Below are 57,671 nucleotides of genomic sequence, written 5' to 3'. Positions count from 1 at the left end.
CACGGTTGATATGCTTACGGTCATACACATATTTGGCAGCACAACGAATAGCGTTACCGCATTGCTCGGCCTCCGAGCCGTCCGAGTTAATGATGCGCATGCGAAAATCTGCTTTTTCAGATGGCAATATATATACCAATCCATCGGCGCCAATACCAAAATGTCGATCACATAGCCGAACAGCTAATTCCGAGGCGTCAGACGGCAATTCCTGATGCCCGTACCAAACGATAAAATCATTACCCAGACCATTCATTTTAGTGAATTCCATAGCTTCCTCCCGCCGTTGCTGCTGATCTCATGCTCCTCTTGAAGCTTTGACCCCATAATATCATACAGGGCAAAAGCGGGAAAGTGATGCGATATGCAAGACCCGAATTCTAGGCTGAGAACTTTGTACGTCCCGCTGAAAATCGTGTATTTCCGCCGTGACGACGGTTACGTCGACCGCCCCATACACTTCCCGCTCCCATCAGGAACGTAGGAATGCCAGCTGCGACAATAGATAGTGCCCATTCACGTAAACCAAGAGGTACCGTTTTGAAAATAGGTTGCAGCACAGGCACATACATTACAACCAGCATCAGTACAATGGAGGACAGTACGGCAAGCACGAGATAACTATTTTGAAACGGATTACGATGGAAAACGGAGCGGGAGCTACGGCAATCAAATACATGAATTAACTGCGCCAGCACTAACGTAGCAAATGCAACCGACTGCGCTTTGATCAATTGCCCTGCATCATTCGGAGCAATCCGTAATGTCAACCAAAAGGCCGCAAGTGTACATAGGCCAATCAACAGACCGCGACTAATAATTTTCCAGCCCAGTCGACGTGCAAAAATATTTTCCTTTGCGCCACGAGGCTTATGCTCCATAAGATCCTTTTCCGGCTGATCCACACCCAGAGCCATCGCTGGCAAACCGTCAGTTACCAGGTTCACCCACAAAATCTGAATGGGTAACAAAGGTAGCGGCAGCCCAGCCATCATGGCAAAGAACATCGTCAAAATTTCGCCAACATTGGAGGCGAGTAGATAACGAATGAATTTACGGATGTTCTCGTAAATATTTCGTCCTTCCTCAATTGCCGCTACAATCGTTGAGAAATTATCGTCACTCAGTACAAGTGCAGCTGCTTCTTTGGTCACGTCTGTTCCTGTAATGCCCATGGCAATACCGATATCCGATGCCTTGATCGCAGGTGCGTCATTGACGCCATCTCCGGTCATAGCTACGACATGTCCGCGTCTTTGCAGCGACTTGACAATTCTCAGCTTGTGTTCCGGCGACACCCGCGCATACACAGAGACGGTATCAACAACGTTATCCAACGCCGCATCATCCATGAGAGACAGTTGCTGTCCTGTCAATACATTTGAGCCGCGTTGGAGAATGCCCAGCTGCTGTGCAATGGCCTCCGCAGTTGTGCCATGATCGCCCGTAATCATCACCGTGCGAATGCCGGCACGACGGCACTTGCCAATGGCCTCGCGAACCTCGCGGCGTGGCGGATCAATCATGCCGGTCAGGCCGATAAAAATCAGCTGTGTTTCAGCCTCCTCAACCGTAGAGACACGCTCATGCGAGCGGATATCACGGTAAGCGACGCCAAGTACACGCAGCGCCTCCGATGCCATACCTTCATTGGCTGCCAATACCTTTTGGCGCAGCGTACCCGTTAACGGAACGACATTCCCTTCCCATAAAATGTAAGAGCACTGACCCAGTAGCACGTCTGGCGCTCCTTTGGCAAATACAATATGTCCTCCCTGGTGGCGTACGAGTACCGACATCCGCTTCCGATCTGAGTCAAAAGGAAATTCTCGCTCCCGTGTGTACAGTTCGTATAGCCCTTGTCGCGTGACTCCGCCTTTGGCAGCTAACGTGACCAGCGCTCCTTCTGTCGGATCACCTTTCAGCTCCCAAACAGCGGAAGGCGTCGGCTCTTTGGTTTTCTTTTTTGAACGCAGCTCATCTATGTCAGCTTGAACAATCTCCGCATTATTACAAAGTACACTAGCTTGCAGCAATCTACGCAAGGATTGTCCGTTTTTTAGGTCGGCCGGAAGATCCCTGTCCATAATATGACCGTGTGGATCATAACCTTCCCCGGTAACTCCCCAGAAACGACCATCCAGCCACAGCTTGGTGACTGTCATTTTATTTTGGGTCAGTGTGCCCGTTTTGTCAGAGCAAATGACAGACGCACAGCCGAGCGTCTCAACGGAAGGCAGCTTGCGCACAATGGCCTTGCGTTTGATCATACGCTGTACACCCAAAGCGAGTGCAATGGTTACAATCGCGGGCAATCCTTCTGGTATGGCTGCCACAGCCAAGCTCACGCCGGCCAAAAACATGCTCATGGCTGGCTGACCATGCAAAATACCCGCTATGACCACGAGCACGGTTAGCGCTAACGCCACAATAATCAAAATTTTGCCCAACTGTTCCAGTCTGTGCTGTAACGGTGTCTCCTGCGACTCCGTATTTTCGATCAAGTCTGCGATCTTTCCCATTTCGGTACTCATGCCTGTGCGAATGACCACGCCTTGTGCGGTGCCTCTGGTCATCATGGTGCCCATAAAACCGATGTTCTTTTGGTCCCCAAGAGGTACTTCGGCGGCATGAATAGGACGGGAATGCTTACTCACCGGAACCGATTCACCTGTCAGGGCAGACTCCTCGACATCACAGCCGTTTGTACTCAACCACCTTACATCTGCAGGGATACGATCACCACTTTCCAGCAGCACGATATCGCCCGGCACCAGTTCTCTGGCCTGAACATGTATTCGTTTGCCGCCTCGCAGCACCTTGGCGGTTGGAGCCGAAAGCTGTCTTAAAGCTCGCAATGAACGTTCAGCTCTGAATTCCTGCACAAAGCCGAGAATTCCATTTAGCACAACGATAGCAATAATGGTAATCGCATCCAGATACTCGCCGAGTAGGCCAGAGATCAGGGTCGCTCCCATCAATACAAGCATCATAAAATCCTTGAACTGGTTGAGCAGCAGCAAAATTGCCGAAACACGCTTGCCCTCGCTCAGCTCATTCCAACCCGTCCTTTCTCTTCGTTCCGCAATCTGTTCCTCCGAAAGACCCTGCTTCGGGTCGACTTCCAGACTAGTTGAAAGCTGTTCATTGCTTAATTGGTGCCAGTGTGCTTGTTCCATTCTCCCCAATTCCCTCCCGGTCAGATAGTCCGTTTCCGTCGGTTGTGCGTAGGATGGCTGCCCGTTATTCTATTTTTGTGCCACGATTGCTGATATGCTGGACAGACTTTCTTGATTCAATCTATTCGGACAGGACTCGAAATATCACAAAGCCGCTTAAGTTTTGTCCCAAAGTTATGTATCATAGAAGGAAGGCGAAAATACATTTGCTTCAAAGGAGAACATACATTATGGCATTGGACGGAATCGTAACCCGCGCTATCGTACACGAACTGCAAGCCATCCGGGGCGGGCGCATTAATAAAATACATCAGCCAAACGAACGCGATATCGTGCTGAACCTGCGGGCACAAGGCGGGAGTGTAAAGCTGTTGCTGTCGGCTAATCCGACATTTCCGCGCGTACATTTTACAGAGCAAAGCTTTCTCAATCCGACAGAAGCTCCCATGTTTTGTATGCTTCTTCGCAAACATTGCGAAGGAGGCATTATTGAGAACATCACGCAGGTGGGCATGGAGCGCATTATTCATATGAATATACGTCAGCGTGATGAGCTGGGGGATATTTCATTGAAGCGCATTATTATTGAAGTGATGGGTAGACATAGCAACATTATTTTGCTTGACCCGGAAACAGGTATGATGCTGGACGGCATTCATCATGTCACACCCTCTATCAGCAGCTATCGGGTCGTTATGCCAGGCTTTCAATATACGGAACCTCCTGAACAAAATAAGCTGAATCCACTAGAAGTCGAAGAAGCAGCCTTCATCTCCTCGTATCAAGCAGCCCTTGAGGCCGAAGAAGCTCCCAAACGCTGGCTCGTGAACACTTTTACCGGACTTAGTCCCCTCATTGCTGAAGAGATACTAATCCGAGCATCTAACGAAGAAGCATCTGGTGACAAGGATCGTCGACTGTGGAGGACATTCAGTGACATTATGGATGACGTGCGGAATCATCGTTTTCAGCCAGTATCTGGACTGAACGCACAAGATAAAGTAATATTTTCAGCCATTCCACTGACGCTGATCGAAGGAGAACGTAAGGAATACGCTACCATCAGTGAGTGTATGGAGGACTTTTTCGGTGAAAAAGCAGAAAGGGACACGGTTAAGCAAAAGGTTAGCGACCTACTGCGGTTTCTACAAAACGAGCGGAGCAAAAACGTAAAAAAACTCGATCATCTCCATCAAGATTTGGCTGAAGCGGAAGATGCCGATCAATTTCGGATTTACGGAGAGCTGCTGTTCGCTTCACTGCATGAGGTAAAAAAGGGAGACAAGGAAGTAACACTCACTAACTTTTATGACGAGGAACAGGGTGCGATCACCATTCCATTGGACCCGCTACTCAACCCTTCAGATAATGCACAACGTTATTTTAAAAAGTATAACAAATATAAAAACAGCCTGGCTGTCATTGACGAACAACTAGCAAAAACACACGAAGAAATTCGTTATATGGACAATCTTCTTCAGCAGCTAGCCCATGCCTCTATTAACGACATTGAGGAAATACGTGAAGAGCTGGTTCAGCAGGGCTATCTCAGAGATCGGGTTAAAAAAGGAAAGAAAAAGAAGAAAAATGACCGCCCGACCTTGCACGTATATACATCATCCGAAGGCATCGAGCTGCTGGTCGGCAAAAATAACTTGCAGAATGAATATGTGACCAATCGACTGGCCGGACCCAATGACACGTGGCTGCATACAAAGGATATTCCAGGGTCACACGTCGTTATTCGTGCCGAGAAATTCGGAGACGCAACGTTGGAGGAAGCTGCTCAACTGGCTGCCTATTTCAGCCAAGCCAAGCAGTCTAGCAGCGTACCTGTAGATGCCACTTTGATTCGGTATGTACGCAAGCCAAGCGGTGCGAAGCCCGGCTTTGTCATCTACGATCATCAGCGTACGCTCTTTATCACACCTGATGAGGAACTGGTCAAAAAGCTGCCGAACCGCATCAAAAACGGCTAGGTTCCACCAGCATATGGAATCTACAAAAAAAGCCCTTCGCCCGTTGCACGTACACTTCTAGTGTTCCATGCGGTAGGCAAGGGGCTTTTTCTCATTTACTTTTGTCCAACAGCAGCCTTTCTCAATTCCTCGACAACCTGACCTTCCACACTACGGCTACCCAGATCACCGTGGAAAATCACACCTTGGCGCGCACCGTGAAAATCCGAGCCGCCTGTTGCGATAAGCCCATAGTGCAGCGCCATTGCAGTATATCGGCTCTCAGCCTCAGCATCATGGTCTGAATGGCTCACCTCCAACCCTACAGGCTTCGCTGCCTCTATAATGGAGCGCACCAGTTCATCATTTCCATACAAGCCAGGGTGGGCCACTACAGGCACACCTCCTGCTTCACGAATCCAGCTTATAGCCTCCGCAGGCTCTACACGGGGTACAGATACGTATCCGGGCGCACCTTCTGCCAAGTAACGGTCAAACGCATCACGCATGTCCTTCGCGTAACCTTTTTGAACCAGGGTATCTGCCATATGCGGACGTCCAATGCTTTCATCTGGCGCTAGTGGTCTGCCCATTGTAGCCACCACCTCATCTAGCGTGATTTCCAGGCCCAAGCTACGCAATCGACTCAAAATCAAATCATTACGGGTATCCCGCGCCTGTCTCAGCTTTTCCAACCGTTCCAAAAATATTTTATTACGGTAATCCATAAAATAACCTAATATATGAATATCTTTGCCACCAGCACGTGTACTGATTTCCACACCCGGCACCACGGTCATTCCAATGCGTCTTCCCTCCTCCAAGGCTTCCTCCAAACCGGCCACCGTATCATGATCTGTAATAGCCACACCGGCCAACCCTTTTTCCTTCGCCCAGCGCACATTATCAGCAGGTGATTGCATACCGTCAGATGCTTGGGTGTGTGTATGTAGATCATATCGTTGTGAATTAATCTGTTCCTTCATTACGCAATTGCTCCTCCTCTTTCATCACTACAAGTTTGTCCTGCGAGTCCTCGAATACGTCCAATCCCTGATCATGACGACGCAAGTAAGATAAAAAAGTTACTACCGGGATTGGCAACAAAGCTGATTTCAGATGAATCGCATAAAACTCTCGTTTGAAGGTAATATCTGAAATATTTACAATTTTCAACAACCCGAGCGCAACCTCGTGTTTGACTGAAGAAGGTGACAGCATGGTAATCCCCAGTCCTGCCTCTACCGCTGATTTGACCGCTCCAGTGCTGCCCATCTCCATTACAATATCAAGTCGAGAGGCATCCGCACCACGATTTTTGAGCCCGTCTTCTATGACTTGTCGTGTACCAGAACCTTTTTCTCTAGCTACAAAAGGATGCTTGAATACATCTTCTAAAACTACTTTTTTGGCCTTGGCTAACACATGCCCCGAAGGAACAATCAGCTTCAGTTCGTCCTGCATCACAGATTCCACCACAATATCCGGGTGTTGAACCGGGGCCTCAATCAGCCCTAAATTCAACTGATGCTTTAGTATATCATCCATAATTTGAGTCGTATTCATTACATTCATTGCCATGCGTATGTGAGGGTACTCCTGACCAAACGGGCCCAACATTCTTGGCACAATATATTCACCAATCGTTAGGCTGGCGCCAATATGCAATCTTCCCTCCAGCATGTGAGTAAAAGCAGACATTGCCTCGTCAGCTTCCCTGATCAGTTGCATACTTCTTTTTGCAAAAGGAAGTAATGTCGCTCCTGCCTCCGAAAGCTCAATTTTTTTAGTCGATCGGTGCAGTAGCTTCGTGCCAAAATAATCTTCCAAAGATTGAATTTGCATCGTCACCGCAGGTTGCGTCATATGCAGCGCTTGCGCCGCCGCCGAGAAGCTTCCGCGCTCCGCTACGGTATAAAAAATGTGCAGCTGATGAAAGTTCATATTGACAGCCCTCTCCCCTCTGATCTCCTTATTTTAGCATAAGAAAAACGTCTGCGAACAATTTCCGAGTAAACTTACCGAAATGAGGAGTATATGCTTGCAAAATAAAAAAGCATGCAGCTGATAACTGCATACTTCTACTCAAACTCGACGGTGTCAATGAGCGCGGTTTTAATGGAACCGTTCGCCAAATCACCGTCTATTTTTGCTTACGACTGCTTTTCATCAGTGTCATGCGCCGCGAATGGCGCAACCATGAATAGTAGGATTTTAAGTCCCTCAATTCGATAGTCTCTGACATCCGACCCAAAAAGGTAATAATAATCATCTTATGAAGCGGATTTCCCGCAATGTCCATCTCACCTGGCAACTCACCAAATTCGGCGACAACGACCAGATCACCATCAATTAAATATACATCCTCTTCATTATGATAGTAGGACTCCATCCTGTTTTGCTTCAGGCATTCCCAAAGCCAGGCGGCGATATGATTCGTCTCGGACTGTTTCTGCTCTACCCGATCTAAATAACGTGTTTTCGCATGATTTGTAATCACGATATCGGCGACTTTCTTATCGCCCATCTCCACGTAGAACGGTTCGTATGTACTCCATCGCTGCATTGCCTTGTCACGCACGGGATCACTCTCCCCACCAGATAGGTCTTTATATCTACCAATATATTCATATGTTACCTCAACAGACCCGGGACTACAAGTTACAAAATTGAAGTTTATGGGTGTTTTTTAAAGATTTTTTAGGTCTAACAGCATTAAGATTAGTATGCAAAAGTCCTGGCTTCACAAAAAAAAGCCAGCCCGTAGGCTGACCTTTTTTAAGAATTCTGAATGTATAGACAATCAAAGCTTATATTTCATATTCTTTCATCTTTTCCTTATCGTCGTTGTACTCCGTCCTAATCTCATTTCGGAAAGAGCGCTCAACCTTACGTACATAGGAAAGTCTGCGAATATTTTTAACGGTGTCCTCTGCCCGATCCGCATTCATATAAATAACTACATAATGCATACGCTTTGAAATATAGTGGACATTTCCGTATTTCTCCAGATTGCGGGCAGCCTTGATATCGCTTACCCAAATGATGTACCCTGTCCGCTCGGCAAACATTCGCTTCATCTCCCCTCCGTATCATTCCTATGGCCTATCCGCAGGAGCATTTTCCTCCGCTGCCGCATCCGCCCTTTTTCACATTCGGATCGTTGCTCGGCACCTTAATGGTCTCGGACACGGAATATGCAATTGTTTCAGACATGGCATGAAGCATATCATCCAGCGCCTTTTCGGCCCGTTTGAACTCCTTAACAGCCTCAAATTGTTCCAGCTCCAGTTCAACGACCTGCACTGCGTCCTTCGCTTCATGATAGTTGGGATGAAAATGCCCAAAACGCTCCGTTTCAGCGAAAAGCTCCTTTTTGGCATCCAGCTTGCGTACACACGCCTGAATAGACGGATTCAATTCCACACGCTGCTTCCAATATAAATAATCCGATACCTCAAAGGACCGGTTGACCATATCGCCCAATTCATAGGCGTTAATAAGCACTTCTGCCATATTGACCGTGTTCAATTCGGCTACGCTCATGAATGTCATCTCACTTTATATAAAGTTCTACCCAATAAAAGTAGACTCATTTATCATACCACATCCTTCTTTTGAGAAGAAGGAGTTTCATGCACTTCCTGACACGACTATGTAAAAGGAACCAACAACCTCATATCGGACCAATCCCTTGGCTGCAAGGTCGCACGAGAAGGTGTTTCCTCATCCATTCCTGAGGCGTACCAGCCTGTGACACTCCAGGGATCGCCAGAAACCACCGATTCCGGTATCCATTTAACCTCTTTCCCGCTGATACGCAATCCCACCGCCGCCTGCCAACGGATCGCTTGCTCCATCAACTGCCTGGAAGTGGACGTATGGTAACTCCTCCATTCTTTTGTCCATGAAGAGGGTACTGTAGATCTTTCTGGAAAATAGTCAGACGGATCAGGAAGGGTGTGCTCTTGTTCATAGAAATGCAACGTACGCCCTGTGTAAACCAGACCAGCTCTTCCCTCTTGTGAAAATAGGGAACGGCCTGCTTCTAGGTTCTCTGTCTCCGTCAAAAGTGGATAATGATGAGCTGGCTCATCCGCACCTTTTGGCTCAAGACGCGGACTTAATCCAATTGTAGCGAGCGCTTTTCGTATTTTGTCAGCAGAGCGCACGGGGATAATAAAATCTTTGTCACCGAGTCGCTCCAGTAATCCTTCCAGTGCAGGATGACGCGCAACCATGTCCGCATCCTCCTGAGTACCGCATCGCAGAAGTGTCACCGTCGCAAAAGCCGTTCGTCCGACATCGCCTGCCCACTGCTTTACTGCCAGCCGTACATGTTCTGGCACCCCTGTCCGACTGTACTTGTCCAAAAGAGCAGGAATCGCCTTAGACTCCATGCCCAGCTCGATTGCCTCTGTAATACTCTCTCTGGTAATCCGATATACTACCATCCGGTCTCCTGTCACACGTTCACAGCAGCATTCCAATCGCCAGCGCACATCATATGCGACATCTGGCGGCACTAATATTTCAAAATCAGGCTGCACATAAAAGGCACCTTGCTCTTGATGTGTATCCTCGTCATGATAGGGACGAAGCAGATCTGTCACAGAGACATTCCAGCGAAAACACAATTCACCTGATGTGGTCTGACCCCAATCCCCCATTCCAAAAGCCGTCAGGGCCTTCAACCAACCCTTTATATCTTCCATAAAAGGTCCATTGAAATTACAATCAGATACCGTTTCCTCCGCAGGCCCTTCGAGATTTGCGATTGTAGGAACAATGTCTATAAGGGTACCGTTCGTAGAATCATTTCCCTTTAAACGATTCTGCGGCATTAAGCCTACCTGAAGCATCCGTTGCAGCAGACATTGAATAGATACCCATCCATCCGTACCTACATACTGCGAGACGGCACACAGCATATAGCGAAAATGCTGTATGGGCGCTTCAGCCTTGCCGTACCTTTCCATGAGGGTGGCAAAAATATGCTTGCGCATTTGCCCAGCAGACAAGCGAATCCATGTCGCCAGTTCCGCTTCCTGAATGCGGAAAGACACAGTTTCTTTCACTAGCAGGCCCAAACTAAGTAGTAAATCGATCATGACCACCGTTTGTACTGGATACAGCTCGGCATGTGCATAATGCAACCCAAGTCCTTCCAGGTCCTCTGGACGAAAGGGGGTCAGTTCATTTAATTTTTGCAATGACCGCTTATGTATGGTTCCTTTGGCCGTCAAAGGAACCCCCTGTATTGCAATACGTGACAACACATGCAGCAACTCCGACTCCAGTCCTGTCATTGCTTCATGTACTGTTATCGGATGATCCGTATGTATCCCGTTCATTGGAGTTTGCTTTAACAGCATATCGTACAGAGCGGGTAGTCGATCAATCGGAATATATAAAATCCGCTCACCCCACGATTTGGTGACTGCCTCCAGCCACCCCCGGGTGCGAAGCCCATGCAGTGCCAGTTTTGTTTCGACTCCGCTTAAGGCACCTTGGGTAAGCTGCACAGGCTCCTCTTCCCTCATAGGTTGTGCAGCATGCCGGATAAAGCATCGTTTAAGCACCAGCAGTTCATCCGCTGAAAGCTCATTCCAGCTGCCTTGCGTATTCGTTACGCCCATCCTTGATTAGGCCTCCTTTTTCTTTCCGCCATCTTCTGTCTCATCCTCCTGGCTTCTGCTAGCCATTGTCCTATCAAACCTGCGAACCGCATATTCATAGCCCTGCTCAATCAGAAACAGCTGACGACGTGCTGCAAAATCCGTCTCCTTACTGTTCTCTGTCACTAATGCATAAAAATAAGCTTTATTCTCGCCTGGCTTTGGTCGTAAAATGCGGCCAAGTCGCTGCGCTTCTTCCTGACGTGAGCCAAAGCTACCCGATACTTCTATGGCCACCGCTGCATCCGGCAAATCCACCGCAAAGTTCGCCACCTTGGATACCAACAGGGTTTGAATACTGCTCTTGCGAAACGCATCGAACCAACGCACCCGCTCACTCTGAGTCATGGATCCCGTAATCAGTGGAACGTCCAGCTCCTGAGCTAATTTACGTAACTGGTCTAAATATTGACCAATAATAAGCGTGGGTAGACCCTTGTGTTTCTCCATTAGACTGCGTACTGCCTCCAGCTTAGCCGGATTTTCGGCTGCAATTCGGTATTGCTGTCTGCCTTCAGCGCGCATACTTCGCTCCAAAAGGTCAGCGGTCATGGGCAAACGCAGCTCTACACAATCGACCTGAGCAATCCAGCCCTGTCGTTCCAGTTCCTTCCACGGCATATCGTACCGTTTGGGTCCAATTAAAGAGAACACATCCCGCTCACACCCGTCCTCTCGAACTAACGTAGCTGTTAATCCCAAACGACGGGTAGCCTGAATATCAGCCGTCGCTCGAAATACTGGCGCAGGCAGCAAATGTACCTCATCATATATAATGAGTCCCCACTTCCGCTCACTCAGTAGCTTCATATGTTCAAACTCTCCGTCTTTGGTGCGACGATGCGTCAAAATCTGGTAGGTTGCCACCGTTATCGGTCGCACCTCCTTTTTCTGACCACTGTATTCCCCGATAGAATCGACAGGAATATTCGTCTTTTGCTTCAATTCTTCGATCCATTGCCGCACGGAGATAGTATTAGAAGTTAAAATAAGCACCTCACACTGAAGGCGATTCATCACTGCCATACCGATCACTGTTTTTCCAGCTCCACATGGGAGAACTAGTACACCACTCCCCCCTAAGCCGTCTGCACCTTCAAATGCATCAGCGGCTTTCACCTGGTAATCACGAAGCTGCAACTCCGTTTGTCCCTTTCCCAAGGTAAAACGAAGCAGATTCCCCTCAAGATAACCTGCCGTATCCACAACAGGATATCCCAAGCGAGTTAATTCCTGCTTGAGCAAGCCACGATTTTCGGGCGGTACGGATGCACTTGTCTCATTGGTGCGAAGCAAACCAAGCTGTTTTAGCTCTTTCTTGTTTAATAGCTCATCCAGTAAAGCTGGGGTCTCTGCCGTCAAGATCAAGTGATCCCCTATTGTGTATGTGTTGGTTTTACTCGCCTTTGTATCTCTGTCTGACTCTTGCTCATCACGATTCGCGTCAATCGTATCAGTGCCGTAAATTTGTTCTTCTTTTGCACTTGCCCGTGACAGCGTCAACGTCCCGTAACGAGATACAAGCTGTTCAATATCTCTCAACAAATCACGCGGAATATCCCAACGAGACATAGAGTGCAAACTATTTTGAATGTCCTCAGCACTCCACCCGAGAGCGGCCGCATTCCAGAGCGACAATGGAGTGATGTGATATGTATGAAAAGCGGACGGACTTTTTACCAGCTCTGCGTAAACCTGCAACTGTGAACGAGCCCATTCCGAATCGGGCAAACCCATTTCCAGCAGAACGGTAAAATCACGTTGTACAATACAAGGATGATCTGGGTTCATGACTACCTCCTGACACTCAAAAGTTCTATAATAAATAGCTTATCCGTTTATTCGCATATCAACCGGAATAGCAAGGAGTCCAACCCACACTCGGGTTGAACTCCTGATCAGAAGCTCGGGATAATGACCGTCCCAAACTGGTACCTGCTATATTATCCTTCTAGTGAACCTGCTCGGAAATTTGGCTAAGCGCCTCTCCAGCGTTGTCTGCAAAAATATTACGAACCGCTAAATCCCCAATCGAAACAATCCCGATCAGACGGTCTCCTTCCGTCACGGGCAAACGACGGATTTGCTGTTCTGCCATCAGTTCAGCTGCTTGGTCCACTGACATGTCAGCACTGGCTGTACGAATACCTGTTGTCATTACCGTATCCACCGAACCAGAACCAGAATTTTTAGCTGCGTAGCCGCGAATCACAAGGTCACGGTCTGTTACCACACCGATCAACTTATCACTGCCTTCGCTTTCCACAACTGGGATAAAACCAGTATCATTGTCTTTCATTTTGACCGCTATTTCGTAAATATTGTCCTGCGGGGTAACCGTTACACATTTTTTAGTCATAACTTCCTGAACCTTTTTCATGGGTACTCCCTCCTTTTCAAGAGTAGGGTACCCCATTTCATTCAGCTCATACTCCAGATTGGACCCTTCCCAATTTAGCTCGTATTAGCCGTTAATTGCCCCTTCTTTTCGTCCAGCAACATATCCGGTAGACATGGCAATAAACAGACGAACTGCGTTGATCATGGCATCCTCATCAAAATCAAATTTTGGATGGTGATGCGGATAAATTGCTCCTTTGGCCGGATTACCCGCCCCGACGAACATAAAACAACCTGGCACACGTTCCAAATAATACGCAAAATCTTCGGCAGGCATCAACTTTGGCGCTTCCTGTACATTCCCCTCGCCGAACACAGGCTTTGCTTCCTTAAAAAAGCGGGATGCTTCCTGGGCATCATTAACAACTGGCGGGTATCCCATAATGTAACGAATTTTTGCTGATGTCCCATATGTTGCTGCTGTAAGCTCAGTTACCTCATGCAATCGCTCTTTCATGACCGTCCGGGTCTGCTCATCAAACGTACGAATGGTTCCACTCAAGCGGCAGGTTTCTGCAATTATATTTTGCGCAGAGCCCCCTTGGATCGTTCCCACCGTCAACACAGCAGGCTTTAACGGGTCGACTGAACGGCTTACGATACTCTGCAGTTGCATAACAAGAGCTGAGCCTGCCACCACACTATCATTAGTGGACTGGGGCATACCGCCATGCCCACCCTTACCTGCAATTTCAATATAAAAATCGTCGGCAGCCGCCATCAACGGCCCTGCACAACTCGCAGCGGTCCCGACCGAGAAGGGTGTCCATAAATGGATGCCATAAATCACATCCACACCTTCCAGTACGCCATCTTTGATGACATTAACCGCACCCCCAGGCAGCAATTCCTCCGCAGGCTGGAACAAAAACCGGATTTCTCCCTCCAGCTCATCACGGTTCAGACTGTAATAGTATGCTGTCCCAAGCAAAACAGACGTATGTCCGTCATGTCCGCAAGCATGCATGGCCCCATCCACACTGGAGCGATATTCACATTCCTTTTCATCCTGAATAGGAAGAGCGTCCATATCGGCGCGTAACATAACCACAGGTCCAGGTTTGGCACCACGAATGGTACCTACAACACCGTGTCCCCCTACCTGTCGGCGAACATCTAATCCCCAGCTCTCTAGCTTATCCGCTACAAAAGCGGCAGTTTTACTTTCCTGAAAAGAAATTTCGGGATTCTTATGTAAATGTCTACGCCACTCCACCATGTTTTGTTGTAATTGATTAAACCAGGTTTGGTCCATCGCCTGTTGTGTCATTATGTTCCACCTCTCCTTTTAAAACATCGGGACAGCTTCCGATAAATCATGCAGCTTTACCCCATACGCGCCGTTTCTCTCAAGTCTTTATTTTTATCCTATTGTAGCAGATATGGAATTGTTGTGATATCTGTTGCTCCAGATGGTTGCAGAAGCCTATCAAACATACTATGATAAAATGGATAAACGATAAAATGATAAACGTCTGCGAGGAATATACCTTGCGGCGAATACCGGGGGAAGCTGATATGAGAAATACGAAGCCGGAGACTCGAAGAAGAGGGACACCGGATTTCCAATTGCTGATCCTCACTTTGTTGCTGGTTGGATTCGGTGTAATCATGGTATTTAGCTCCAGCTCCAGCGTAGCTCTGCTGAATAAAGAATACAATTTTGACTCTTTATATTTTGTAAAGCGCCAGTCCGCATTTGCTATACTTGGACTTTTTATTATGCTGGTAGCTATGAATATTAAGATGGAAAAATATAAAAAGCTTTTTGTGCCTTTATTTTTCATAACCATATTACTGCTAATCATCGTACTTTTTACAGGCTCTCTGAATGGCGCAAAAAGCTGGCTCAGATTTGGTAGTATTGGCTTCCAGCCAACAGAACTCGCAAAGATATCCATCATCCTTTACTTATCCGCACTGATTGTCAAAAAAGGAGATCGGTTTAGAGATTTGCGGACTGGCTACATACCTGTAACGGTCATTGTAGGCTCTGTCGCAGGACTCATCATGCTTCAACCGGATTTAGGCTCCTGCTTTATTTTGGTAGCCACCAGCGGCCTGATTATTTATGTTGGGGGAGCCAGCGTCAAACACATTACAGCATCAATCATCCTGCTCGTGCTAGGCGCTTCCATCGTATTTGGTATTGGATCGTTGTTTGGAGGAGATTCCGACAGCACAAATGGACAAGCTACTGCTGCCAAGCAAGATTATAAAATCGGACGCTTTCAAGCCTTTCTTAATCCCGAAAAGTATAGACAAGGCACAGGATACAATCTGGTGCAGTCCCTGCAAGCTATTGGCGAAGGCGGCTTAAACGGATCGGGATTTGGTAAAGGCATTATCAAGCTTCATTATCTGCCCAATTCGTTTAATGATTTTATCTTTTCAGTTATTGGTGAAGAATTCGGATTTATCGGAACAGCCATTTTCCTAATGCTATATTTGTATTTCATTTGGCGAGGCATGATCATTGCTCTGCGTTGCCATGATCCGTTCGGAACGTTGGTGGGCACTGGCATCATGGGTTTGATCGCCATTCAGGCCTTCATTAATATCGGTGGGGTAACCCAAACGATTCCAATCACTGGCGTAACTCTTCCGTTTATTAGCTTTGGTGGTTCCTCCCTGCTTGTCATGATGTTTTCTATGGGCATCATGCTCAGTATTTCTCGTGAGAACACCAAACAAGCAGTGCAAGAACGCACTACAGGGGTGACGGTCCGTAATGAAGTTCCCACTCGCTTTCAAACTCGTAGAACCAACCGTTACCGCTAAAAAAAAGAACTTCCATATGACCACTAATCACGGTGGCATTGGAAGTTCTTTTTTTGTATATGTATATAACTACAGGTCCGTCTGCAAAATGTTAACCAGCAGATTCACAAAACGAAAACTGGCGTTTTATAACCACCAGTTTTCGTGTTCTTATGCGGATTATCGCACGGAATTCCCGGCATCTATACCATTGGTGAAAAATGTCCATTTAGCATGCAGTGGTTCTATTACACTGCGTCGTCCTTGAACGCGACACCTTCCACTTTTACGTTCACTTCCACGACCCGCAACCCCGTCATGCTTTCGACGGCTTCTCGCACATTTTGCTGAAGAATTCGGGACACCTCATGAATAGGTGTTTCGTAGAGCACGATAATACGTAGATCAATGGCAGCTTCCAGTTGTCCAACCTCCACTGATACGCCCTTTTGCACATTTTTACCGCTCAGCCTTTTGGCCCAGCCTTCCGATAAGCCGCCTGACATTGCAGCAATGCCTGGTGTCTCTAATGCGGCCATCCCGGCAATTTTTCCTACGACATCGTTGGAAATCTTGATGTTTCCTGCTTCCAGTTGTTGAATTTGCTCTGCCATGACCTATGTCCCCCTTCATCCATCCTTTATTTGTATTGTAAAGCCTCAGCCACTCCAAATGCAAACCTTACGTATAAAAACATCGTTCGTTTACAACCTATATCATTTTGGGTATATTAATTTAGAAAAATCCATACAAGTGACAGTATTCACCAAACTTGTACACATCTATTGATATCGAGGTGCTCTTCATTGAAAAAATGGTTATCTCCCGCTTTACTTATAGCGACATTTGCTCTTAGTGCAGTCGCTCATTACACACATTGGAATGCCATAGCCCAATTTGTCATTTGTGCGATTTCTGTTGTATTCGTAGCCGGTTTTCTCGGTAGGGCGACTGAAAGTGTTGCTCATTATGCTGGTCAACGTTTAGGTGGATTCTTAAATGCCACCTTTGGTAACGCAGCCGAGCTAATCATCGCCATTTTTCTCGTCAAAGAAGGTCTTTACGATATGGTAAAGGCCAGTCTTACCGGTTCGATCATCGGCAATCTGCTGCTGGTGCTCGGAGCGAGTCTGTTCGCTGGCGGATTGAAATATAAAGTGCAAAATTTCAATATATCGCTGGCTGGATTAAGTGGCTCCCTGATGATTGTGGCTGTTATTGCCTTGTTCGTTCCAGCTGTCTTTCTGAACACACATGTGATCACGGATAGCGAGTCAGATACACTCAGTCTCATTGTTGCAGGCACGCTCATTGTCGCATATATTGCGTGGCTTATTTTTTCTATGATTACGCATAAGGACTATTTAGCTGACGTGACCGAACAAAAAGATGAAGAATTGCCGCATGAGCATGCCCCTGTATGGTCTAGAAATAAATCCATTGCCTATTTGGTACTCGCTACCGTTATGGTCGCTTTTGTCAGCGAATGGCTGGTAGGTACACTGGAAGTATTTACGACCCAATTTGGACTCAGCGAATTGTTTGTGGGTGCATTTCTTGTCGCTATTATTGGTAATGCGGCCGAACATAGCGCTGCCATTTTACTAGCCATGAAGAACAAAATCGGTGCATCTGTTGAAATTGCTGTCGGCAGCAGTTTGCAAATTGCCCTATTCGTTGCCCCTGTGCTGATTTTTGTCAGTTACTTTATGGGAAACACGATGAATATCGTTTTCACCACCATTGAATTGGTAGCCATTGCCGTCGCTGTATTTATCGCCAAATCCATCACTCAGGACGGCTCAACCAACTGGTATGAGGGACTCATGCTACTGGTAGTGTATGTATTGTTGGGTGTATCCTTCTTCCTGGTGTAGCTTCCAAAGTTTAAAATGTAGATTAAATTGTAGTGACTTCTTCGCGTTTCATTTATTCTTCTGATCACTAATGCCCTTGAATTTTTAAGACGATATAACCCCTTAAACTGTAAAAATTCAAGGGCAAAGGTGAACGCTATAAGCAACCTCTCGTCCCCTTTTTAAAAAATGGCATCAAAAAAAGCATGCTCTCAAACTTCGCATGCTCTCATCAATTCAACCGTCTTCCTAATTAGCCTTATTATTCATGGCCTCATATAGAATAGCCAGATTGCGTTCCAGCTCACTGACCAGCTGTTTACCTACCATTTCCGGAAGAAGTCCGGCGCGAACCGCAAAATCCACTTCCTTGGAAAATCCGTACATCTGAGTATCCAGCACTTCCTCATAGAGAGGGCAATAACGGGTTGCCAGATTCTCCATCTGTACTTCAATAAGCTTCTTTATTTTATCTGCATCTTCCTGAAGCAGATTAATGGCCTTGATATTCAATTGTTCCTGCAAATCAGATGAAGTCATGGATTCTTCCCCCCTATGTCTCAATGTCGCACAAGACGTCCTAACCTTAATATTAGACCAAATTGCAGGCTAATACAAGAACCTGACAAAAAAAGCATCCCTACAGTTACAGGTAGGGATGCTTTTGCTTCCTCAATAAGTTAGGTGGCTACTGAAATGTGCAGCCCGTGCTTCTGGAACACCTCAATAATCGCTTTTTTGGCTTCCTCGGCGTCAGGCCCGTGAACATGCAGCTCATAACTGTGACTGCTGACCAACGTCGTAAACAAGCCCAGTATACTTTTCACATCAATATACTTATTTTCGGAATGAAGGACGATGGAAGAAGTGAATTTGCTCGCCGTCTGTGCAATTTCAACAACCGCCGCATTATTGTTGGACATAGTAAGATCCCTCGCTTTACTGGATTGTCGTGTATCAATGCTCATTCATTATGATACATTGAAATCGCTTTCTCAGCAAGAACAGATATCGTTATTTCAAGTTTTCAGGATTTAAAGGCTCCAGCTCAGGTAGCACAAAAATGCCGTCCTTACGGATTAGAACATCATCAAAATAAATTTCACCGCCACCATATTCTGGACGTTGAATCAATACCAAATCCCAATGAATCGAAGAACGGTTACCGTTATCCGCCGTTTCATAAGCTTGACCTGGTGTAAAGTGCAAGCTGCCTGCAATCTTCTCATCAAACAGAATATCCTTCATTGGGTGTAAAATGTGTGGGTTAAACCCGATGGCAAACTCGCCAATATAGCGTGCTCCCTCATCGGAATCGAGAATATCATTTAACCGCTTTGTATCGTTGCTTGTCGCTTCCACGATTTTACCATTTTCAAAACGGAATTTAACATTCTCAAAGGTAATTCCATTATACAGGGTTTGTGCATTATAGCTAATAGTTCCGTTAACTGAATCACGTACAGGCGCGCTGTATACTTCGCCATCCGGAATATTGCATTGACCCGAACACTTAATGGCTCCGATTTGCTTGATAGAGAAGCTCAAGTCAGTACCTGGACCGCTGATCCGTACTTTGTCTGTCCGGTTCATCAAGTCTGCCAATGCATCTTGAGCCTTGTCCATTTTCGCGTAATCCAGGTTACATACATCGAAATAAAAATCTTCGAATGCTTCGGTGCTGATATTGGCCAATTGAGCCATGCTGTCATTCGGATAACGCAGCACTACCCATTTTGTGTGTTTCACTCGTTGTTCGCTATGTACCGCATGCTGATAAATTGAATTATACATTTTCATTTTATCTTCCGGTACATCTGACAGATCATTTACATTTTCGCCTGCACGAATTCCGATGTAACAGTGCATTTGTTTCATCCGGTTGAGGTCAATTTCAGCCCAAGTTTCCAGCATTTCCTTTGTCGCATTGCGAAGCATAGCGCTCTGCACCTTACGATCTGTAAGCTGAACAAAAACATTTCCACCCTTTTTACCAACTTCATGAATGATGGCGTTAAGCAAGTCACGCTCTGTACCAATCATTTCGATCAATACATTTTCTCCAGGCTGCACTTCAACAGAGTAACCTACCAGATTTTCCGCCAGCTTAAGTATTCTAGGATCTTTCATGTAGTGTCTCTCCTTCTTTATTCACTCTTTTTGAACAACGGTTAATTCAAATTCCATTGTATCATGCCCGCTCCGTTACTTGTAGTCCTCAAAAACAACTCGGGTGATCAGAGCCTCCTGATGCTGCTCTTCATTCGCAACCTGTCGGGAAATTCGGCATTCCGATGATAGCTTTAAGGGTAAACCCGTTTGGCGATCTATAGTTAAATGGTACACAGTCCGAACATTAGAATGCTCCAGCTGGTTGTTCATATCCTCACAACTCTGCTTCCATACTTGGCTCAGCTTTTGTTGCAGCTCTTGGTTCGTTTCTGTATGCTGCGTTTTTAATATCCTGATTTGAGGATTTAAGGTATTCATCTCTTCCATTAAACGTTCTTTTAACCAACGCTTTGCCGAGGCAGGTTCTGGTTCAATCCTCACCACCCAAGTTCCCCGGGCAGCTCCCTTTTCCATACGAATGCTCTTATTCAGTGTATTTAATTCCTCTAGCTCCTGAATCGGATTGAAGCGATTTAACATGCCATTTTGAACCATAGAAGTATCCCCAGATGTCAGCGCAATCCATTTCCCATTTTGACGAAGAAATCGTTCATGTGTAACACCAGGCTCGGACTTATCTTCTTTTAGTGCTACATAGTCGCCTTGCTTACGGAAAGCCTCTGTAGATCCCCAGTGCATGATTAATTCATCGTGATTTCTTAGCTTCCCACGATATTCAAACTGTTTAGCCGTAGGCAGACCGCCGTCAGTTCTGATTCCAGTCTGTCCGCTAAATGTTATCCTCTCTCTGCCAGCCATTCCTGCAACAGATCTTCTAAAAATCTGCTCAGGAGTATATTGTCGATCCAGTACACAACCGCTTAACACACATATAATTAGAAACACACAGCCCCGCATTACCCATTGCTTTCTCCAATGCATACCATCATCCGTCCTATCCTAAACATGACTATAAATCATGATAAAAATTCTGTTTTAGAACATCCATGTTATAGCTACGCTTAGGATTACCTGTCTACAAACGGTTATGCAAAACAAAAAGAGAACATTCCCTAAGGAATATTCTCTACACATCGCCTATATGATCAATAACTATACGATTACGGCCTTCATTTTTTGCTTCATATAAGGCCATATCAGCCCTATAAAATAAAGATTCGATACTGATCTGCTCGTCCAGCCAGTTCCATTCAGCAATCCCGCAAGAAACAGTCACCTGAGGATTAGTTTCATATTGTACACGGCTACGTATTTTTTCTGCATACCCCAGTGCCTGCTGCACCCCCAGCTGCGGCAAATAAATGGCAAGCTCCTCTCCGCCCCATCTGGCACATACATCCTCATCACGGGTCGCCGAGCGAACAATATTGCTGACGCTTTTCAGAATTTCGTCCCCCGTCTGGTGGCCATACGTATCATTCACCTGCTTGAATTGGTCAATATCGACCAAAATAAGAGAGCCACAGAAATCTTTTTCCTGATGCTCCTGAATGATTCGGTCTACATAATGACGCACATATAAACCTGTTAGCATGTCCATATTAGCGAGACGCCGCACCTCGGCATGCAGCATAGCATTAGTTACGGCCAGTCCGATATGAGGAGCCAGCATTTGCAGCATCTTGTAATTATCGTAAGAAAAAAAGTGTGGAAGCTTGCTCGATAATAATATAACCCCTCTAGGAGTCCCCCTGTTCTTCATAGGCACAGCCATCAATGACTGAGAGTCCGTCGCATCCATAAACCAAGAGGATATCTTTCCATCCTTCCTATAGTCAGACACAATCACAGGCTCTCCTGTTTTGCATATCAGTCCAGCAAATCCGCCTTCACGAGGGTAACTCTCCAGCTTTAAACTTTCCACATTGCTTGACATCACCCTAAAGCAACTTCCATCCTGATCCAGCTGCACAATACAACAAAAGTCGGCCATGAACATTTTTAATAACTCCTGCACGGCAAACTCAAATATTTCATTTAATTTCAGGCTCTGATTCAAACGCTGAACCAACTCATTAATGAGCCGCAATTCATGGATAAGTACATTCGATTGCTCCAGCAGCTTCGCATTTTCAAATGCGGTGCCAGCTGTATCTGCCATCATCGCAATCAGCTCTACGTCCACTTTTTCCATACTATCCGCACCTGCCGGAAGAATCATATGGAAAACACCATATACGCCCTGCTTACCACGTAACGGGATACCGATTTCAGTTATTTCATCTTGTGGACTGGTAGGCTCATTCACAGCCATTTGCCCTTTCATAAATGCACGGACACATACATCCTCGTCACGTTCATGCAGCAACAAAGGCTTGACCTGAGGATTTCGACTGTGCCGATCCTGACTCATATACAACGTGATATCCACATGGGGAAACAAATAGGCGATACTTCCAAATACTTCATCCAGCACGCCTTCCACATCAATCTTGTCATGCATCCGCTTTACAATCTGAAATAAAATAGAGCGGCGTCTGCCCTCACGTTCGCTCCGATTCTGCATCCCTAGGATATCTTCCATAAATATATACTCAAACTTCGAGTAAAAGCAGGATCTAAAATGCAAAGAAGCCACTAACAATGCGTCCTGATTCGAGACAGAATGTTGAGCAGGCCGTGTAAAACGAAGAGCGGCGAAAGGCTCTCTCTTGTAATTGCGGCATAATATGGGGACCATGTATACAAATGCAAGGCTCCCATCTCGAAGTTTACGCTGGCTCACTTCCATCTCTCTAGATATGCAACAACGCTCGACCAACTCTAAATCCTCGTCATCATCCTCTTCCCTACCAGCAACCCGAACACCTGTAAAATTAAAGACAGCAGTATACTCTTCACTGATCCAGGATATACCATTGCTCTGCTGTAACCAATTCCGATATCCTTGGACGAGAAGCTGATTAATATAGGGGTAATCATAGGGTGTCATATCCATGTTCTGGAGCCAGGCAAAAGACGTATATCCTTTATCATCAAACAGCGGAGCACCGCTAGCCTGCACTGTTTTACTGTCAAGCGTTTGCTGATCCGTTGTTGAAAATTCCGACATATTAAGGCGCTCCTTCACAGCAAAATTAGCTGTACCAAGACAGCGGCTATACACCACTATAGCTCATAATATGATCTATTTTACTCTCAACTTTAGAAATTTGCATCCATTTTTCAGAAATTCGTCCCACTTTTTTAGTTCTAAAGCCCTATCGACAAATTTTGACGTTTTCATTCTTTTTCTCTTCTTGACATTGACCCACTATACCATATAATATATATTATTGAAAAAGACTGTACGGCAGAACTATCTACTGTGCGGATCTTAAATTTTGGGCGTAACAGTTTGTGTCACCCTCATCTTATTTGTTGCTGACAGGACAGCGGCTGAACTTTTCTGTCAGTAGTGCGTCTCACCTTACTAGGTAGCGCCGAACAAATTGGAGCGCAAAGAGAGCCCCAACTCAAATTTTAATTATGAAGGAGTTAACTCTATAATGGCACGTTACACTGGTCCTAAATTTAAATTGAGCCGTCGTCTCGGTATTTCCCTGAGCGGCACAGGTAAAGAATTGAAACGCCCTTTCCCTCCGGGACAACATGGTGCAAACCAACGGAGAAAAATCAGTAACTACGGTATGCAGCTTCAAGAAAAACAAAAGCTGCGCCACATGTACGGTTTGGGTGAAAAACAATTCCGTACCCTGTTCAACAAAGCTCAACACATGCACGGTATCGCTGGTGAGAACTTCATGTTCTTGCTGGAAAGCCGCCTGGACAACCTTGTATTCCGTCTTGGCTTTGCTAATTCCCGTGCAGGCGCACGTCAATTGGTAGCTCATGGTCACGTTACTGTGAACGGCAAAAAAGTTGACATCGCTTCTTACCAAGTGAGCCTTGGCGACGTGATCGGTCTTCGTGAAAGAAGTCGTTCCCTGTCTTCCATAAAAGAAGCTTTGGAAAACCGTAACCACTTGGCAGCTTACCTGGAGTACAATGACGCAGCTCTGGAAGGTAAATACATTCGTTTGCCTGAGCGTGCTGAGTTGTCCCAAGATATCGATGAAAAACAAATCGTCGAATTCTACAACCGCTAATCCTTGCATTAGCACCAAAAAGCACCCGAATTCATTCGGGTGCTTTTTATATTCCCCACGCATTAAGCCTGAGAGTTTTATTCAATGGGGATGTACACTTTCATACTCAAATGATCAGGATAGGAATTCATCACGTCCGTAATTTCAAAATCAGGTCCCTCCCTCCGTTCAAAATTAGAATTAGGAAGCCATGTGCCGTAGATAAAATCTCGTATACTCTGAACTCGTCCATTTGAACCTGAAGCGTCAAACTCAGCATACTTGCCTGCTGGAATCTCCATATATATGAAACCCTCAGCCAGTTCTTTTGATTCTTCTTCAACGGCCTCACCCACCACAAATGAAAATGCACCGTTGTCTTCAAATCGACAGGCAATCCCATATGACATTCCCGGTGCGATTTTATTTGGAATACACATAAAATATTCATGTGCGCCAAAGTGTTCATAAAATCCTGGGATTTCTTTATAATGCTGCTCATTATTGAGATTTGTTTTATATTCATATCCTACAATTTTGGTCGTTTCGAGTTGCAGTATCACAGGCTTGTTCACCTCTAATTCCTCCGTTGCGTTTTTTTTGTAATCCAGAAAATTGATTTTACTTTGATCAGAAAGCTCAATATCACAGTTACGATATTTCCCAGGGGTGATCCCAAAACTTTTTTCAAAAGCGCGAGTAAAAGCTTCTTGCGAGTTGTACTGATACTCAATAGCTATGTCCAATACCTTTTGGTTGGATTGCTTTAGCCGTTTTGCCGCCTCGGACAATCTTCTCCTTCTTATATATTGTTGAACTGTAAAACCCGAAATGGCCTGAAAAACCCGCTGGAAATGAAAAGCTGAAAAGTATGCCTGTGAAGCAATCTCGGCAATTTTTAAATCTTCCCGGAGATTCAATTCAATAAACTCAATCGCACACTGAATTCGTTTAAAGTAGTCCATATAATCCTTCCCCACACTTGTTATTTATCTAGACTTCACCCACATTGGGCAACCCACGTATTCATTATGTAAAACTCTGTATCTATTTGTTTGATTATTTGTGCTAAGTTTACCACGGCTTTTCGCTTGGTAGAAATAAAAAAAGCAGCACTGAGATACGAGATCAATCTCAACGCTGCTTTTAAATGTATTTTAATTATCCAAGCTTGATTTTAGCAAATTTCCGTTTACCTACCTGTACAATGTCGCCTTCCTGCGGCTTGTATGCTTCGTTCACATCGGTCCACTTCTCTTCATTAATTTTGACCGACCCCTGCTGAATACTACGCTTGGCCTCACCGTTAGATGCTGCAAAGCCTAGATGAGTCAGCAACTGGATCACACGAATGCCACCTTCTTCTAACTGATCTGCTGTTAAGGTGAATTCTTCAATGTCATCAGGAAGCGCGCGTTGTTGGAATACAGTCACAAAATGCTGCTTGGCCGCTTCTGCCGCCTCTTCACCGTGGTACATGCGCACTAATGTTCCGGCCAGTTTCATTTTGGCATCACGTGGATGCACCGAACCCTCCTTAACGCCTTTCGCCAGCTCTGCCAGCTCCTCATTGGTAATATCCGTTGCAAGCTCAAAATATTTCAGCATCAACTCATCAGGAACGGACATCGATTTACCATAAATTTCATTTGGCTCCTCATCCACACCAATGTAGTTACCCAAACTTTTACTCATCTTTTGAACGCCATCAAGCCCCTCAAGCAGTGGCAATGTAATGGTTGCCTGCGGTTCTACTCCGTATTCCTTTTGCAGGGTTCTGCCCATCAGCAGATTAAACTTTTGATCTGTTCCTCCCAATTCTATATCGCTTTGGAGAGCCACAGAGTCCATGCCCTGCATCAGCGGATAAAAGAACTCATGGATGCTAATCGGCAAGCCGTTTTGGTACCTTTTTGTAAAATCATCCCGCTCCAACATACGGGCAACCGTTACTTTGGCAGACAGAGTTACCACATCCGCAAAAGACATCGGTCCTAACCATTCGGAATTGTAGTATACCTTTGTCTTTTCAGGATCGAGAATCTTAAAAATTTGTTCCTTGTATGTTTGTGCATTACGCTGTACATCTTCCTCAGTCAGTTGCTTGCGGGTCTCCGATTTACCTGTCGGATCACCAATTCTGCCTGTAAAATCTCCGATAATCAGTTGCACTTGATGCCCTAATTCCTGGAACTGGCGCAGTTTGTGCATAACAACCGTATGTCCGATGTGAATATCGGGTGCAGACGGATCTAGACCCAGCTTAATTTTGAGGGGCTCGCCGCTAACAACCGATTTAATAACCTTACGCTTCAGCTCATCCTCAGGTACAATTTCCGCTACTCCACGACGTATCACTTCTAGTTGTCGTTCTACCTCTGCCTGTTGCTCAGGCTTCAATTCTTCCCATTTCATCCTGAATCCCTCCTATTTTCCATCCAATAATTACTATTTAAACAAACCAAAAAGCCCCTTTCATCCCAAGGGACGAGAAGGAGCTACTCGCGTTACCACCCTAATTAAAGAAACGTATGCAAAAAACCAACGTTTCTTTCTCTTCATTCCTATAACGGGTTTACACCCGGTACCGGATTACTATGGAGAGCTTCGCAAACCTGCAAAAGCTTCCATTCATCCAGACAGCTCCAGACGGTAATTCAAAGGAGGGACGCTACCGATTCACACCACCCATCGGCTCTCTGCACAACGTGATTCCGCCTTCTACTGAAGTCTTTCTCCGCTTTTCACGATATTTACTTTGACCTATTTATAACACACTGTTTTTATGTAGTCAACGACACCAAAAGACAGGCTTTTTAGCATATGGGTTCATTTTGTAATTTTATGCTATAATAATGGCTGTTATAAAGGAGGAAGACTTAATGGTTGAAGAAAAAAACAATGTATCAGAGCCTAAGCCTTCCCGCTTACGGAGAACCATGCGAAGGCTCGGCCGTGTCATAAAGTGGGTCGTCATCATCGGTTTTATGGGGGCACTATTCGCAGGGGGAACCGCCGCTGGCTATGTTGCTTCTATTGTAAAAAACGAGCCCGTGCGTTCCAGATCTACGATTCTACAGGAAGTAGATAAAAATGCAATTACAGGCTTCGCTTATTTTAATGATGGCTCTCCCATCGGGCAGCTTCGGACCGAGGAAGATCGAAGACCTGTTACGTTTAAGGAGATTCCTCAGCTCGTCATTGACGCAGTTATTGCCATTGAAGATAATCATTTTTACGAGCATAAAGGTGTCGATTTGTCGGGAACGCTGCGTGCTGTGAAGCAAAAGGCACTACATGAATCCGTACAAACTGGAGGGAGTACGCTTACCCAGCAGCTTGCACGTCGTGTCTTTTTAAATCTTGATCGTACGGATGACCGCAAGGTCAAAGAAATTTTGCTATCTCTGCGCCTTGAGCGCTTCCTGAGCAAGCAGCAAATAATTACAGCCTATCTCAATAAGGTACCTTTCGGTAACGGATCAAGCGGTTACAACGTCTTTGGTATTAAAGCAGCGGCCAAAGGTATTTTTAATGAGAATGATTTGGGCAAGCTTAATGTAGCCCAAGCTGCCTATCTGGCAGGTCTGCCGCAACTCCCTTCTTCTTATTCTGCTTACAACGGTAAAGGTGAGTTTAATGAAGCCGGATTTAAAAGAGCGATTAACCGCCAGCACCTGGTGCTCAGCCGAATGCTGGAGGAGAACAAAATCAATAAAGCACAATATGATGAAGCGATGGCTTTTGATATCAAAAAATCTCTAGCACCACGCACTGTTAAGGCTTATAACACCTATCCATATCTTATGATGGAAACAGAGCGGCAAGCTGCTCAGGCACTCATGTCTGTCACCAATCCGAGTCAAGCAGCTAATGCCAGTGCAGATACCAAAACCAAGGATGATAACGACATGCTCAAAGAAGCTGAACAGCAGCTTCGCACAGGCGGCTATATGGTATATACCACCATTGATAAGAGCGTGTACAAATCCATGCGTCAAATTGCAGAAAATAATGACAACTTCTCTGCTACAAGTAAAACCAAGGGTGACGAGCAAGCGGCGGCCATTCTGATTCAGCATAAAACCGGCGCCATTCTCGGTATGATGGAAGGTCGGGACTTCCAAAAAGAGCAAATGAACTATGCTACCCAGATGGTACGCCAGCCGGGTTCAGCCATGAAACCGATTGCTGCTTATCTGCCTGCTTTGGACAGCGGTCTTGTACAGCCTGGCACGATTGTGGATGATGCTCCTATTATTTTGAAAGATGGCAGTAATGGATATCACATCCCGAAAAATGCCAACAACCGCTACCAAGGATTAGTCACAGCGCGTTATGCACTGAATCAATCGCTAAATACGATAGCACTCAAGCTGTTTAACGAAAAGGTAGGGATCAATAAGGCTTGGGCTTTTGCTAAAAAACTGGGTATTACCACCTTGGAACCAAGTGATAACAACGCCCAAACCGGTGTACTCGGCGGCTTGGCCCACGGGGTAACCGTTGAGGAACTAACCAATGCATATGGAGCCATCCCAAATGGCGGTGTGTTTAATGATGCCTACATGATCGAAAAGATCGTGGATTCGCAAGGCAATATTGTATACAAGCATCAGCCTAATCCTGTACAGGCCTTCACACCACAAACCGCCTACCTGATGACAGATATGTTACGTACAGCCGTATCGGAAGGCACAGGCAGACTGGTGAAGCGTAACTTTAATCAATCCGGCAAGATTCCGATCGCCGGCAAGACAGGTACTACGCAATCTTACACCGATGTGTGGTTTGAGGGTTTTACGCCTGACGTCACGCTGGGAGTGTGGGTTGGTTACAAGCAACCTGTCAATAAGCTTGAAACGAAAGCACAAAAAGAGCGGGCTCGTCGTCTATGGGCTCTAATCATGAATGAAGTAACGGCTAAAGATTCTCAGTTATTCCAAACGGACAGTTTCAAGAGACCTGACGGTATTGTAAGCCGGACAGCGTCCGCCTATGGTTCAGACATTTATAACAGTAAATATTTACCCAAAAACAGTGAAAATGGTGTTACCCGTGCGAAATACATTACCTATCAGGGTGTAAATTACATTCCACGTGATGGTACGCCAGATGATATGTTGTATGAACGGACCGTTAGAAAACGGGAAAAGCCAATCTCAGAATTGATTAAAGAGCTTCAGCAAGCCTTTAGAGTGATGAGACGGCATAATTCGTTGTCCTACTATCTGCCTCAAGATGCAGATAAAGAAGCACCTACTCAGATTGATCCACGCAAGGACGATGGGGCAGCTCCTAACGCTCCATCTAGCGTCAGCGTAAGCTATAGTGATGGCAAAGCCATAATTAGCTTTAGCCCAAGCGGAAACAGTGATGTTGTAGGTTACCGTCTATATCGTTCTACAGATGGAGGCAGCTTCCAACGGCTTGGAAAGGTTGTCATGGCTGATGGCTCCAAGGTATTCTCTGATAGCCCTGGTGGAAGCAGCGCAAGTTACTATGTGACCGCCGTTGATGTGGGAGGACATGAATCTGGGCCAAGTACCCAAGCAAGTGCAGCGCCTGTAGTGCCACCTGCAGATTCTGAATCACCAGATATTCCGGGCGAGGGAGATGGAACAGGTGCGCAGCCTACAGAAGTTCCTACTGCTCCTGGGCAGCCCCAAGCTAAAGCGGCAGGCACGTCCGTAGTCCTCCAATGGAGTGCAGGAAAGCCTGCGGACGCTATAACAGCCTATAACGTATATTACAGTGAAAGCGGTGCGGAGCCTTTTAAAAACATAGGCTCTACCGCAAACACCAGCTTTGAGTATAAACCAGGCCGCAAGCCCAAAGGCTGGTTCCGTGTTACTTCCATGAATACCATGGGGGAATCAGCTCCTTCTGGAGCCGTTCGTCCATAGTTCAAAACAAAAACAAGAAGCGATAGTTTGGGTGAGATGCATGAGTTCACCCTAATAAAAAAGGGAGTCTCCATAGCTATAATAGCTATGGAGACTCCCTTTTTGGTGCAAACATGCATCAATTCAATCCTCAATAGTAGACAAGTCACCTGTAGGAAGGTTAAGCTCCCAAGCTTTCAGCACACGTCTCATAATTTTGCCGGAACGGGTTTTGGGTAACCTTTCCTTAAATTCAATTTCACGCGGAGCAGCATGAGCAGACAGCCCTTCCTTGACGAAGCGGTAAATGTCCTGTTGTAACGCTTCCGACGCGGTATAGCCATCACGCAGGGCGACAAAAGCTTTAATGATCTCTCCTCGTACAGTATCTGGTTTGCCAATGACTCCTGCTTCCGCTACGGCAGGATGCTCCAGAAGCTTGCTCTCCACCTCAAAAGGACCGATGCGCTCTCCAGAGGAGTTAATAACATCATCAATTCTTCCCTGAAACCAGAAATATCCGTCCTCATCCATGTAAGCTGAATCACCGGATACATACCAACCGGAAAAGCGGAAATATTCCTGAAACTTATTGGGATTGTTCCATATGCGGCTCATCATGGATGGCCATGGTGTACGAATCGCCAAATGTCCCATCCTATTAGGAGGCAACACCTGGCCTCTGTCGTCCAAAATAGCAGCCTGAATACCTGGAAGTGGCTTTCCCATCGAACCCGGCTTAATCGGCAGCTCTGGGTAATTACAGATCAACTGTCCTCCTGTTTCCGTCATCCACCAAGTATCATGAATACGCTGTGTGTATACTTGCCACCCCCATCTCACTACCTCGGGATTCAGTGGCTCCCCAACGGATAATACATGCCGCAAGCTGCTTAGATCATAATTGGCAACTACCTGCTCCCCTGCGCTCATCAACATCCGAAACGCCGTAGGAGCACTATACCAAATAGTCACTTCGTGACGTTCAATCGTGCGGTACCAATCCTCTGGGCTGAAACGTCCTCCACGGATGACATTCGTGGCTCCATTTAGCCAAGGAGCAAAAATACCATATGATGTTCCCGTAACCCAACCAGGGTCCGCAGTACACCAATACACATCATCTTCCCGCAGATCCAGTACCACTTTCCCCGTATAGTAATGCTGAATCATTGCATTTTGCACATGATACACGCCTTTGGGCTTGCCCGTTGAGCCTGACGTATAGTGAATAATTAATCCATCTTCACGCCCCAGCCATTCGGGCTCAAGATCTTCTGAGGACGTGAGCATTTCCGTTTCGAAATCAATAATTCCCTGCTCCCGTTCGTCCATATCACCAACCACAAAAATATGACGCAACGCAGGAAGCTCCTCACGTTTCACCCGTGAAAGAAGCGCAGGTGTGGTTACTAGTGCCACCGCCCCGCTATCCTCCAAGCGATCTTTAACCGCCGTTTCCATAAACGCCTCAAATAGTGGACCGACAACAGCCCCTACCTTTAAAACCCCAAGCATGCTAATGACCAGTTCAGGTGAACGCGGCATGAATATAAACACCCGCTCCCCTTTACCAATACCGTATTTGCGCAGCACATTTCCGAACCTGTTGGAGCTGGCACGGAGCTGAGAAAAAGTGTAGGTTTCATGACGGTTTGCGTCGCAATACAAAAGTGCTGCTTTCTCCCCCCGGCCTTCCTCTACATGTCGATCAATCGCCTCATGTGCCATATTCACTTTGCCTGTTTCATACCACGTAAAATGACGTTCTACATCTTCCCACTGAAAGTTGTTGTAAGCTTGTTCATAAGGGCCCATGTTGGATGTGGGAACTACAGCCTGGAGTTCTTCAATCTTCATGCGTTCAGCCTCCTCACAATGGAATAATGAGAATTACACAGAACAAAATAGCGCTTACAAAATTAATGATGCAAATCCAATCTTTTGATTTGTGGTTTGATTTAAAGCATTTAATTGTGAACAATTCGTGTCTAAATCAGTATATCATAGGTGAGGATGTGACGACCATCCTTTTCATTTATTTGTTTTTTTGTTATAAGTAGGGGATATGAAGAGGTACTGATGGCAAACAAGGAGGTCGCACCCATGCAGCATTTAAAATTGTACCACTTGGACACACTGGATCATAACGGACAAACCATCCATGTAGAAGGACCGGTATCCGCTGATCGATTGCGTTCATTTCAAATGCATACGCAATTGGACGCCTTTCGTAAACCAAAGGAGCAATTCGACGCGCTGGTGGAAATTTCAGAACTGCCTGAAGGCAGAATCATCATTGCCCATGATGGAGAAACCCTTCTGGGATATGTCACTTTTCACTATCCAGATGAGATGGAACGCTGGTCGGAAGCTGGCATGAAGGATTTACTGGAACTCGGAGCTGTCGAGGTAGCCGATGACTATCGCGGACTGGGCCTGGGTAGCCGAATGATTCGGATTGCCTTTGAAGACGGACAGCTCGAATCCTATATTATTTTTACAACTGAATATTACTGGCACTGGGATTTAAAAGGCAGCGGTCTTTCCGTATGGGAATACCGCCGCATGATGGAACGTCTGATGAAAACCGTAAATATGGTATGGTACGCCACGGATGATCCTGAAATATGCTCACACCCTGCGAACTGTCTGATGGTACGAATGGGAGATGATGTGCCCCTCGAATCACGAGAACAGTTTGACCGTATCCGGTTTGTTCGAAGATTCATGTATTAAAAATATTACACTCTTATCCCAAATGCTTGAGCATGAACTCCACAATACGGTGCGAACGATGTGAGGCTTCTACCGTAAACTCAGCATAATTCACGTGAGCCGATCCATCAGCCTTATCTGACATAGATCGTAGGACAACATAAGGCACAGCGTTCATATGAGCTGTCTGAGCCACTGCGGCGCCTTCCATCTCGGTACAAGCACCGTCCATTTCTTGATGCAATGCTGTCACTATCTCACGATTTGCGACAAATTGATCGCCGGAAAGTACTTTCCCGACAATGTATCGATCGCCAAACGATTTGCAGGCTTGTTCAGCCAGACGGACAAGCTCGGGATCGGCCGCGAACTCTGAGGTGTCCTGATAAGGAATGACCCCTCTGGCATAACCCAAAGGCGTTACATCCATGTCATGCTGCATACATGTTGATGAGATGACAATGTCCCCAATGTTTAAATCCGGGTGTACCGCCCCTGCCACTCCCGTGAATATAATTTGTTCGACGCCAAAATGATCAATCAAGATTTGTGTTGTTACCGCAGCATTGACTTTGCCTACACCGGACTTGCAGACGACTACCCTTTGCCCGTGAATCATTCCGGTAGTGTATGTGATTCCCGTCTTGGTCGTCTTGCTTGCTTCCGTCATTGCCGAGAGCAGCAATTCAATTTCTTCATCCATCGCACCCATTAATCCATAAAGTCGGCTCATTACGCATCCCTCGTTTCTTAGTTTGATGATGATGTCACAAGAAGCTATGTATCTACGAAAAAAGCTCCGTCAAAGGAGCTTTCATCGAAGGTGTATCCTATTCGGCACTGTGCCTAGTCTAAATAATTAACTGATAACCGCAAAATAGTCTCGTGCGGCAAAATAACGCGAGAGTTCTCCACGTTTTCCTTCTTCATCAGCTTGGTCAGCAAACGCATGGCTACCGCACCCAAATCGTACATTGGTTGTGCGACGGTTGTCAGCTGAGGACGAACCATGGAGGCCATACGAATGTTGTCAACACTGATTACCGAAAAATCATCAGGTACTTTCAATCCCTCATCCTGAATACTATGAATCGCACCAATTGCCATTTCATCCGTAGCGGCAAAAATAGCACTTGGTTTCTTCTTCAGACCAAGGAAGTATTTCATGGCTTCAACACCGGATTCATAGCGGTAGTTCCCGATTCTCACGAGATCCTCCTGATAATCAATTCCAGCTGTTTCCAATGCTCTCTTGTAACCTTGGAAACGTGCATAGCCGTTTGCAGGGTCTTGAAGCGTACCACTGATCATTGCGATTTGACGGTGTCCATGACGGATCAACGTGTTAACTGCATCAAAAGCAGCGGCTTCATGGTCAATATCAACTGAAGGATAGCTACCTTTTTCATCACTCGTTGCACATAGAACAATAGGAACTGCAGCTGTATGGAAGGCCTGAATATGCTCGTCCGTTACTGTGCCGCCCATGAACAGCAGTCCATCCACTTGCTTTTCAAGTAATGTGTTGATAACGCGGATCTCTTTTTCTTTACGCTTGTCGGCATTACATAAAATGATGTTATAGTGATACATATTTGCAATATCCTCAATACCGCGTGCAATTTCTGCAAAAATTGAGTTCGATATATCCGGAATAACCACGCCAACAGTCGTTGTCTTCTTGCTGGCCAGACCTCTAGCTACCGCATTCGGGCGATATCCCAATTGTTCAATCGCTTCGTACACCTTCTTGCGGGTCTGAGGTTTTACATTAGGATTATTGTTAACTACGCGGGACACCGTGGCCATTGAGACACCAGCTTCGCGAGCTACATCATAGATCGTTACCGTCACATTCCTTCTCTCCATTGCCAATAAATTTTCAACCGAATCCTAGATCAACTAATTAGAACCATGATACGACAAAATACTACTTTATGCAACGACAGCACTCATTCTATCTATGTGAGATGATCGTGAAGCGCACGGGCTGTAATATTCGAATGGGATGTATGCCAGACAGCCTCCCCGTCCTTGATTAAAATGGCCTGCGGCGATTCATGTTTCACCTGAAGCTTGTCCGCAGCCGCATTGGACACCGGCCGATCTTCTACTACATAAATGATACCGTATTCAATATTTTCGTCGGGAGCACCTTCCAAATAAGACTCCACTTCCTGATATGCACCTGCACTTATCGGACAACGTGTACTGTGCTTAAAGAGGAGTAACGGCTTGTCTGATGACGCTTCCAGAGCCGTATTTAATTGTTGAATAGTAGTCATTTTCGTCATCGTCGCCATTGGATATACATTCCTTTCTGTGTCTTGTCGTATGGCCTATTCTCATCGTAACAAAAAGAACATGTAAAATCCAATGGTGACCATGAAAATTTTCATATTTTTTAGTTTTTCGTATTCGTAAACACCGATTTACTGGTAAAACCGGATAATTGAACCAATCTTTTCTCTACATCATTCATCCAATCTTCATCTCCTAGGCTTCTCGCATAGCGATAAAGATCCAGTAAGAGATTAATTCGAAGCTCCATTCGCTCCTCCAAAGCGGATTGCCAATCCACATTGGGATTATCCGCTTCCTCCAGTACAAGCTTACGAATAATTTCTGCCAGTTCATTGTTGCGTGCAAAAGATATTCGCCGGGGTGCAGGTTTGCTCCCTAAACTTTGTAATAGTTCCTTAATGTCCTTCGTCACATGCTGCAAAACCTCACTGGAAAAGCATGACGGACATGAGAATACAGGGACATGCAAAATTTCAACCTTACTCGCATATATTACCTTTCGCAATTCCAGCCCCATCGGTTCACCACATTGGCATTGCTTATGCATTTTACCACCTCATTACGTAGGATCAAACTTATATGAGGATCTCATCAGAATCCAGATATATCTATTTACTAGTCTATAAAATATTTGTTAACTCAATAAAATCTATCATACCTTTTTTTATTTCGACTTTGGGGCCTCAAATCCTTCCACAGATTGCAGCAATGAACAAATTACCAAAGCTTTGGGGGTCAAAAAATGACGACGATTGTTGTTAAAGAGCGACTCCTAACCCGAGAATCTGCGGAGGAATGGACTTCGGGCGTACTTTTTCTTAAGATGTAAAAGTACAGATTACAAAACAAAGGTGTCATCATGTGACGCACGAAAGGATGGTTGGATGTCAAGACTTACCGGAAAAAAGGTAATTGCCCTGGTAGATGAGGAATTCGAGGATCTGGAATTATGGTACCCGGTGTATCGCGTTCGTGAAGAAGGCGCGGAAGTACATTTAGCCGGTGCTGAAAAGGGTAAAAAGTATATTGGAAAATACGGCGTACCTGCTGAAGCAGAATATGCCTTTGAAGAACTGAATAGCAGCGATTATGACGGAATTCTCGTTCCTGGCGGATGGGCGCCCGATAAACTGCGCCGCTATCCCAAGGTCATTCGACTCGTACAGGAATTTCATGCCGCACATAAACCCATCGGACAAATCTGCCATGCAGGCTGGGTACTGATTTCTGCAAAAATATTGGATGGTGTTACGGTCACCTCCACACCAGGTATTCGTGATGATATGGAAAATGCAGGAGCCATCTGGAAGGATGAAGCTGTGGTGACAGACGGACATATTGTATCCGCTCGTCGACCGCCTGATCTTCCCCCTTACGGAAAAGCGTTCTGCGATGTATTAGCTAATAGCGCTCAGAAATAAGATATCCAGTCCGCACATTCAGGACTTGAGTAACCCTTATCTATAGCTATATCGAAAAAGCACCTTCAAAACCACTTTATTCATGGTTTTGAAGGTGCTTTTTTGTACGAGCCAAGCTAAGCTTTCAGATTTTAAAGCATTACTGCCGCCCAGGTCCGGCCGGGGTGCAGCTGATATTAGCTGCAGTCAGCTTGTCTTCGATCGCTGCACCAGTAGACATGCCAAAGCAAGCACGAGCAACTGTCATCGCCTCAGATGCGGTCGTATTCAGCACACGATGCTTGACCCGCAATAAAGATTGGGGGGACATACTGAGCTGATGTATTCCTAGTTCCAGCCAAAGTGGAACGGATCGTTCATCTCCAGCCATCTCACCGCAGACACTCACATCAATTCCGGCTTGATGTGCCGCCTGTGCAGTCATGCGCAGCATTCGAAGTACAGCCGGGTGGTATGGATGGTACATATGCGCAATCTGCTCATTCATACGGTCCACAGCCAGCACATACTGAACTAGATCATTTGTTCCGATACTAAAAAAATCGGTTTCAGCTGCTAATAGATCCGCGATCATCGCCGCAGCCGGAACCTCAATCATAATTCCTCGCTGTATTTTGGGATTATAGGCAAGCCCTCTTGCATCCAGATCCGCCATAGCCTCCTTTAAAAGAACATCTGCCTGACGGACTTCCTCCACAGATGAGATCATCGGGTACATGACCTTGATATTCCCCGTTGCACTGGCTCGCAAAATTGCAGTCAATTGAGTTTTAAACATTTCCTTCCAATCCAAACTAATCCGTATAGCACGATAACCTAGAAAAGGATTTTCTTCCTCTGGGAGTTCAAGATAATCCAACGGCTTGTCGCCGCCGATATCCAATGTACGGATGACTACGGAGTGATTGCCTGCCTTTTCCGCTATTAGCCGATATACTTCATACTGTTCCTCTTCATCAGGAGCAGATTTGCGATCCATATATAAAAATTCCGTGCGGAACAGCCCCACACCCTGAGCTCCATGCTTCAAAGCGGCCTCCAGCTCTTTAACGGAGCTAATATTGGCCGCCAGCCTCAGCGTGGTTCCATCCTTGGTCACAGCTTCTACCGAAGCGAGTACCTGAAGCTGCTCTTTTCTGCGTCGCTGCTCGTCACGCAAAACGATATAGTGGTCTGTTACTGATTTTTCCGGATTTACATACACCCTGCCCAGGTCTCCGTCCACAACCATCATATCTCCGGTTTGAACGGGCAAATTCAAATTGCTCTCCAATCCTGAAACGAGTGGGATACCAAGCGCACGGGCCATAATCGCGGAATGCGATGTTTTACCACCATTCATAGTCACAATCCCCAACACGTAGCTGGGATTCAGGTGTGCCGATTGGGATGGCGAAAGCTCCTTGGCTACCAGAATATAGGGCTGTGTGTCGTTAGGAAGAGTCACTTCCGGTGCGCCCAGCAAATGCTTGAGCAGTCGGTTCCCCACATCCTTAATGTCGATTGCCCGCTCCTTCATATATTCATCATCCAGCAAATCAAACATGGTCACAAAATGATCAATAGCTTCCTTCACAGCCACCTCGGCCGCCTTATACTGACGCTGAATAATTCCGCTAATTTCATTCATGAATTCCGGATCTTCCAATATCGCAAGATGAGCATCAAAAATGCTGGATTCCTCCGGTCCCACCATCTCTCGAAACTCATCCTTAATAAACTGGATTTCACTTTTGGATGTACGTATCCCTTCATACAATCGTTCAAATTCCTTCGCTAGATCTACCGTATCCATTTTTTGATCTGGTAAATCCCATTCCCAGCTCGGCAGGACAAATGCCTTCCCGATGGCCACACCTGCTGCGGCGCCGATGCCTTCTATCATGTTTCTACCCCTCCAACATTCCTGTCATGCAGCACAACGGACATTACCGAGGCCTGACCTTTTTTCACTGTTTTAAACGGAGCAAAGCTCCACGACTTGACGCGATCCGGATTCGTGATGACCATAGGAGTCACCAGCGATGGAGCTTGCTCTCGTAGCGCCTGCAAATCAAATTTGATCAGCAATTGCCCCGGTTCCACCGTATCGCCTGCTTCTACCATAGCAGTAAAATTCCCTTTTAGCTGTGAAGTATCAATCCCGATGTGAAGCAGAACCTCAAGTCCTTCTCGTGTGGAGATGCCTAAAGCGTGCATGGTCGGATACAAATGCATCACAGTACCATACACCGGAGACACAAGTTCACCGCGTTCAGGAACAAAAGCAACACCGTCCCCAACCAGCTTCGTTGCAAAAATTTTGTCAGGCACTTCATGAATCGGTAGCATTTTTCCATGTACAGGAGCATTGAACAAAATTTGAGGAAGATCACGTTCCATCAACTTCGCAATTTCCTCACGGATCAGTTCTGAATATGTTCCAAATACGACTTGTAAATTACCCCCGCCCAGATTAATAAGCCCGGCCGATCCCAAAGCCTTCATTGCTCCGGTATCAATCAGCCTGTCATTGTGAACGGTCAGCCGTAAACGGGTAATGCAGGCCTCTACCTGCACAATATTCTCCTTCCCACCGAGTGCTTCCAAAATAAGTGGAGCACTGTAAGGAATATTACCGGCCCAATCCTCCAGAACTGAGCCTTCCTCGCGACCAGGGGTTGGAATACGGAACCGACGGATCGCCCATCGAAATAGTACATAATACACAAGTCCATATGCCACTCCGACTGGAATTAGTAACCAGGCGTTATGTGACAGATGGAAGTTAAGGACATAATCTATAAAGCCCGCCGAATATGAAAAGCCATGATGAATGTCCAGCTCAAAGGTAAGCCACATGGCCAGACCGGACATAACCGCATGAACGAGGAACAAATAAGGAGCAGCAAACAAAAAGGCAAACTCAATCTGTTCCGACACTCCGGTAAAAAAGCAGACCAATGCGGCCGTCAGAAACGTTTTCTGCACCTTTGGCTTCAAATCTTCACGAGCTTCCTGAATGATCGCTAACGCAATCGCAGGGATCGCAAACATCATAATGGGAAACAACCCAGACATGAAATAGCCCGCTGTCGGATCACCAGCAAAAAACCGGGGCAAATCCCCCTGCACAACGTTGCCAGACGGCGTTTTATATGTACCCAGTTGAAACCAAAATATATTATTAAGCAGATGATGAAGACCAAAAGCTGCCAATAATCGGTATAGAATACCGTAAATAAGCAGTCCAAAACCGCCCAAGCTCGATTCCAGGCCTACTATAAATTCCAGTCCTCGCTGGATCAGCGGAGCAATAATCAACATAAGCCCTGCAAATACAGCAGAGAACAGGCCAATAAGCAGCAGAACAAATCGGGTTCCCCCAAAAAACTGAAGCACTTCGGGCAACTTAATGCTTTTGAAGCGATTATAAGCCAAGCCTGAAATAATCCCCAAAATGATACCAATGAGCGTCGCTGGCTGAATGAGTCCGTTTCCAAATCTCAATGTGACCTGATCATATATAGCCATACCAGCCAATGCAGCCAGTCCCGCCTGACCTGCTTGATTCGACATACCCAGTGCAACACCCACCGCAAACAAATACGGCAAAAAATAAAAAATCCCGTGTCCCGCCGCATTTGCCATATCAGACACCATAGGAAATCCCCACGTGGCCCAAGGAAGGCTGCCGAGACTTAGCAATATTGCAGCTGCTGGTAGCACCATCGTCGGGAGCATGACAGCACGACCAAGCTGTTGTAAGGATCCGAGCCAATTCATGGCATTCCTCTCCCTTCTATCCCTGATGGTAAGCCGAATAAATACTTTTGTCAAAGCAATGGTTCCGTCAGCCAAAAATATTTATTTACGCTTTTACAGGTCATATAACTTATTACTCAGCGATAACCCTATGAATTTAACTAGACCCTATCATATTCCAAGCATACATACATTATATGGATTCCTGAAAGTATAATATACTGTATCATAGTTCTGATTTCACACCAAAAACCTTCAACCCTATGAAATAAGGGAAGAAGGTTTTTTTCATGCTCATATAGCATGATTCAGCGATGTGATTATCCTTTACGTACAGCTTGGGTCACTGAATCCTCCACCTTAATGCAACGATCCATAATAACCGTCATTCCATGCTCCTGCGCAATGTCAGCGGCTTCCTGGCTTATAATTCCCTGTTGCAGCCACAATATCTTAGCTCCAATAGCAGCGGCTTCACGCGCAACCTCTGCGCAGTATTCGCTACGCCGGAATACATTAACCAATTCAACGGGCTCTGGTACTTCAGCAAGACTGGCATAGCAAGTCTCTCCAAGAATCGTTTGTCCTGCGGCCGCAGGATTTACCGGAATAATCCGGTATTCCCGCTGTTGCATAGCATAAGAAACCATGTATGAGGTGCGGTCTGATTTATCAGACAAACCAACAACCGCAATATTGCCTACTTGTTCCAAAATATTCTTAATCTCTTCTCTGGACGGATTTTCAAAAGCCATTTTTTCTCCTCCTGTCTGCATCTTAACTTACCTTTATTTTACCCATTCTACAGAAGCACCAAGCGTCGTCAGATGGTCGAAATACTGTGGATACGATTTGGCGACATGATGCGCATCCTTGATCACTAGCGGCTTCTGCGCACGCAAACCTACAACCGTCAATGCCATAATGACACGGTGATCAAAATGCGCGTTGATTTCCACACCACCTTCGACACCCTCCGGTCTACCATGCACAATGATTTCCGCTTGACGTTCTTCTACCCGAGCTCCAGCCTTGCTCAATTCATTCAAATAATCGGTAATACGGTCACATTCCTTATACCGTAAATTTTCCACGTTATAGAAACGGGACGTACCTTCGGCAAATACAGCCGCAGCTACCATGGCAAGCACAGCGTCTGTCGCAGCATCACCGTCAAACTCGATGGCTTTCAATCGACCGTTCCCCTTTACGACAACGGTATCGTTCTCATGTGTCAGTGGCACTTCCATCATACGCAGCACGTCTACAATAGCACGTTCTCCCTGTTTGCTCTGTTCTTTAAGACGATGGATGGTTACATCGGAATTCGTTACTGCAGCCGCCGCCAGCACCGCAGCACTCCCTGGATAATCCCCTTGTACAGTATACGTACGTGGCTGATAGGATTGCCGACCCGGTACGCGGAAAGACATGTAGTCATCACTTGCATGAATGGTAATACCAGCCTCTTGCAATACCTCCAGCGTCTGCCCAATGACCACTTTGGATTTCAAATCATGCAGCACTTCAATTTCACTATCTTCCTCCAGTAGAGGTGTAAGGAACAACAGAGCGCTTAAATACTGTGAGCTAACCGAACCGGACACTTGGATTTTACCGCCCTTCGCCTGACCACCCTGAATACGTATTGGCAACTTGCCTTCACGATGATCTACTTTAACCCCCAGTTGGCCCAGTGCATCAATTAGATCATCATGGGGTCTTTTCCCCAAGGAGTCGGGATATGTATTCACAAATGTAACATCCGGACATAGGGACGCAATTCCCATCAAAAAACGGAGCACCGCTCCTGCATTGCCCACGTTCAGTTCCTTCACAGCTTGAGGATGGCTACCAAAACCTGTAATCACGATTTTTTCATCATCCTCTTCCAGCACTGCTCCCAGATCGGTGATACAACGACGCATAGCATCACTGTCTTCACTATGAGCTGGATAGTAAATAGTACTTTGCCCATCAGCTAGTGCAGCCGTTAGCAGATAACGAGTAGTGTAGTTTTTGGAGGACAAAGCCCCAATCTCTCCTTGCAGGGAAGGGGTAGGTCTAACGATAACATCCATATTATACATGCTCCTTTTCGATTCAAACCATCCTAGTTTACGTTAATTATACAAGTTGTAACGTTCATTTCTCCACCTAAAAAATAAGGAATATTCATCTAGGTCTGTCGAGGTTTAGCAACCTGGTTGACCAATCTTTATTTGATTTTTAGATTCAGGCTAATTGACAGCTTAGAGATCGCTTCGCTATCATACATAGAGAGTGTGACGTTTCTCACACGTCAACAATACAAATAGTACCCATTTACATTAGAAAAGAGGTCCAGCCATGACGCAAATCGCTCTGATTGAACCTTCTGAGCTTCGCGCACGCCTGCAAGCAGGAGAGCAATTGCAATTGATCGACGTCCGTGAAGCGGAAGAAGTAGCGGAAGGTATGATTGAAGGTGCCAAGCACATTCCGCTCGGACAGATTCCGGGCCGCCTTGAGGAAATTGAACGCACCGGTGAAATCATCTTTATTTGCCGGAGCGGTTATCGCAGTGAACGTGCCTGCGAATATTTGCAGCAGTTAGGTTACGAGGGTTGCACCAATATGACTGGTGGCATGCTGCAATGGTCACAGGAGCAGTAAAACAGCTAGTCTATAAAAGAGACGGGAATCTTCCGTCTCTTTTATTTAAACTCAAAGCTTAGACGCGGTAAAGCATTAAAACATCATACTTCTATCATACCATAGCGTCAAAAGATTACACAATCCTTTAGCGAATTCAACATTGTATCTAAAATACCAAATCAAAAACGGAAGCTTTTTCTACCCAGAGGGCAAAAAAGCTTCCGTTGTGTTACATACTGCATTCTTACATATTCGTCAGTTCATTAAAACCATTGATGATGGAATACGCCTTCTTTGTCCACACGCTTGAAAGTGTGTGCACCAAAGTAGTCACGTTGCGCTTGCAGCAGGTTTGCTGGCAAACGCTCCGTGCGATAGCTGTCATAGTAAGCAAGCGCGCTGGAGAAGCCAGGCACTGGAATACCTTGAGATACAGCCACGGAAATCACTTGACGCCATGCATCTTGATACGTTTCTACTACATTTTTGAAATAAGAGTCCAGCAATAGGTTTTTCAGAGCAGGATCACGGTCATACGCATCCTTGATGTTTTGCAGGAATTGCGAACGGATAATGCAACCACCGCGGAAGATCATTGCAATTTTTCCGTATTTCAAATCCCAATCATATTCATCGGAAGCTGCACGCATTTGTGCGAAACCTTGAGCATAAGACACAATTTTACTTGCGAACAGGGCTTTACGTACGCTTTCGATAAATTCTTTTTTGTCGCCGCTGAAGGATTCAGCTTTAGGACCGCTCAGCACTTTGCTTGCCGCAATACGCTCATCTTTCATAGCAGACAAGAAACGGGAGAATACGGACTCGGTAATCATGGACAATGGCACACCCAGATCCAGCGCGCTTTGGCTTGTCCATTTACCAGTACCTTTTTGACCTGCAGCATCCAAGATCACATCTACCATAGGCTTGCCTGTTTCAGCATCATACTGGGAGAAGATGTCAGCTGTAATTTCGATCAGATAGCTGTCCAGTTCACCTTTATTCCATTCTGTAAAGATTTCATGAAGTTCTTCCGCACTCACATTCAGGACTGATTTCAGCAAGTGATATGCTTCACCAATCAATTGCATGTCGCCGTACTCGATACCATTATGCACCATTTTTACATAGTGACCAGCACCGTCGGGACCGATATATGTACAGCATGGGTCGCCGTCCACTTTTGCAGAGATTGCAGTCAGAATCGGCTCTACGAGTTTGTAGGCACTTTCTTGTCCACCCGGCATAATGGCAGGACCATTCAAGGCACCTTCTTCACCACCGGATACGCCTGTACCAATAAAGCGAAGTCCTTTTTCCTCCAGCTCCTTGCTGCGGCGCTGTGTATCAGGGAAGTAGGCATTGCCTCCGTCTATAATAATGTCGCCCTTGTCCAGATGAGGCACAAGCTGTTCAATCGTGGCATCTGTAGCTTTACCAGCTTGAACCATGATTAGGATTTTACGGGGTGATTCCAGTGAGTTCACAAATTCTTCAATGGAGAAAGTACCCGTCAGTTTCTTACCTTCTGCTTCTTTGATAAGATCGTGCGTTTTTTCTGGAGAGCGGTTAAAAACCGAAACGGTGAAGCCTCTGCTCTCAATATTAAGGGCCAAGTTTTTACCCATTACCGCCAGGCCGATCACACCAATTTGCTGTTTTGCCATCTGGTTCCTCATCCTTTGCAACATATTTTGTATTCTATATCGCCGCTTTACCGCATTACACTTTATGTGAATCGGAACACGTGCACTTCTATTTTAACGTTTTTAGTGTCAGAAGTGAACCCCTGTCTAATCACAGATCAAAACACCCCATTTGCATGAGGTGTTCCGATGTACTACGCTTCCATCATCAGCAGTTGGTGAGATAGCGTTTGCAGGCGTTTGTGGCAATTCTCGATTTTAATCGTATCTTCCTCGGTCATGGCTGTGAACAGCTTCTCCAATTCATCATCCACTTCCATTTTGAGCAGCAGCAGCCGGGTTTCCCCTTCATTGGAAGCGTACATATCTTCCATTTCCTGAGCGGACAGCACGGGTCCTTTCTGATAAATAACACGCTGCTTAAAGCCAGTAACCTCGACCAGACGAATGACCTCGCCGAACAAAATATTTTCTACCAAGATATGATGATCCTTGACTCTTTTGACAATGGCATGACCTCGAGTACTTCCAATTAGCTTCTCCAACCACTCAGCCAGCTTGGCATCGCGGATTACATAATCTCCAGCCAGCTTATAGTGTCCTGTGCGCAATTGCTGAAAACGGAGCTTCACCAGCTTGCGCCCGGTTCTCACCGACAAAACCAGATACGACTCATCCTCGCTCCAGTACAGCGAATACCCTTCCGATATCAAATCCTTGATCAGATTATGGATATGCCGACGGCTAAACCGGAGCTCTAGATTGCAATATTCTACCTCACAGCCCTTGTTCACGGCATTCCCTCCTTTTTCAAGTCCGATTCAAGAAGTCCGGCTACAGCAAGCCTGCGGCTTTCCCGCTTGATCTTCCCTTGCTCTATTTTATACTTCATTTTATGTAAGGGTACTTGGTTATTTGACCTATTTTTATGAGTAACAGCGCACAATCCTACTTTTGCCTTATGTGCTTGTACCGAGCCTGGTCTAAAGACGGTCAAGCCCGCTGACATTATGCTATAATCGGACATAATACGCCACACGATATGGCTTAGCCTAGATACAGGAGGAATAGGAATGACATTCAGTGGATTTACTGCAAAGGACTTTGATGTTTTTGAAATACCAGGCTTGGAACCTCGCATGGAGGTGCTGATTCAGCAGGTTCGGCCCAAGTTGGAGGCGATTGGCGAGGAGCTAGCCCCCTTCCTGACGGACTTATGCGAGGAGCCCATGCACGTTCACGTGGCCAAGCATGCACGACGCAAGGTCAATCCCCCGATCGATACATGGGTAGCCTGGGCGGCAAATAAACGCGGGTATAAGGCGTTGCCGCATTTTGAGGTAGGTATGTTCGCTTCCCATATATTCGTCATATTCGCAGTCATTTATGAAAGTCCGAATAAAATCACATTTGCCCAGGCGCTTGAAGCCAACCTGAGCGATGTGCGATCTAACATACCAGGTCACTTTTACTGGTCCATGGATCATATGGCTCCACAAGGTACAGAACAGCAGCAAATGGACACTGAAGAGTTTCAAACCATCATTAATAAGCTGCAGCAGGTGAAAAAAGCAGAGGTCATGTGCGGGCTCCGCATTGATCGTAATGATCCTCTCGCTAGTGACGGAGCTGCGCTACTGCAGACAGTGCGTTCCACTTTTGAGCATTTGCTGCCACTGTACCGGATGTCTTTTCCAAAGGAATAGCTTCAGAATAAATGCGGCCCTGATCCACTTCTAAAAGCACCGTTCAAGCCTTAACAACGGTTTTTCTCCGTGGATTGCGCGCCAAAGCCAGATGGCAGCCAAACATGAGCAGCATCACGATCCCACTGATGATAAATGGAGCTGTGTGTCCAGCGCGGTCCCATAGCACTCCTGAAACGAGCGGACCAATAACCATGCCAGAGCCTTGGAGTGTTAAAAAAAAGCCCCATACTGTTGCACGCTCGCTTTCCGGAATCAGTTGGGCAAGAAACGTGTTCCATGCAGGCAAAATGAGCGCATATCCCAAGCCAATGATTGCTACGGATACAAACACAAGTGGGATGGTCTGTACTGTTGAAAAGAAAAATAGCGTGGTCCCGGCAAGCAAAAATCCGATGTGCAAAAAGTACTTGGTTCCAAGGCGATCCACCAGCTTGCCACAAGGGATCAATGCCAGCACAGTCACCCCACCGCCGGCAATCAGAAGCACGCTATACAAGTTCGGTGAAATTCCGAGATCCGTCCGCGCGTACAGCGTTAGCACAGGGCTGATCAAACCGATGACAAAGGACTGCAAAAACAGCGCAGGGTAAATTAACGGATTCACATTAAGCTTGGTTTTGAGCGTGCTGATCGTCTCCTGGATACCACTCAGCACTTGCCGCTTCTGCTTGGACTTCCCATCAGAAGATATGAGAGCGCTCTGTTCGAGGTCACCTTTGCCAGCAGACCTGTTCGTTCCAGGCAGCATAAGAGCAACCAGTAGTAATACAATACTGCATCCTATCAAAATCATGAACACCATACCGTAAGAGTGTCCGTAGTGGGATATGGCGAAGTTCATAACGAGTGGACCCAAGCCCGTTCCGCCCATGGACGCAATTTCCAGTGTTCCCATCGCTGCACCATTATTGTTATTAGGTCCGGACATTTCGGTCGTTCCGGTCATCACACACGGCCAGAGCGGAGATGTCCCCAGTCCTAGTAGCAGACACGCGATGACGAGCCACACAGGTTCCGTCAGTGCGCTTAGCATAATGATCGCTACAAGTGTAAACAACAACGCGGTTGACATCGTGCCACGGTAACCGAGCCGTTCAGCCATCCAGCCCGCCGGTGCCCGGAATGCATTGTCTCCGAAATACTGAAGCGAAAAGGCTAAACCGATAATTCCGGCCGACAGCCCCAACGTTTCTCCCATATATACCGGCAGGATCGATACCAGAAGAGATCCCTTCATAAATTCGACCAGAAACACCAGTATCCATAATTTGGCGAAAAAAGGAGTCCACAGCCCTTGCGAAGCTTTTTTTCGTCTAATTTGCTTCATCTATCCCACATCCTCCGCCTTTGTTTTTTGTCTATACATTCGGGGTTCTCCGCCTACTCCACTCTTTCGCAAATAAATGCGCCCTCAATCGCTTGCATTCCTACTTCAAACTGCTATACTCAATTTTGTTCTATTATCAATTGCACAGGATTGTCGAAATCCTGCATGAAAGGTTGTGACAACACTAATGAATCAAAGCAACACCCCGCTTTTTACTGCTTTGAAAAAGCATGCTCAGAGCAACCCGGTTCAATTTCACATCCCAGGTCATAAAAAGGGAGTGGGGGCAGATCGGGAATTTCGCGAATTTATGGGGGATAATGCTTTTTCCATAGATATGATCAATATCGCTCCATTGGACGATCTGCATCAGCCATCAGGCGTCATTGAAGAAGCTCAAAAGCTTGCAGCAGAAGCCTTCGGAGCTGATTATACTTATTACAGTGTACAGGGGACAAGCGGAGCCATTATCACCATGATTATGTCCATTTGTATGCCAGGTGATAAAATTATTGTACCCCGAAATATACACAAATCCATAATGTCTGCCATCATCTTCGCTGGTGCGAAGCCGGTATTCATTTCTCCGGTCAGTGATGAGAATCTCGGTATTCACCACGGGGTTACAACCAAGTCCGTACGCCGGGCATTGGAACGTCACCCTGACGCCAAGGGCGTCCTTGTCATCAACCCGACATATTACGGTGTGTGCGCCGATTTGAAGGAAATTGTAGATCTCGCTCACAGCTATAATGTGCCGGTCCTGGTCGATGAGGCTCACGGAGTACTGATTCATTTTCACGCTGATTTGCCGATGTCCGCCATGGAGGCGGGGGCAGACATGTCAGCTACAAGCGTTCACAAGCTGGGTGGTTCTTTGACTCAAAGCTCGATACTAAATGTAAATACAAAAAACGGATTCGTTAATCCGCAGCGTGTACAAACTATTTTCAGTATGCTGACAACGACGTCCACTTCGTACATTCTGCTGGCTTCGTTGGACACATCCCGACGCAATTTGGCCCTTAACGGCCATGAAATCGCACAACGTGCTCTGGAATTAGCTGAATATTGCCGCGCAGAGGTCAACAAAATCGAAGGGCTATATTGCTTTGGCAGTGAAATTCTTGGCACGGAAGCTACCTATGATTATGATCCGACCAAAGTGACGGTTCATATTCGCCATTTAGGCCTTACCGGATATGATGTGGAAAATTGGCTGAGAGATCACTACAATATCGAAGTTGAGCTTAGCGATATGTATAATATTCTCTGTTTGGTGACTCCTGGTGATACCAAAGAGGAAATTGACATTTTATTAAAAGCTTTGCGCGAGCTGGCTTCACTGCACTATTCCACAGGTCAGCAGCATGAGCTGGTTGTAAAGATACCGGATATACCGCAGCTCTCCCTCATTCCGAGAGACGCTTTTTACGGAGATACGGAAATCGTACCCTTCAAGGAATCTGCTGGCCGTATCATTGCAGAATTCATTTATGTATATCCACCAGGCATCCCAATCCTATTGCCGGGCGAAGTTATTTCGCAGGACAATATTGATTATATTGTAGATCATGTGGAAGTAGGCCTGCCTGTTAAAGGACCTGAGGATCGAACGGTACATCAGGTGAAGGTTATCGTTGAAACTGACGCTATTTCTTAAACAATGATCTGTTAGCATCTGCATGCAAAAAAATGTTGATGGTCAACAAAAAAAGCCCCCATTCGGGGGCTTTTCTAGTGTTTTGAAGAGCAAGAGCAGCTGCTGTATCCAATCTTATTCGTATTGGGCAACAAGCTCGCTATAAGCTGCTTCTACACGCTTCCACTCATCTTCGTCCTCAATATTGTAAAGCACCATTTCTTCGTTTTCTTCTTCCATACGAAGAATGATACCATCCGCTTCGGGATTGCCACGCTCAAGCAACAGAGCATACACGTGATCTTCTACGTCAAAGGTCTCTACCAGCACCATTTCTACATCTTTGCCATTTTCATCAGTTAGCGTAAGAACCATTTCTTCATGTTCGTGGTCATGATCGTGGTTGCAGGCTTCACCGTGTTCATGTTTGTGATCACTCATGGAAATACCTACCTTCAAATTGTTTTATTTTCCCTCGTATCGTAACATGATCAAGAGTGCAGGTCAATTTGTGGTATGCCTAATTTATCGCTGTAATGACTTTTTCGGATACCAGTGTATAACTACCGTCTTTACTTTCTTTAATGTAGAAACCGACTCGATAGTTCCCTGCTGTTTTGAAATCATACGTAAAGTCGTTCGTACGGAACCAGAAGTTATCCTTTTGCGCTCCTTTGATATCTTGGGACTGAATATCCTTTACATTGCCCGAAGGGTCGGTAATCGCTACTTTCACTCCGGAGATATCTGTTTTCAGGGTATCAATTTGGCTGAAAACATTAAACTTCACTTTGTTACCTTTATTCACGTTACCAAACACAGTATCTCCCTTGAACAGGAACATATGCACGTTTGGCTGGTCGAAGACAACTTTTCCACCAGAGGGATCAAAATTTACAAGCCCGTTAAAGTCACGGATAGGCACATAAGTTTTCCCATCAATGACAACTGCGCCATCTTTTGACACTTCTCCGTTAATAATCAACTGCACTTGGTCCTTGGCGGACTCCGCCGAAATGACGGTCCCTCCCATTATTGAAAAGGCCATCACTAGGGCCATCACTTTTCTCCATTTCATACTACATATCCCTCCATCGTTATCTGTTAAAAACCATCTGTCGTACATTTATACCTAGCTCAGCCGCACAAGTTGCGCTGTGTTTCACAAATTGTCCAAAGTTTTTACATAAGGAGCCAAATCTTTAGTTCCTGCAGCCTAGATGTTAAAATACGATTGTAGAGTGTCTTATAACACATCGTCTGGAGGGTGAATCCATAATGGGCCTAACGATACAGATGCTTGGTACAGGTAGCGCCTTTGCCAAGCATTATTACAACAACAACGCGCTGCTGGATAGCGGGGAAGGCAAGCTGCTGATCGATTGCGGTACAACCGCATCTCTAGCATTACACCAGATGGGTGTCCCTTTGCCTGATATTGACGCTATTTTAATCACACATATTCACGCAGATCATGTCGGAGGCCTAGAGGAATTCGGTTTTCAAATGAATATCCTCCATCGTCGCAAACCTCTGCTTTATATCGCCGAACCATTAATCCACCCTTTATGGGAGCATACGCTCAAGGGCGGCATGTCACAGCAAGGTATGATTGACAAGCTTGAGGATGTATTCGAGGTAAATGTCATAACCCCTGGCGTACCCACCACCTTAGTACCGGGTATCCAGGTAGAGCTGATCCCTACACGGCATATTCCTGGTAAAAACAGTTACTCTTTGTTCATTAATGATCGTCTTTTTTATAGTGCGGACATGGTTTTTGATCCCGATTTACTTCATCATCTGGTGCATGAACGGGGATGCCGGAGCATTTTACATGAGGTTCAATTACAAGGTGCCGGAGAAGTCCATACAACGTTAGATGAGCTGCTAAGCTTGCCAACACCTCTTCAAGAGCAAATTCATCTGATGCACTATAGTGACGATATGGAACAATTTAGGGATAAGGCAGGGATTATGTCCTTTCTGGAGCAGCAACGAGTATATCCGCTAGCAGAATTGGAACGTGCAGAGTAACCGAGCTAAAGGGAGTATTAACAATTAACAAAAAGCCGCCCGACTTTCCTACAAAGGATAGCTAGGCGGCTTGCTGCATATTTTTTGTATCAATGATAAGCTTGGACGTTAATGTTGCGAGTCAAGGTCAGAACAACGGCAGTTGATCCAGGTTATTAGAAGGATCTCCATCGGCATCCCCTCGAATTCGTTTGCTTCCATCCTTGGCCTTGAACACGTTGACGCCTGCAATTGAACCTGCTTCAATCTCGTTCAACGCTTGGCTATAATCCAAAATCCGTCCAGTAGACGTCTGAAATGACGCAAGATCGCCATCCCCGTTTTTACGTACTGCCGTAATTTGTTCTCGTTCTGTATTAGCCATGCTGCATCGCTCCTTATCCATAGTATAGTGGAGGAACTTTTACTAGCATGCGCATTGTACAGCTTTGTATACACCCTGTGCCTCGACTACAACTTTTTACGCATACGTACATGCGGTATTCCCGCATCATCAAAAGGTTCATCGGAGATCGTTTCATAGCCAAGCTTTTCGTAAAACTTCTCAGCTTGACATTGAGCATCTAACAACGAGTATCTCAGCCCAAGTTCACGTGCACGTTCCTCCAGTGCTAGCAGTAATACACGTCCATAACCTGCTGCACGATGCTCCTTGAGAACGGCAATACGTTGCATTTTAGCTGTCTCTTCATCATAATATGTCAGCCGACCAGTAGCCACCATTTCCCCATGTTCACAAATTAGCAAATGATGGGCGGTATCTCCCAGCTTGTCATAATGATCAATTTCAAGATCCAGAGGAACCTTCTGCTCTTCGACAAACACTTTGGTACGGATCAATATTGCCTTCTGCAGTTGCTCTTCTGTTGTTACAGTTATAATTTCTGCGGCCATCATCAGTTCCTCCTATCCTTAATTTCAAATGTAAACTCACTAAATTTGAATTATATATATAAATAGTCATGAAGTACAGGCTGATTTCTATTTTTTCACTTTACATATATGGTTAATACATGATATTATCTAGTAACTACAGGACGGTAGCTCAGCGGGAGAGCATTATCTTGACAGGGTAAGGGTCATGGGTTCGATCCCCATCCGTCCTATACCGAACCCCCCTTGATTTATAGGGGGGGTTCTTATTTTTATAAACTCATATCCGATACGAATTTAATACGAATCACTTTTTGATACAAAAAAGCAGCGGCTAAGATCCGCTGCTTTCGTTGTTTTGGAACACATCAAAATTAGTACCATCATGCCAGTTACGAAATACCAATTTACTGATATATATTTCCCTACCAGAAACTCGTAGGTCTTTTTTGGGCTCATCTTCATTATTTCCTCAACATACTTGGGGCGCAGAGTCATAGGGTATTGCGCCCAATCATTAGCCACTTTAATTTCGTTCATTTTCCCACTCTTTCTCTACTCCTTCTCAACAAGAAGGTTCATAATAGAAGCAAACTTATTATATATCTTGTATTTCTCAAGAACTGCCTCTACAGCAGCCTGTGTCCGTTTCCGGTCGATCTCAGGAGAGAGGCTGCGCAGAACAATGGCGGAAAGAGTTTCAGAGCGAATCGAAAATGACGAGCAGTATTCATAAGGTCCAATTCCAAAGCAATACGCGTATCAAATCCACCAAGCTTTTATAATCCAATCTGCTCAACTCCGCTTCTATATTGTTTGGGTTCGAGAGATACTAAAATACTTTGTTATTTTCAGTACCAATAATGCTCAATTCCTTCTTGGCTTCGACCAAGTTATTCACATCAACCACCAACTCCCGGATCTCTTCCACTTGCATGGGCGGTTCAAGAAACTCCGGTATGTCTCCGACAAAACTACCAAACTGAAATAACCCGCGCGATGGGATCGGCGGGCCAATGTAAATTAATATGCTCTCTTTTATTGTTAACACCTCCTTCCTGGTGGAATAAGGGCAAGAAAAAAGCTGCCTCTCAGCGACCATATAAACTAGAACTCGGTATTTTTAAAACTTGAAAATGAGCCTTGAATATTTCCGATTTTAGACGAACCAATTCATTGTAATTTATTGTTTCAGAAGCGGTTAAATAATCCTCTAATTCACGTAAGAGCAAGTTCAAAGTTATAACATCATTAACAAATAACTCCTTGTTGTGAACCTCAGAAAGTGAACTGAATCTCGGAGCAGTCTTAAGAACTCTCAATAAGTTTGTTTTATCGTAGTTACTGTTGTCTTTAAACAAATCTATTTCGAAATATACTTGCCTTAGAAAGTAAGACATTATCTGTTTCTCTTCTTCAAATTGTTTTATCCAACTTGTCCTTTTATCCTTCTCTCTATAGTATTCTGTCATAACCCACCCTGTACCGATCCCTGTTATAATGGCTATCACAACATCTTTTAAAATATCAAGTATAATCCCCATTGCTTCCTCCTAAGACATCTAAAAAAGCACCACTTAAGGTGCTTATCTTCAAAATTCAAATTTTGCTGGCAAACTTAGCTTGTTCCCCTTCACTTTCTCGTGCTCAACCTTTATCCCATATATCTCAGCGGCGAGATCTTCTTTAAAGGGAGTATGAACAATCAGTTCTACTTGATACCACGGTGAATCAGACGATAATGCGAAGAATTCACCTTCAACAGGGACTCTACTAAAGTGAAAATATTGATTCTCCCAGTTGGCTTTCCCCATGTCATGAGTATGAACAAAAACTTTGGGCACTTCAAACACCTCCTTCCTTCGACACAACAATTCAACACATAGGAAGGATATTCCTTTTTATGCACCGAAAGTAATAGTACGAAAGGAGGTGTTTATGTTCCATATACTTGAAGATATCTGGGACGGTGTCTATGAACGAATAGTTAAGCCCCTTTTACAAAACGTTGCTGCGGTAGCCATTGCACTAACACTTTTAACAGCCGTATCCTACTATTTTTCATAAGGGAGAATAACTATGACAACATACTACGTTACTGGTACAAAGCAATTTACCAGTGAATTGCAAACAAAGCTCATGGAGTTGTCAAATAATGAGTTGAAAACTCCACATCCGTACACTCAGGAACTGGAACTTTTAATGTTTGCAATTACTCGGAGCAGCACTCCTGGCAAAAAAGACTTAGATTCGCGTTTCGGCGAATACTACCAGTTTATTCTGTTGAACGAACATGCGAAGAATTTACTGATAGACTACAAAGTCCCTTTTGAAATACTTGGAACTGTAGAATATGAAGATCCGATCAATGAAGGATTTAGTCTCTTGATCAGAAATACAAGATTCGTTTAAATAAATGGCACCTTGCGGACTCGAACCGCACATTTTCCTTTAGGCGCTTAAAGTCCCCGGAGTTGATCCGGGGATAAACACTATTGCAGCTCTTTGACTACCTTGGCTATATGGACCGGAATCGTAAGGCCCTCGCTCTCAGTCAATGAACTATCCACATGCAGCTTGATAGCCAATTGGTCGTATTCTCCCGTGCCTGTAGGGACTACAGGGTTACCATATGCGTGTGGACCTGCAAAGCTTACTACTCTACCAGTGGGGCTATACTTACGAGCCTCAGCCTCGGTATTTACCACCTTAAAGATATTATCCGAACCAAGATACCCAAATCCGCCGTTACGTACTGCGCTTGCCTCTGTACTCATTACAAAATACTTCCTTTTCTATTATTGTGAAAACAAAAAGAGCGACGCATATACGCCACTCTCATTAGGTCTTTTAATTAGGTGCACGGTGTGGGAATTGAACCCACGCCTTTAGGTCTGTTTTACTCGGGCCCGCCTGTGCTCTACCATTGAGCTAACCGTGCATAATAGTGATATTGAAGAAACTAAAAAGGTCGGCACGATAGCCGACCTCCTCACTGCATTTAAAATATTATTGCAATTCCTCTCTTGTGTTACCTATGCGAACCGACATACCACCCTCCATAGGACCGCCTGGTGAAGTAAGGTTTACATAGAAACTACCAACAGTCCAAGCACTTGAGTTGATTTCATCAAATGTTTCACCTTTCGCTATTCTTCCCTTCATCTTAACCGGACCACTAGCTGACCCCTGAGTTACTGTTATATTAATCGGGGCTTTCCCATCATTATGCACATACACTCTAGCATATCCGTAGTGCGGATCAATGTAGAAACGCTCTGACATGTCAGTGTTCGCAAGAGACTTGTTCAGCACCTTATTTGTGTCTTGAGGAGTAATAACATGATCTCCCGCTTTTGGTGTATTCACATCGGTCGATGTGTTTGCAGATTGGGAAACTGCTGTTGAGCCAGTTGTAGCTGGTGTAGAATCAGTTACAGCATTTGAATCTGCAAAAATCGCATTGGGTACGGCAATAGCTCCCCCAATTAGTCCTAGTGCCAAGGCTGGTGCAATAAAATGTTTTTTCTTCAAAGCTTATTCCTCCTATATTTGTATATTTAACTACCACCTCAGTCTACTAAAAGATTCCATGTTTTTTAATTTTTCTTACAATAAGATCATATTAAGGTAAAGCAAAGAGGGCAGACCATGACGGTTTGCCCTGTGTTTGTGTTGAGTTGGTTTCTGCATACGCACGTATGAAAATAGAGCCGTACAATGAAGCTACGGCTCTTCTCACGTATTTTATGTGTGTATCCTTATAGCTTATTAAAGTTCAGATGTATTATCTGTTGTAAAACCACTAAATGTTACATCTACTGGTTTAGTTCCATCTCCATTCTTTCCACCTCTGAAGGTCACTGTATAGTCACCAGATCGCACACCTTGCTTAACTCCGGGATAACTCTTCCAACTGTCCGAACTTTTTCCGCTCAAGACTTCTTCATAATAATTTTTATTAGTGTCATTATGTGTCACAATTATTTTTACTGGATCACTAGAATTGTTCTTAAAGTTAATTTTAACATACCCATATCCACCAGTCACTTTAAAGGGAGCTGTCGCACTACCTTCGCCAGGTAAGCTTTTCACAGTACTCCCGAATTTATCCTGCTGGTGTTGAGGAGTAATAACATGATCTCCTTGTGTTGGTGTATTCACATCAGTCGATGTGTTTGCAGACTGGGAAACTGCTGTTGAGTCAGTTGTAGCTGGTGCAACATCCGTAGTAACTGCGGCAGAAGCAGTTAATGGAATTGCAAGAGCTAAAGACAAAACGGATACTACAGAAGCTTTTTTGATGTTTTTCATGTTCAGATGCCTTCTTTCTTTTAATTTTTTTGTACCTGCACAACTTTATCAATCAAATCATTATGTATAGAATCTATTAGAGCATTCATGATTGATAAAGTTTTAACAGGTATTTATGAACATTTACATTATAAGTCTTTTATTGTAATTATTCAACAAAAAAATGGGTTCTGATTCCATGTTAGCAGAAGCCTGGGTTTGAACCGGGACCAGCCAGAAATGAATCCAGTAGCACACCAAGTATTCTGCATGAAACCACTGGCGGATTCGAACCACCGACACACCCACCCATTCTTTTTCGCGAGAGGAATCGAACCTTCGTGGATATACCCCACTGCAGTTATGATAATAGATGTGGACATGGCACTTTCACCCTTGCATGCAGCCTTTTTCTAGGTACTTTCTTACGCGACCAGTTGCGCTCCTGATCCACTCTTTAGCGGCTAGGATCACTGTCATGAGGAGTGCGCTTGTCAGACGCACATTAGCAAGAGTGGAGTAGTGAAAACAGAAAGAGCAACATGCCCACTTATCCTACCCTAGCGGCTCTCTGTAGGTCTTATAGCAAGAGGATAACTGGTACCGCTCGTTTTACACCTACCACCGTCAAACAGGCATGTGTTTGTGTGGGGTGCTGCTCTCTCTTTGTTTTCCATGTTACTAATTTACCATGTGTAAAACCTAAAAGATCACAAATATTTTCATTTTACGATCAATTTTTTCGTAATATTTTTTCAATTCAATAGTTTGCTAGAATTACTATTATTGAAAGAGATATAAACAAAGAGGATTTGCGGCTTCAACAGGGAATATCTGCTGCTGCAATGGAAAAGATGAAAATATATCGTTCGAAGTGTTGAATAAGATATGTACGCATTTCGGCGTTAGCAGCATCACACCACGCCACATTCAAGACTTTTATAAGATCAGCAATAACCCTGTTTCGTTAGTCGAACGGCTAAAGCTCGAAAAAAAGGAAATGCAGATATGGACCTTGGAACAGGCACACGCTTTCCTAGAAGCTTCAAAAGAAGATATGTATTATATTGTGCTCCTTCTTACTCTAACTACCGGAATGCGGAGATATTAGGAATTCGGTAGAAGGACGTGGATTTCGATAAGAGAACTATATCAATCACTCAGATTATGAGTAGTGATGGTAAAGATTTTCAAGTTGGTGCTGAGAAGAGAAACTGGTCATTGTTTAAGATTTAAGCGACAAAAAAGCCAACCAGAAGTAAGGTTGACTTTTTATATACACCACGCTTAAGCAGTAATGTCTCTTTTTTCAGCAAGATTGAATTCTAGAGAATTGTTCGGCAATACGCATCTCTTCTATTATATAGAAGAACAACTAAGTCCAGCATCCCAAGCAAATAA

General features: G+C 45.4%; 54 protein-coding genes, 2 tRNA genes and 1 other annotated feature (1 of these 57 cut by a window edge). Of the genes, 14 read left to right on the top strand and 42 right to left on the bottom strand.

Annotated elements, in window-relative coordinates; translation table 11 throughout:
* On the bottom strand, positions 1 to 271 hold the 5' end (the start) of the coding sequence (gene dapF, locus MMB75_RS03385) for a diaminopimelate epimerase (RefSeq protein ID WP_016822359.1). It extends 563 nt beyond the left edge of the window; the window shows 271 of its 834 coding nt (coding positions 1-271); it begins with the start codon at positions 269 to 271; its stop codon lies off the left edge, out of view.
* Positions 272 to 380: 109 nt separating this feature from the next.
* A complete protein-coding gene (locus MMB75_RS03380; protein ID WP_019687953.1) occupies positions 381 to 3,179 on the bottom strand; it encodes a calcium-translocating P-type ATPase, SERCA-type in 2,799 nt (932 codons plus the stop codon).
* Between the two features lie 230 nt (positions 3,180 to 3,409).
* On the opposite strand from MMB75_RS03380, the gene MMB75_RS03375 reads away from it, so the two are divergent.
* Positions 3,410 to 5,158, top strand: coding sequence for an Rqc2 family fibronectin-binding protein (locus tag MMB75_RS03375; RefSeq protein ID WP_016822361.1), 1,749 nt, complete (start codon positions 3,410 to 3,412; stop codon positions 5,156 to 5,158).
* Positions 5,159 to 5,253: 95 nt separating this feature from the next.
* On the opposite strand, the gene MMB75_RS03370 is transcribed toward MMB75_RS03375, so the two are convergent.
* From MMB75_RS03370 to MMB75_RS03330, 9 genes are all read right to left on the bottom strand, one after another.
* Entirely contained in the window at positions 5,254 to 6,123 is an 870-nt protein-coding gene (locus tag MMB75_RS03370) for a PHP domain-containing protein (RefSeq protein ID WP_016822362.1), read from the bottom strand.
* On the bottom strand, positions 6,107 to 7,081 hold the full coding sequence (locus tag MMB75_RS03365; RefSeq protein ID WP_016822363.1) for a selenium metabolism-associated LysR family transcriptional regulator: 975 nt from the start codon (positions 7,079 to 7,081) through the stop codon (positions 6,107 to 6,109). The genes MMB75_RS03370 and MMB75_RS03365 overlap by 17 nt, the downstream gene beginning before the upstream one ends.
* A 199-nt stretch (positions 7,082 to 7,280) precedes the next feature.
* Positions 7,281 to 7,718 carry a hypothetical protein gene (locus tag MMB75_RS03360; protein WP_016822364.1) on the bottom strand — a complete coding sequence of 146 codons (438 nt, stop codon included), beginning with the start codon at positions 7,716 to 7,718 and terminating at the stop codon, positions 7,281 to 7,283.
* A gap of 229 nt (positions 7,719 to 7,947) precedes the next feature.
* Positions 7,948 to 8,208: a YlbG family protein gene (locus tag MMB75_RS03355; RefSeq protein ID WP_017427798.1), complete on the bottom strand. Its 261-nt coding sequence runs from the start codon at positions 8,206 to 8,208 to the stop codon at positions 7,948 to 7,950.
* Positions 8,209 to 8,242: 34 nt separating this feature from the next.
* Positions 8,243 to 8,683, bottom strand: a complete 441-nt coding sequence (locus tag MMB75_RS03350; protein WP_016822365.1) for a YlbF/YmcA family competence regulator — start codon at positions 8,681 to 8,683, stop codon at positions 8,243 to 8,245.
* Positions 8,684 to 8,790: 107 nt separating this feature from the next.
* Entirely contained in the window at positions 8,791 to 10,776 is a 1,986-nt protein-coding gene (locus MMB75_RS03345; RefSeq protein WP_016822366.1) for a helicase-associated domain-containing protein, read from the bottom strand.
* Between the two features lie 6 nt (positions 10,777 to 10,782).
* A complete protein-coding gene (locus tag MMB75_RS03340) occupies positions 10,783 to 12,606 on the bottom strand; it encodes a DNA repair helicase XPB (protein WP_016822367.1) in 1,824 nt (607 codons plus the stop codon).
* A 160-nt stretch (positions 12,607 to 12,766) separates the two neighbouring features.
* A complete protein-coding gene (locus tag MMB75_RS03335; RefSeq protein ID WP_013371865.1) occupies positions 12,767 to 13,195 on the bottom strand; it encodes a CBS domain-containing protein in 429 nt (142 codons plus the stop codon).
* 84 nt (positions 13,196 to 13,279) lie between these two features.
* The gene (locus MMB75_RS03330) at positions 13,280 to 14,485 is read right to left on the bottom strand and encodes a M20 family metallopeptidase (RefSeq protein ID WP_016822368.1); all 1,206 of its coding nucleotides are present in this window, start codon (positions 14,483 to 14,485) and stop codon (positions 13,280 to 13,282) included.
* Between the two features lie 248 nt (positions 14,486 to 14,733).
* On the opposite strand from MMB75_RS03330, the gene ftsW reads away from it, so the two are divergent.
* Positions 14,734 to 15,996, top strand: coding sequence for a putative lipid II flippase FtsW (ftsW, locus tag MMB75_RS03325; protein WP_045244424.1), 1,263 nt, complete (start codon positions 14,734 to 14,736; stop codon positions 15,994 to 15,996).
* A 227-nt stretch (positions 15,997 to 16,223) separates the two neighbouring features.
* Here ftsW and MMB75_RS03320 read toward each other — a convergent pair whose 3' ends face one another.
* The gene (locus MMB75_RS03320; protein ID WP_013310912.1) at positions 16,224 to 16,589 is read right to left on the bottom strand and encodes an Asp23/Gls24 family envelope stress response protein; all 366 of its coding nucleotides are present in this window, start codon (positions 16,587 to 16,589) and stop codon (positions 16,224 to 16,226) included.
* 192 nt (positions 16,590 to 16,781) lie between these two features.
* Between MMB75_RS03320 and cax the strand changes: the two genes are divergently transcribed.
* Positions 16,782 to 17,852 carry a calcium/proton exchanger gene (gene cax, locus MMB75_RS03315; protein WP_013371868.1) on the top strand — a complete coding sequence of 357 codons (1,071 nt, stop codon included), beginning with the start codon at positions 16,782 to 16,784 and terminating at the stop codon, positions 17,850 to 17,852.
* 228 nt (positions 17,853 to 18,080) lie between these two features.
* Here cax and MMB75_RS03310 read toward each other — a convergent pair whose 3' ends face one another.
* The 5 genes from MMB75_RS03310 to MMB75_RS03290 all read right to left on the bottom strand — a co-directional run bounded on the left by MMB75_RS03310 (position 18,081) and on the right by MMB75_RS03290 (position 23,016).
* On the bottom strand, positions 18,081 to 18,371 hold the full coding sequence (locus tag MMB75_RS03310) for an Fpa/YlaN family protein (protein WP_007431028.1): 291 nt from the start codon (positions 18,369 to 18,371) through the stop codon (positions 18,081 to 18,083).
* A gap of 140 nt (positions 18,372 to 18,511) precedes the next feature.
* Complete coding sequence (locus tag MMB75_RS03305; RefSeq protein ID WP_013371869.1) at positions 18,512 to 18,754, bottom strand: HPr family phosphocarrier protein; 243 nt, start codon at positions 18,752 to 18,754, stop codon at positions 18,512 to 18,514.
* Positions 18,755 to 18,845: 91 nt separating this feature from the next.
* Positions 18,846 to 19,961, bottom strand: coding sequence for an aminopeptidase (locus tag MMB75_RS03300; protein WP_013371870.1), 1,116 nt, complete (start codon positions 19,959 to 19,961; stop codon positions 18,846 to 18,848).
* 75 nt (positions 19,962 to 20,036) lie between these two features.
* Positions 20,037 to 20,861, bottom strand: a complete 825-nt coding sequence (locus MMB75_RS03295) for a hypothetical protein (RefSeq protein ID WP_090890012.1) — start codon at positions 20,859 to 20,861, stop codon at positions 20,037 to 20,039.
* A 169-nt stretch (positions 20,862 to 21,030) separates the two neighbouring features.
* On the bottom strand, positions 21,031 to 23,016 hold the full coding sequence (locus MMB75_RS03290) for a sensor domain-containing diguanylate cyclase (protein WP_045244422.1): 1,986 nt from the start codon (positions 23,014 to 23,016) through the stop codon (positions 21,031 to 21,033).
* Positions 23,017 to 23,452: 436 nt separating this feature from the next.
* On the opposite strand from MMB75_RS03290, the gene rpsD reads away from it, so the two are divergent.
* Positions 23,453 to 24,052, top strand: a complete 600-nt coding sequence (gene rpsD, locus MMB75_RS03285) for a 30S ribosomal protein S4 (protein WP_016822373.1) — start codon at positions 23,453 to 23,455, stop codon at positions 24,050 to 24,052.
* Between the two features lie 77 nt (positions 24,053 to 24,129).
* Here rpsD and MMB75_RS03280 read toward each other — a convergent pair whose 3' ends face one another.
* Together MMB75_RS03280 and tyrS are read right to left on the bottom strand one after the other, a co-directional pair.
* Positions 24,130 to 24,996, bottom strand: coding sequence for an AraC family transcriptional regulator (locus MMB75_RS03280; RefSeq protein WP_257126030.1), 867 nt, complete (start codon positions 24,994 to 24,996; stop codon positions 24,130 to 24,132).
* 196 nt (positions 24,997 to 25,192) lie between these two features.
* Positions 25,193 to 26,446 carry a tyrosine--tRNA ligase gene (tyrS, locus tag MMB75_RS03275; protein ID WP_016822375.1) on the bottom strand — a complete coding sequence of 418 codons (1,254 nt, stop codon included), beginning with the start codon at positions 26,444 to 26,446 and terminating at the stop codon, positions 25,193 to 25,195.
* A 65-nt stretch (positions 26,447 to 26,511) separates the two neighbouring features.
* Positions 26,512 to 26,778: a binding site (T-box leader), on the bottom strand.
* Positions 26,779 to 26,913: 135 nt separating this feature from the next.
* Here tyrS and MMB75_RS03270 point away from each other — a divergent pair.
* The gene (locus MMB75_RS03270) at positions 26,914 to 29,937 is read left to right on the top strand and encodes a transglycosylase domain-containing protein (RefSeq protein WP_019687962.1); all 3,024 of its coding nucleotides are present in this window, start codon (positions 26,914 to 26,916) and stop codon (positions 29,935 to 29,937) included.
* A gap of 123 nt (positions 29,938 to 30,060) precedes the next feature.
* Here the strand turns inward: MMB75_RS03270 and acsA are convergent, their stop codons facing one another.
* A complete protein-coding gene (acsA, locus tag MMB75_RS03265) occupies positions 30,061 to 31,776 on the bottom strand; it encodes an acetate--CoA ligase (protein WP_016822377.1) in 1,716 nt (571 codons plus the stop codon).
* 246 nt (positions 31,777 to 32,022) lie between these two features.
* Here acsA and MMB75_RS03260 point away from each other — a divergent pair, with 246 nt between their 5' ends.
* Positions 32,023 to 32,655: a GNAT family N-acetyltransferase gene (locus MMB75_RS03260; protein WP_016822378.1), complete on the top strand. Its 633-nt coding sequence runs from the start codon at positions 32,023 to 32,025 to the stop codon at positions 32,653 to 32,655.
* Positions 32,656 to 32,668: 13 nt separating this feature from the next.
* Here MMB75_RS03260 and MMB75_RS03255 read toward each other — a convergent pair whose 3' ends face one another.
* The 4 genes from MMB75_RS03255 to MMB75_RS03240 all read right to left on the bottom strand — a co-directional run bounded on the left by MMB75_RS03255 (position 32,669) and on the right by MMB75_RS03240 (position 35,485).
* Positions 32,669 to 33,367 (bottom strand): 5'-methylthioadenosine/adenosylhomocysteine nucleosidase, encoded by a 699-nt coding sequence (locus tag MMB75_RS03255; protein WP_016822379.1) that lies wholly within the window; start codon positions 33,365 to 33,367, stop codon positions 32,669 to 32,671.
* A gap of 113 nt (positions 33,368 to 33,480) precedes the next feature.
* On the bottom strand, positions 33,481 to 34,488 hold the full coding sequence (ccpA, locus tag MMB75_RS03250; RefSeq protein WP_013371881.1) for a catabolite control protein A: 1,008 nt from the start codon (positions 34,486 to 34,488) through the stop codon (positions 33,481 to 33,483).
* 107 nt (positions 34,489 to 34,595) lie between these two features.
* Positions 34,596 to 34,937, bottom strand: coding sequence for a bacillithiol system redox-active protein YtxJ (gene ytxJ, locus MMB75_RS03245; RefSeq protein ID WP_016822380.1), 342 nt, complete (start codon positions 34,935 to 34,937; stop codon positions 34,596 to 34,598).
* Positions 34,938 to 35,038: 101 nt separating this feature from the next.
* Entirely contained in the window at positions 35,039 to 35,485 is a 447-nt protein-coding gene (locus MMB75_RS03240) for a hypothetical protein (protein ID WP_016822381.1), read from the bottom strand.
* 337 nt (positions 35,486 to 35,822) lie between these two features.
* Here MMB75_RS03240 and MMB75_RS03235 point away from each other — a divergent pair, with 337 nt between their 5' ends.
* Complete coding sequence (locus MMB75_RS03235; protein ID WP_257126031.1) at positions 35,823 to 36,359, top strand: type 1 glutamine amidotransferase domain-containing protein; 537 nt, start codon at positions 35,823 to 35,825, stop codon at positions 36,357 to 36,359.
* Between the two features lie 139 nt (positions 36,360 to 36,498).
* Here the strand turns inward: MMB75_RS03235 and ptsP are convergent, their stop codons facing one another.
* From ptsP to aroA, 4 genes are all read right to left on the bottom strand, one after another.
* Positions 36,499 to 38,244, bottom strand: a complete 1,746-nt coding sequence (gene ptsP / locus MMB75_RS03230; RefSeq protein ID WP_019687966.1) for a phosphoenolpyruvate--protein phosphotransferase — start codon at positions 38,242 to 38,244, stop codon at positions 36,499 to 36,501.
* Positions 38,241 to 40,124: a glucose PTS transporter subunit IIA gene (locus tag MMB75_RS03225; RefSeq protein ID WP_013371886.1), complete on the bottom strand. Its 1,884-nt coding sequence runs from the start codon at positions 40,122 to 40,124 to the stop codon at positions 38,241 to 38,243. Before MMB75_RS03225 ends, ptsP begins: the two co-directional genes overlap by 4 nt.
* Before the next feature lie 299 nt (positions 40,125 to 40,423).
* Positions 40,424 to 40,858 (bottom strand): CoA-binding protein, encoded by a 435-nt coding sequence (locus MMB75_RS03220; protein ID WP_257126032.1) that lies wholly within the window; start codon positions 40,856 to 40,858, stop codon positions 40,424 to 40,426.
* Positions 40,859 to 40,891: 33 nt separating this feature from the next.
* The gene (gene aroA / locus MMB75_RS03215) at positions 40,892 to 42,184 is read right to left on the bottom strand and encodes a 3-phosphoshikimate 1-carboxyvinyltransferase (RefSeq protein WP_025365217.1); all 1,293 of its coding nucleotides are present in this window, start codon (positions 42,182 to 42,184) and stop codon (positions 40,892 to 40,894) included.
* Between the two features lie 268 nt (positions 42,185 to 42,452).
* Here aroA and MMB75_RS03210 point away from each other — a divergent pair, with 268 nt between their 5' ends.
* Positions 42,453 to 42,758: a rhodanese-like domain-containing protein gene (locus MMB75_RS03210; RefSeq protein ID WP_013371889.1), complete on the top strand. Its 306-nt coding sequence runs from the start codon at positions 42,453 to 42,455 to the stop codon at positions 42,756 to 42,758.
* Between the two features lie 245 nt (positions 42,759 to 43,003).
* Here MMB75_RS03210 and gndA read toward each other — a convergent pair whose 3' ends face one another.
* Both gndA and MMB75_RS03200 read right to left on the bottom strand, forming a co-directional pair.
* Positions 43,004 to 44,410, bottom strand: a complete 1,407-nt coding sequence (gene gndA / locus MMB75_RS03205) for an NADP-dependent phosphogluconate dehydrogenase (protein WP_013371891.1) — start codon at positions 44,408 to 44,410, stop codon at positions 43,004 to 43,006.
* A gap of 173 nt (positions 44,411 to 44,583) precedes the next feature.
* Complete coding sequence (locus MMB75_RS03200; protein WP_016822387.1) at positions 44,584 to 45,183, bottom strand: hypothetical protein; 600 nt, start codon at positions 45,181 to 45,183, stop codon at positions 44,584 to 44,586.
* Positions 45,184 to 45,462: 279 nt separating this feature from the next.
* On the opposite strand from MMB75_RS03200, the gene MMB75_RS03195 reads away from it, so the two are divergent.
* The gene (locus MMB75_RS03195) at positions 45,463 to 46,095 is read left to right on the top strand and encodes a YktB family protein (protein WP_151255859.1); all 633 of its coding nucleotides are present in this window, start codon (positions 45,463 to 45,465) and stop codon (positions 46,093 to 46,095) included.
* Between the two features lie 43 nt (positions 46,096 to 46,138).
* On the opposite strand, the gene MMB75_RS03190 is transcribed toward MMB75_RS03195, so the two are convergent.
* On the bottom strand, positions 46,139 to 47,425 hold the full coding sequence (locus MMB75_RS03190) for an MFS transporter (RefSeq protein WP_016822390.1): 1,287 nt from the start codon (positions 47,423 to 47,425) through the stop codon (positions 46,139 to 46,141).
* A gap of 187 nt (positions 47,426 to 47,612) precedes the next feature.
* Here MMB75_RS03190 and MMB75_RS03185 point away from each other — a divergent pair, with 187 nt between their 5' ends.
* Positions 47,613 to 49,088, top strand: a complete 1,476-nt coding sequence (locus tag MMB75_RS03185) for an aminotransferase class I/II-fold pyridoxal phosphate-dependent enzyme (protein WP_016822391.1) — start codon at positions 47,613 to 47,615, stop codon at positions 49,086 to 49,088.
* Positions 49,089 to 49,202: 114 nt separating this feature from the next.
* On the opposite strand, the gene MMB75_RS03180 is transcribed toward MMB75_RS03185, so the two are convergent.
* Both MMB75_RS03180 and MMB75_RS03175 read right to left on the bottom strand, forming a co-directional pair.
* Positions 49,203 to 49,508: a DUF1292 domain-containing protein gene (locus MMB75_RS03180; RefSeq protein WP_007431055.1), complete on the bottom strand. Its 306-nt coding sequence runs from the start codon at positions 49,506 to 49,508 to the stop codon at positions 49,203 to 49,205.
* Between the two features lie 79 nt (positions 49,509 to 49,587).
* A complete protein-coding gene (locus MMB75_RS03175; protein ID WP_013371897.1) occupies positions 49,588 to 50,145 on the bottom strand; it encodes a hypothetical protein in 558 nt (185 codons plus the stop codon).
* Positions 50,146 to 50,345: 200 nt separating this feature from the next.
* On the opposite strand from MMB75_RS03175, the gene MMB75_RS03170 reads away from it, so the two are divergent.
* Positions 50,346 to 51,104, top strand: a complete 759-nt coding sequence (locus tag MMB75_RS03170; RefSeq protein ID WP_019687972.1) for an MBL fold metallo-hydrolase — start codon at positions 50,346 to 50,348, stop codon at positions 51,102 to 51,104.
* A gap of 127 nt (positions 51,105 to 51,231) precedes the next feature.
* Here the strand turns inward: MMB75_RS03170 and MMB75_RS03165 are convergent, their stop codons facing one another.
* Both MMB75_RS03165 and MMB75_RS03160 read right to left on the bottom strand, forming a co-directional pair.
* On the bottom strand, positions 51,232 to 51,468 hold the full coding sequence (locus MMB75_RS03165; RefSeq protein WP_016822393.1) for a DUF3892 domain-containing protein: 237 nt from the start codon (positions 51,466 to 51,468) through the stop codon (positions 51,232 to 51,234).
* A gap of 86 nt (positions 51,469 to 51,554) precedes the next feature.
* Positions 51,555 to 51,998: a GNAT family N-acetyltransferase gene (locus tag MMB75_RS03160; RefSeq protein ID WP_017427817.1), complete on the bottom strand. Its 444-nt coding sequence runs from the start codon at positions 51,996 to 51,998 to the stop codon at positions 51,555 to 51,557.
* Between the two features lie 140 nt (positions 51,999 to 52,138).
* On the opposite strand from MMB75_RS03160, the gene MMB75_RS03155 reads away from it, so the two are divergent.
* Positions 52,139 to 52,210 (top strand) — tRNA-Val (locus MMB75_RS03155).
* A 599-nt stretch (positions 52,211 to 52,809) separates the two neighbouring features.
* Here MMB75_RS03155 and MMB75_RS03150 read toward each other — a convergent pair.
* The 3 genes from MMB75_RS03150 to MMB75_RS03140 are packed head-to-tail and all read right to left on the bottom strand — an operon-like array spanning position 52,810 to position 53,821.
* Positions 52,810 to 53,028: a hypothetical protein gene (locus MMB75_RS03150; protein WP_017427819.1), complete on the bottom strand. Its 219-nt coding sequence runs from the start codon at positions 53,026 to 53,028 to the stop codon at positions 52,810 to 52,812.
* Between the two features lie 40 nt (positions 53,029 to 53,068).
* A complete protein-coding gene (locus tag MMB75_RS03145; RefSeq protein WP_017427820.1) occupies positions 53,069 to 53,521 on the bottom strand; it encodes a hypothetical protein in 453 nt (150 codons plus the stop codon).
* A 48-nt stretch (positions 53,522 to 53,569) separates the two neighbouring features.
* Entirely contained in the window at positions 53,570 to 53,821 is a 252-nt protein-coding gene (locus MMB75_RS03140) for a hypothetical protein (protein WP_045244418.1), read from the bottom strand.
* Between the two features lie 94 nt (positions 53,822 to 53,915).
* Between MMB75_RS03140 and MMB75_RS03135 the strand changes: the two genes are divergently transcribed.
* Together MMB75_RS03135 and MMB75_RS03130 are read left to right on the top strand one after the other, a co-directional pair.
* On the top strand, positions 53,916 to 54,044 hold the full coding sequence (locus MMB75_RS03135) for a hypothetical protein (RefSeq protein WP_017427822.1): 129 nt from the start codon (positions 53,916 to 53,918) through the stop codon (positions 54,042 to 54,044).
* A gap of 12 nt (positions 54,045 to 54,056) precedes the next feature.
* Positions 54,057 to 54,389: a hypothetical protein gene (locus MMB75_RS03130; RefSeq protein WP_017427823.1), complete on the top strand. Its 333-nt coding sequence runs from the start codon at positions 54,057 to 54,059 to the stop codon at positions 54,387 to 54,389.
* A gap of 80 nt (positions 54,390 to 54,469) precedes the next feature.
* Here MMB75_RS03130 and MMB75_RS03125 read toward each other — a convergent pair whose 3' ends face one another.
* The 4 genes from MMB75_RS03125 to MMB75_RS03110 all read right to left on the bottom strand — a co-directional run bounded on the left by MMB75_RS03125 (position 54,470) and on the right by MMB75_RS03110 (position 56,291).
* Entirely contained in the window at positions 54,470 to 54,754 is a 285-nt protein-coding gene (locus MMB75_RS03125) for a hypothetical protein (protein ID WP_045244417.1), read from the bottom strand.
* A gap of 82 nt (positions 54,755 to 54,836) precedes the next feature.
* A tRNA-OTHER gene (locus MMB75_RS03120) sits at positions 54,837 to 54,918 on the bottom strand.
* Positions 54,919 to 54,986: 68 nt separating this feature from the next.
* Positions 54,987 to 55,511 carry a hypothetical protein gene (locus MMB75_RS03115; protein WP_045244416.1) on the bottom strand — a complete coding sequence of 175 codons (525 nt, stop codon included), beginning with the start codon at positions 55,509 to 55,511 and terminating at the stop codon, positions 54,987 to 54,989.
* A 237-nt stretch (positions 55,512 to 55,748) separates the two neighbouring features.
* The gene (locus tag MMB75_RS03110; protein ID WP_025365222.1) at positions 55,749 to 56,291 is read right to left on the bottom strand and encodes a hypothetical protein; all 543 of its coding nucleotides are present in this window, start codon (positions 56,289 to 56,291) and stop codon (positions 55,749 to 55,751) included.
* Positions 56,292 to 57,671 lie beyond the last annotated feature (1,380 nt).

The sequence above is a fragment of the Paenibacillus sp. P2(2022) genome, from assembly GCF_029522175.1.
Taxonomy (GTDB): Bacteria; Bacillota; Bacilli; order Paenibacillales; family Paenibacillaceae; genus Paenibacillus; species Paenibacillus polymyxa.
Note: the sequence above shows the minus strand (reverse complement) of the source record. Positions and strands in the feature narration are given on the sequence as shown.

Excerpts from the sequence above, each read along its gene's own strand:
- MMB75_RS03300 (WP_013371870.1), bottom strand. The coding sequence starts at position 19,961 with ATGAAAGATCCTAGAATACTTAAGCTGGCGGAAAATCTGGTAGGTTAC.
- MMB75_RS03295 (WP_090890012.1), bottom strand. The coding sequence starts at position 20,861 with ATGCGGGGCTGTGTGTTTCTAATTATATGTGTGTTAAGCGGTTGTGTA.
- MMB75_RS03335 (WP_013371865.1), bottom strand. The coding sequence starts at position 13,195 with ATGAAAAAGGTTCAGGAAGTTATGACTAAAAAATGTGTAACGGTTACC.
- MMB75_RS03310 (WP_007431028.1), bottom strand. The coding sequence starts at position 18,371 with ATGACTTCATCTGATTTGCAGGAACAATTGAATATCAAGGCCATTAAT.
- gndA (WP_013371891.1), bottom strand. The coding sequence starts at position 44,410 with ATGGCAAAACAGCAAATTGGTGTGATCGGCCTGGCGGTAATGGGTAAA.
- MMB75_RS03350 (WP_016822365.1), bottom strand. The coding sequence starts at position 8,683 with ATGAGCGTAGCCGAATTGAACACGGTCAATATGGCAGAAGTGCTTATT.
- MMB75_RS03220 (WP_257126032.1), bottom strand. The coding sequence starts at position 40,858 with ATGGCTTTTGAAAATCCGTCCAGAGAAGAGATTAAGAATATTTTGGAA.
- acsA (WP_016822377.1), bottom strand. The coding sequence starts at position 31,776 with ATGAAGATTGAAGAACTCCAGGCTGTAGTTCCCACATCCAACATGGGC.
- MMB75_RS03190 (WP_016822390.1), bottom strand. The coding sequence starts at position 47,425 with ATGAAGCAAATTAGACGAAAAAAAGCTTCGCAAGGGCTGTGGACTCCT.
- ytxJ (WP_016822380.1), bottom strand. The coding sequence starts at position 34,937 with ATGGCGACGATGACGAAAATGACTACTATTCAACAATTAAATACGGCT.
- MMB75_RS03320 (WP_013310912.1), bottom strand. The coding sequence starts at position 16,589 with ATGGCAGAGCAAATTCAACAACTGGAAGCAGGAAACATCAAGATTTCC.
- aroA (WP_025365217.1), bottom strand. The coding sequence starts at position 42,184 with ATGGATGTTATCGTTAGACCTACCCCTTCCCTGCAAGGAGAGATTGGG.
- MMB75_RS03370 (WP_016822362.1), bottom strand. The coding sequence starts at position 6,123 with ATGAAGGAACAGATTAATTCACAACGATATGATCTACATACACACACC.
- MMB75_RS03175 (WP_013371897.1), bottom strand. The coding sequence starts at position 50,145 with ATGAAATGGAGAAAAGTGATGGCCCTAGTGATGGCCTTTTCAATAATG.
- MMB75_RS03195 (WP_151255859.1), top strand. The coding sequence starts at position 45,463 with ATGACATTCAGTGGATTTACTGCAAAGGACTTTGATGTTTTTGAAATA.
- MMB75_RS03235 (WP_257126031.1), top strand. The coding sequence starts at position 35,823 with ATGTCAAGACTTACCGGAAAAAAGGTAATTGCCCTGGTAGATGAGGAA.
- MMB75_RS03255 (WP_016822379.1), bottom strand. The coding sequence starts at position 33,367 with ATGAGCCGACTTTATGGATTAATGGGTGCGATGGATGAAGAAATTGAA.
- MMB75_RS03375 (WP_016822361.1), top strand. The coding sequence starts at position 3,410 with ATGGCATTGGACGGAATCGTAACCCGCGCTATCGTACACGAACTGCAA.
- MMB75_RS03240 (WP_016822381.1), bottom strand. The coding sequence starts at position 35,485 with ATGCATAAGCAATGCCAATGTGGTGAACCGATGGGGCTGGAATTGCGA.
- MMB75_RS03135 (WP_017427822.1), top strand. The coding sequence starts at position 53,916 with ATGTTCCATATACTTGAAGATATCTGGGACGGTGTCTATGAACGAATA.
- MMB75_RS03365 (WP_016822363.1), bottom strand. The coding sequence starts at position 7,081 with ATGAACTTTCATCAGCTGCACATTTTTTATACCGTAGCGGAGCGCGGA.
- MMB75_RS03330 (WP_016822368.1), bottom strand. The coding sequence starts at position 14,485 with ATGACACAACAGGCGATGGACCAAACCTGGTTTAATCAATTACAACAA.
- MMB75_RS03305 (WP_013371869.1), bottom strand. The coding sequence starts at position 18,754 with ATGTCCAACAATAATGCGGCGGTTGTTGAAATTGCACAGACGGCGAGC.
- MMB75_RS03110 (WP_025365222.1), bottom strand. The coding sequence starts at position 56,291 with ATGAAAAACATCAAAAAAGCTTCTGTAGTATCCGTTTTGTCTTTAGCT.
- ftsW (WP_045244424.1), top strand. The coding sequence starts at position 14,734 with ATGAGAAATACGAAGCCGGAGACTCGAAGAAGAGGGACACCGGATTTC.
- MMB75_RS03180 (WP_007431055.1), bottom strand. The coding sequence starts at position 49,508 with ATGAGTGATCACAAACATGAACACGGTGAAGCCTGCAACCACGATCAT.
- MMB75_RS03130 (WP_017427823.1), top strand. The coding sequence starts at position 54,057 with ATGACAACATACTACGTTACTGGTACAAAGCAATTTACCAGTGAATTG.
- MMB75_RS03210 (WP_013371889.1), top strand. The coding sequence starts at position 42,453 with ATGACGCAAATCGCTCTGATTGAACCTTCTGAGCTTCGCGCACGCCTG.
- rpsD (WP_016822373.1), top strand. The coding sequence starts at position 23,453 with ATGGCACGTTACACTGGTCCTAAATTTAAATTGAGCCGTCGTCTCGGT.
- MMB75_RS03125 (WP_045244417.1), bottom strand. The coding sequence starts at position 54,754 with ATGAGTACAGAGGCAAGCGCAGTACGTAACGGCGGATTTGGGTATCTT.
- MMB75_RS03290 (WP_045244422.1), bottom strand. The coding sequence starts at position 23,016 with ATGTCGGAATTTTCAACAACGGATCAGCAAACGCTTGACAGTAAAACA.
- MMB75_RS03380 (WP_019687953.1), bottom strand. The coding sequence starts at position 3,179 with ATGGAACAAGCACACTGGCACCAATTAAGCAATGAACAGCTTTCAACT.
- tyrS (WP_016822375.1), bottom strand. The coding sequence starts at position 26,446 with ATGAAATGGGAAGAATTGAAGCCTGAGCAACAGGCAGAGGTAGAACGA.
- MMB75_RS03165 (WP_016822393.1), bottom strand. The coding sequence starts at position 51,468 with ATGGCTAATACAGAACGAGAACAAATTACGGCAGTACGTAAAAACGGG.
- MMB75_RS03280 (WP_257126030.1), bottom strand. The coding sequence starts at position 24,996 with ATGGACTACTTTAAACGAATTCAGTGTGCGATTGAGTTTATTGAATTG.
- MMB75_RS03225 (WP_013371886.1), bottom strand. The coding sequence starts at position 40,124 with ATGAATTGGCTCGGATCCTTACAACAGCTTGGTCGTGCTGTCATGCTC.
- ptsP (WP_019687966.1), bottom strand. The coding sequence starts at position 38,244 with ATGATAGAAGGCATCGGCGCCGCAGCAGGTGTGGCCATCGGGAAGGCA.
- MMB75_RS03185 (WP_016822391.1), top strand. The coding sequence starts at position 47,613 with ATGAATCAAAGCAACACCCCGCTTTTTACTGCTTTGAAAAAGCATGCT.
- MMB75_RS03145 (WP_017427820.1), bottom strand. The coding sequence starts at position 53,521 with ATGGGGATTATACTTGATATTTTAAAAGATGTTGTGATAGCCATTATA.
- MMB75_RS03170 (WP_019687972.1), top strand. The coding sequence starts at position 50,346 with ATGGGCCTAACGATACAGATGCTTGGTACAGGTAGCGCCTTTGCCAAG.
- MMB75_RS03160 (WP_017427817.1), bottom strand. The coding sequence starts at position 51,998 with ATGGCCGCAGAAATTATAACTGTAACAACAGAAGAGCAACTGCAGAAG.
- MMB75_RS03345 (WP_016822366.1), bottom strand. The coding sequence starts at position 10,776 with ATGGGCGTAACGAATACGCAAGGCAGCTGGAATGAGCTTTCAGCGGAT.
- MMB75_RS03340 (WP_016822367.1), bottom strand. The coding sequence starts at position 12,606 with ATGAACCCAGATCATCCTTGTATTGTACAACGTGATTTTACCGTTCTG.
- MMB75_RS03355 (WP_017427798.1), bottom strand. The coding sequence starts at position 8,208 with ATGTTTGCCGAGCGGACAGGGTACATCATTTGGGTAAGCGATATCAAG.
- MMB75_RS03260 (WP_016822378.1), top strand. The coding sequence starts at position 32,023 with ATGCAGCATTTAAAATTGTACCACTTGGACACACTGGATCATAACGGA.
- MMB75_RS03270 (WP_019687962.1), top strand. The coding sequence starts at position 26,914 with ATGGTTGAAGAAAAAAACAATGTATCAGAGCCTAAGCCTTCCCGCTTA.